This window comes from Nocardiopsis halophila DSM 44494, assembly GCF_000341245.1.
Taxonomy (GTDB): Bacteria; Actinomycetota; Actinomycetes; order Streptosporangiales; family Streptosporangiaceae; genus Nocardiopsis_A; species Nocardiopsis_A halophila.
In genome coordinates, this window is sequence record NZ_ANAD01000137.1 from 154 (window position 1) to 55,765 (window position 55,612).

Consider the following 55,612-nt stretch of genomic DNA (forward strand, 5'->3'; position numbering starts at 1 on the left):
CTGTCGTCGCTGCCGGTCGGCCCCGGCCGCTCACACGCCCGGCGGTCGGCAGTGCTGTCGCGTGGGTCGCTCCCGCCACTTCGTCGCCGCCTGTTGCCTGATCCGCAGGGGCGCAGCCGTCCGGGAGCGGGGCGCCGGGGTCGGTGGTGGTCGGCGGGCGGTGACGTCGTCGCAGCCGTTGAACGAGGGCTCCAGTAGGGTCCCGGTCATGACCGCCCCCCTTTCCCCCTTCGTCGAGGAGATTCCGACCGGGCGGACGCACCTCGCGCATGCCGCCATGGCGGAGCTGCGCCCCTTTCTCACCTCCGCGGACGCGTTCACCAAGACGGTCGACGACGTCCTCCGGCCCGAGGGGTACCGGCTGGCCGGGGTCTTCGAGGGCCCGGACCGTCCCGCCCGGGCCGTCGCGGGGTTCCGCATCGGCACCTCGCTGATGTGGGGGCGCTACCTGTACGTGGACGACCTGGTCACCGTCGCCGACGCCCGGGGCTCCGGGTTCGGGCGCATGGTGATGGACTGGGTGCGCGCCGAGGCCCGTGCCCAAGGGTGCGGCCAGGTGCACCTGGACTCGGGAACCGACCGCCACCCCGCACACCGGTTCTACCTCTCCTCCGGTATGCGCATCCCCGCCTTCCACTTCGCCGAAGTTCTGGACGACTGACCTGCCCCTATGGCCGCCGTCGGCCGGGCCCGGCCGGGAACGGGACGAACCCGGCCGGGCGGCGGGCAGGGGGTTCCCGTGGCCCCCTTTTCCGCACCATCTCCGCAGGTCCTTGCACTGACGTGGTGTCGATTCCCTCTGTCCGGACCTGAGCGGTCGCCGGGCGGTCGCCGTCCGGAGGTCGGTGGCCACGGCCCCGGACACGCGCGGGCCGATCCGCCATTGCGCACCATGCCCCGCAGTGTCTTTCGACGGTGATCGAAAACCGTTGCCCTCCGCGTTCTCCCACTGCAAGCATGCTCTGCGGCGCCGCCCCCAGCGGGCCCACATGCCGACTGCGGCCCTGCCGACGGACCTCGCGGCAGGGCCGCACGCGGTCGGCGCCCTGCCTCTTCCGCCCGCCCTTCCCGCCTGCCGCGGGCCGCGCGGTGCGGCCCATGCCACCCCCGGTGAAGGAGCCCATGCACCCCCGCGACGCCTCCCCGACGCCCCTGCCCGCCGCGGCGCCGCAGAGCGTGCCCTTGGGGCGGGCCCACCGCGCCGGCCACGTCGTGCTGTGCCTCTTCGCCGAGGTCGCCTTGGCCACCCCCCTGGCGGTCCTGGCCGCCGAGTTCCCCGCCACCGCGGCCGCGCTGGCCTCCCCCGAGCGGCTTCCGGTCCCGGCCTGGCTCGCCCTGGCCTGCCTGGGCATCGCCGCGGTCGGGCTGGTCACGGTCGCCGTCGGCCTTCTGCCCGCCGCGCTCGCCCGCTGCTCGGTCACCGTCGGGGGCACGGCTCTGGAGGTCACCGAGCACCCCTCCTTGTGGCGGTCCGGGCGCACCACCCGGGTCCCCTGGGAAGCGGTCCGGCTCGCCGTGTTCCGTACGGCCGAATTCCGGAGGAAGAAGGCCGCCGTCTCCCGCCCGGTGCTCGACCTGTTCACCGACCGCCCCTTCACCGCCCTGCCCGCCTTCGCCACGTCGCGCCCGACCGGCCCGGACGGCGCCCACGACGCCCACGGCCGCCCGGTCGGCTCCCACCTCCTGCGCATCGGGGCCTCCTCGGCGTCCCTGGAGGACGCCGTCCGGCAGGTCGCCGGACTCGCGGGGGCCCACCGCCCGGACCTGTTCCACCCGGCCCCGGGTACGGTCATCGGCCCCTCGGCCCCCTGGGCGACCCGGATCGCGGCCCCGGCATCCCTCTGCTACCTCGGCGCCTCCTTCATCGGACTGGCGGCGGCCGCCGTCGTCCAATTCTCGGTCCAGTGATGTGCGGCCGCCGAGAGGCCCCGCCACGGCGGCCCCGGCCGCGAACGGTCAGGATCCCGGGGGCCCACACCCTGTACCGGAACGCCTTCGCGGTCTGCCTCGCCGGCGCCGCCGTCCCCCCGGTCACGGTGGCGGCCGTCCTCCCCCTCCACCGGGAGACCGACGGCGTCGGCTGGGCCCTGCTTCTGGCATCGGCCGCACAAGCCCCGCTCGGACGGGCCGCAGGCCTGGTCGTGGCGCTGGCGGCGGTCGGCTTCCTGACCGGCGCCCTCCTGGCCCTGCCGGGGATACTCGCGCGGCGCGAGGTGGCCGTGGACGCGGACGGCCTGGTGCTCACCGAGCACGGCCTGCTCTGGCGGGAGGAGCGCGCGGCCGCCGTCCCCTGGGAAGACGTCGCGCTGGTCCTGCACCGGGAGGCCGTGGCGCACGCCGGCCCCCGGCCGCGCCGGTGCGGGGTCCTCGACCTGTTCCTGCGCCGACGGCCCATCGGCCTGCCCGGTTTCGCCCTCTGTGTCGGCGCCGGCCCCGAGGACGCGCGCGGCGGCGACGGGCGCCCCCTGGCCCCCTTCCTGCTGCGCCTGGGCGGAGGCGGTCCGTCGGCGGAGGACGCCGTCCGGACGACCGCCGCGCTGGCCGGCGTGCACCATCCGGAGCTGTTCCGTCCCGGCCCGGACGTCGCGATCGGCCCCGTCCGGGCCTCGGCCGCAGCGCCGGACGGGCGCCGCCTGGCCGCGGTGGCGGGCCTCGCCGCGGCCGCCGAGGCGACCGCGCTGGCCCTCCTCATCACCGAGGCCGCACGGATGTAGTCGCGGGGCGCGCAGGGAACCGCCCTGCGCCCGGCCCCGCCCGAACCACCGCACAAGGAGCACATCAATGATCACCGTCGCCCGCGTCGTCCTGCACCTGGTGCAGGCCGTCTGCCTCGGATTCGCCGTCATCGGCACCATCGCGACCATCGCCGCCAGTGACGACCCGGGCCCCAACGACCACCTGATGATCGGGTCGTTCACCATGTTCGGGCTCCTGGCGATCGCGTTCTCGCCCACCCTGTGGTCGATCCCACCCGTCGAGCGCAAGGGCGGAGCCCCCGCCCGGCAGGCACCCCCTCAGCAGGCGCGTTACACCGCCCCCGCCCCGCCGAACGGCCCCTACGGCGGGCAGGGGTGACCGGCCGCACACCCCGCCCGGACGGGACTGCGCCTAGATTCCACTCCATGAACGACGACACCTCCGGCGGGACGGCGCCCTCCGCCCCGCTCGCGACGACCGTGGCCGGGCAGGGCCCCGCCCTGCTGCTCGCGCACGGCGCGACCGGGAACACCGCCGACAACTTCGGCCCGATCATGGGGGCGCTGACCGCCCGGCGCACCGTCATCGCGCCGGACTACCCGGGCAGCGGCTCCACCCCGCGCGACCCGCACCCGCTCGACCTGGACGACCTCGCCGACCGGCTGGTGGCGGCCGCCGACCGGGCGGGCGCCCGGACCTTCCCCGTGCTCGCCTTCTCGATGGGCACCCAGGTGGCGATCCGCGCGGCGGCCCGCCACCCCGAACGGGTGGAAGCGCTGGTGCTCTCGGCAGGCCTGGCCGTCGCCGAGGGGGAGAACCGGCGGACCTTCGAGGCGTGGCGGGCCGAGATCGCCGCCGCCGGGCCGCCCTTCGACCCGCCGGGCGCCCTCGACCACGTCGACCTGCTGCTCTCCAACGACGTCCGCGGAGACCTGGCCTCGATCGACGTCCCCGTGCTGGTGATCAAGACCCTCAAGGACGAGCTGGTGCTCCCGGGCAACTCCGATGAGCTCGCGGCCGGGATCCGCGGGGCCCGCATCGCCGAGCTGTCCACCGGCCACCTCATCTGGGAGGAGGACGCCGAAGGCTGGGAGCGGCTGGTGACGGGCTTCCTGGACGAGCTCTGAGCCCCGGGCCCGGCCGAAGGGCGGAAGGCCCTGCCCTTGGGCCGGGTCGCGGTCGCTGAAGCGATGGAACGCTCGGCGGCCCGTGGCCTCGCTCGTGCCGACCGGGACGTCCGTCGACCGGTCCCCGGCGGTCGGGCCCCGGCGGTCGGCCGACGCAAGAGCCGTGGGGCGGCCGCTCGTGCCTCCCGGCCCAGGGAACAGCACCTCGCCCACGGCCGTGCTGGCACGAGGCCGGCCCCGCGACCGGCCACCGTTGCCCGAACGGCCGCGCGCATGCCTCTCCCCCCGCCGGCCAGGGTGTTTCCACGGCCGTCGAAACACCTTGCCGCCCCCTGCTCCCCTGCGGGCATCATGGGGACCGCACCGAGGGCGTCTCCGTCGTCCATCCCTCCTCTCCGTACGGCGGGGGCGTTCCCTCGGTCCCGTGATGCCTCCGTACCGGCGCGCGGATCGATCCCCCCCCGGTTCCGGCACCGCCCGGCGACCGGCGACGGAACCCCCCGGCACACGGCCGCGTCCGAAGTGACCGGGAACGGGAGCCCCGGCCGTTCCACGAGCCCCGGAGAGAACGCATCCCCCATGGACGAAGACGAACTCAAGAGGCGCGCCCGCGAGGCCCGCCGCAGGGCCCGCGGTACGGACCCCGGCGCGGGCCGCGACGAGGACGGCGGGGCGGACGTCCCCCGCGACGAATGGGGCGTGCCGATCGACCGCAGGCACGTGCGCTCCGGCCTGTACGCCCACGACTCCCGCTGGCTCCGGATGCTCTCCGGCCCCGGCCGCAAGGACTTCAAGGGCCTCTTCACGCTCAAGCGCCTCCCCTTCCTCCTCGTCGGGCTCGCACTGATGCCGGGCCTCGTCTACTACTGGGGCAGCAGGAACCTGAGCGTCTTCCTGGACCCGCCGATCTCGGTCGAGGGCGCCTCCGAGGCCGCACAGCCCGCCTGGCAGGCCCCGCTGGAGGACGCCCACGCCCCGTCCACCGGCGGCTCCCCCTTCGGGGAGGCCTTCGCCCTGTGGCCGGGCGGCGGGGGCGCGGTGCGCGCCGACCGCGCGGGGGTGACCGCCTACGGCGCCGAGGACGGTGAGCGGGCCTGGCGCTTCGATGAGGGCGAGGGCCTGTGCGCGGCGGCCGCCGGCACCGCCGGGGCCGACGGGGACCTGGGGCTGGTGCTCGTCGAGCGCGAGGGCGGGACCGGGGACGACGGCGCCGCCTGCGGCACACTGGTCGCCCTGGACCTGGACACCGGCGAGGAGCGGTGGCGCTGGTCGCCTCCGGACCTGGACGGGGTCGAAGGGCTGCCGCCGCGGGACGTCCGGGTCCGGGCCGCCGGTCCGCATGCGCTGGCCTCCTGGGGGCCGATGCTGGTCGGGCTGGACGCGGCCGACGGCGAGGTGCTCTGGGCCGAGACCGAGGTCCCCGGCCCCGGCGGCGACTGCGCCTCCCACCGCACGCGGGTCCTGCCGGACGGAGGCGGAACCGCCGCGCTCCTGGGGACGTGCGCGTCCGGCCCCGACGAGGGCGCCCCGTTCACCGCCGTCCTCGACATGGAGACGGGCGAGGTCTCCAGCGCCCAGGCCCTCCCCGACGACCTGCCCATGGACCTCCTGGCCTCGACCGCGCTCGTCAGCGCCGACCCGGTGGCGGTGGTGTACTCCTCGGCCGCGTCGCTCCTGCTGGACGACGAGGACGAGGGCGACGCGCCCGAGGACGCGCTCCTGGTCGCCGATGGCGAGGGCGGCTGGAGGCGCATCGCGGCGACCGGGGAGACGGGCGTGGGCGCCGTCGGCGGGGAGTGGAGCCTGAGCGATGCGGAGACCGCGACGACGGTGCACGACGGCGTGCTGTACGCCTCGCCCGGCGACTGGGAGACCGACGAGCGCGTGCTGGCGATCGACCTGGAGGCCGGAAGGGTGCTGTGGGACCGGCGGGTCGAGGACCACGACGTGCAGGTCGTCGGCGCGGACGGGGACCGGATCCTGGCGGTCGCCGAGTACGGCGACGGGGACGACGAGGTCGTCCGGGTCATGAGCCTGCCCGCTGACGGCGAGGGCAGCGCCCGGGTGCTCGCCGACGGACTGCCCGTGCAGCCCTACCGGTCGTGGGGCGCCGTCCGGACGGTGGAGATCGACGGCGGCTACGCCGTCGGCTCGCCCCCGATACCCGGCGGCTCCGACGACGCCGTCCCCCTCACCGCCGCACGCTGATCCACGGAGGGATCGGCGACCGCGGACCCCGCGGCGCCCCGGCCCCTGCGGTCCGCGGGAGGCGAGCGGCCGCCCCCGACCACGATGAACGAGGAACCCCTGCCCCGATGACGAACGACAGGCCCCCGGACGGGCGCCGCCCCGCCGTCGTGCGGCTCCGCCGCGCCCGTCCGCTCCGCGCCCGCTCCGCCGCCGGGGCCCTGCTCGTGGCCGCCGGCGCCGGGGCGGCCTTCGCGTTCACCGACGCCAGGGCGGCCGTGCACATCCTCTTCGGCGGGGAGGCCGGGCCCGCCCTGACCGCGGTGCTCCTGCTCTGGTTCGCGGGCCTGGCCTCCTTCGCGCTGTATCCGCTGATCGCCCTGCCGGGCCTGTCGGCCCGGCGCGAGGCGGCCGTCGGAGCGACCGGCATCGAGATCACCGAGCGGGGGCTGCTGTGGCACCGCGGCCGACGGATCACGGTGCCCTGGGACGCGGTCACCGCCGTCGTGCCGTGCACGGGCCCCTGCTCCTCGGCGCGGCGCGACCGCCTGTGGCGCATGCTCGACCTGCACCTGCGCCGTCCTGTCCAGGGGGTGCCTCCGTACGCCCGGACGTCTCCGGCCGGGCCCGGGGAGAGCGGCGCGCACCGGCTGCGCCTGGGCGCAGGCGCGGCACCCATGGAGGACGCGGTCCGGCAGGTCGCCGAGCTGGCGGCGGTCCACCGCCCGGACCTGTTCGCCTCCCCCGACCGCGCCGCGAAGGGCTCCGGGCGGCCGTGGTTCACGCCGTCCCGTCCCGCTTCCCCGGCCGCCGGCCCCCTTCGGCCGCCGTTCCCGCGCGCTCCCGAGGGGCCGGTCACGGTCTCCTACGACAAGGGCGTGCTCCTCCCGGTCGGTTCCGTCCTCGGGCAGGCCGCCGTCCCCGCCGCCCTCGCCCTGGCGGCCGCCGACCCGTTCGGCTGGCCGGGCGGTGTGCGCGTCGCCGTGGGGGTCGTCCTCGGGCTCCCGTTCCTCGTGTGCCTGGTCACCCTGCCCGTCTCGCTCTTCCGGCTGCCCCGCTCGCTGGGCCGCCGGAGCATCGCCGTGGGGTCCGAGGGCCTCGTGCTCACCGGGCGGCGCCGCCTGCGGCCGTGGACCGCGCAGCGCACCTCCCTCCCCTGGCACCGGGTGCAGGCGCTGACCGCGCGCCGCGTGGGCGGTCCGGACGGGCATGTCCAGGTCGCCGTCCTGGTGGGCCCCGACGGCGCAGACGCCCCACCGGTCGATCCCGGTACCGGGCTCCCCTTGGCCGTCTCCCTGCACCACCACCCCGGGGGCCTGCGCGAGGCCCCTCCCGGAGCGGAATTCCCGGTGACGGTGCTGCGCACCCGGCCCTACCGGGGCGAGGAGAGGGGGCGCGCCCTGTGGGAGGGGTTCGCCCGGGGCGGACCCGCGCCCCGCACCGTGCCCCCGCACCAGCTGCGTGCGGCCCTGGCGGCCTTCCGTCCCGACCTGTGCCGGGGCTTCGAGGACCTGTGGGGGGCCACGGCCCCCTCCCACCGCTGACCACCGAGGAGAGAAGCCCGTGAACATCGCACTGCGCATCGTTCTGCACGCCCTGCAGGTCATCTGCCTGATCATCGCCGTGTTCGGGGGCGTCTCCATGCTCGTGTTCGCCACCAGCGGCGAGCAGATGGTGGCCGAGGACGTGCTGATCTCGAACACCTTCATCATCTTCGCCGTGCTGGCGCTGGTGTTCTCCCCCTCGAAGTGGACGCTCAAGCGGCAGAACGTCGGGACCGGCGCGGACAAGGCTCCGCAGCCGCACCCCGGCCAGGTCCGCCCCGGCGCGCCGAACGGCGCCCCAGCCCCGCAGGCGCAGCAGGCCCCCTATCCGCCGCAGGGCGGCGTCGGCCGCTACTGAGACGCTGCTGAGGCGCTACCGGGGTTCGCGGCCGGGCGGGAACGGAGGATTCACCGCTCCCGATCGCCGCGCCCGTTCCATGAGTCCTGAACGAGCCCTGAAACGGCGAGCGGCCGGGCGGGAGCGGTGTCCGCTCCCGCCCGGCCGCCGTGGAGGACCGGTTCCCGCGCGCCCGGGGGATCAGGCGTCCGCGGGGATCCACTCCTTCCACATGTCCGGGTGCTCCTCGGCCCAGGCGGCCGCCGCCTCATCGTGGGACATGCCCTCGTCGGCGATCATCTTGGCCACCTCGTCCTGGTCCTCGTTGGTCCAGGTCCAGTTGTCGAGCAGCCGGTAGGCGGGCGAGTCCGCGTCGGCGAAGGGCTTGGCGAAGACCTTGTTGAGCTCGTACTCGGGGTAGTCGCAGGCGATGTCCTCCGAGTCGATCTCGCACAGGTCGACGTACTCGGGGAACTCCACCTTCACCAGGTCCATCTCCTCCTGCAGCCACTGCGGCTCGTAGAAGTAGAACAGGACCGGCTCCTCCTCGGCGTAGGCCGCCTCGACCTCCGCGATCTGCTCCTCCTCGGACCCGGCGTACTCGATCTCCAGGTCCAGGCCGAAGTGGTTGATCATTCCCTGGTCCTGGGTGACGAAGGTGGGGTCGGCGCCCAGGAACCGGCCGGGGCCCTCGCCCGCGCCGGTGCGGAACAGGTCGGTGTGCTCGGCCAGGCCCTCGTACGTGGCGACCTCGGGGTACTCGTCCACCACGTACTGGGGCACGTACCAGCCGATGCGCCCCTCGTTGCCGTTCGGGCCGCCGTCCACCACCAGGGGGCTCTCCTCAGCGCCGTACAGCTCCATCAGGTCCTCGTGGCCCCAGTTCTCCAGGATCACGTCGACCGACCCCTCGGCCATCGCGTGCCAGGAGGACACCTCGTCGTCCTCCACGTACTCGACCTTCCGGTCCAGCTCCTTCTCGATGAGGTAGGACAGGACGGCGGCCGAGGCCTCGTAGCCCACCCACCCGTTGACCGCCATGCGGACGGGGGCCGAGCCGTCGGAGCCGCCGGCGTCGCCGCCGCCTTCCTCCGCGCCGCACGAGGCGGCGAGCGCGGCCGCGAGGGTCAGGGCGAGGGCCTGCACCGCCCTCGAGGGCGTGGTCGGTCGGGTGGGGACTGCGGACATGGGGAAACCGCCTCGGTGATCGTCTCGGGTTCGGGGCCGGGCACGGGGACGTCCGGCCGACAACCGGACAGACATGTGCGGCGACGGGAACACCGCCCGTCGCCGCACATACCAGACAATTCTAGGGATCCGCGCGGGTCACGCGTCCGCGGGGATCCACTCCTTCCAGACGTCACCGTTGTCGGTGACCCACTTCTCAGCCGCCTCCTCGGGGTCCATGCCCTCGTCGGCGATCATCTTGGCGACCGCGTTCTGGTCCTCGTTGGTCCACTTCCAGTTGTCCAGCAGCTGGTAGGCGACCGAGCCCTCCTCCGCGAAGTCCTTGCGGAAGATCTTGTTCAGCTCGTACTCGGGGTAGCCGCAGGAGACGTCGTCCTCGTCCTCGGCGCAGCCGTCCTCGTACTCGGGGAACTCCACGTGCACCAGGTCGAGCTCGTTGTGCAGCCACTGCGGGTCGTAGAAGTAGGCCAGGAACGGCTCCTCCTCCTCGTACCGCTCCTGCATCTCGGTGATCTGGGCGGCCTCGGAGCCGGCGTGCACGATCTCCAGGTCCATCTCGAAGTGGTTGATCATGCCCTGGTCCTGGGTGACGAACGCCGGGTCCGCCGCCAGGAACTCGCCCTTGTCGCCGCTCTCGGGGGTCTGGAACAGGTCGGTGTTGTCCTTGATCCCCTCCCAGGTGGCCAGCTCGGGCTTGTCGTCCACCAGGTACTCGGGCACGTACCAGCCCAGGGTGCCGATGTTGCCGTTCGGGCCGCCGTCCACGACGGTGTCGTTGCCGTCGGGCCCGTACTGCTCCATCAGGTCCTCGTGGCCCCAGTTCTCCACGATGACGTCCAGGTCGCCGTCGTTGAGCCCCTGCCAGGAGGGCTGCTCGTCGAGCTTCTTCTGCTCGACCTTGACGCCCGCCTCCTCTTCGAGGAGGTGCGCCAGGACGGCGGCGGAGGCCTCATAGCCGACCCAGCCGTTGACGGCGATGTTCACCGTCTCGTCGCTGCCGGAGACGTCGCCGCTGGTGGCCCCGCCGCAGGCGCTCAGCATGGCGACGGCCGAGGCGGCCGCGACGCCCTTGAGCGCGAAGGAGGCGGTACGGGGGGAGATGGGGGAGGTGGTTCTACGCATTGTTCTTCCTACCTTGGGTCATGCGGTCGAGGAGGAGGCCGAGGCACACGATGGCCAGGCCGGCGGTCAGTCCCTGTCCGAACTCGTTCTGCTTGAGGCCGAAGACGACGTCGTATCCGAGCGCGCCGCCGCCGACCAGGGCGCCGATGACGACCATGGAGAGGATGAGCATGATCGCCTGGTTGACCGCCATCAGCAGTGCGGACCGGGCGAGCGGGAGCTGCACCTTGGAGAGCAGCTGGCCCCGTGAGGAGCCCAGGGATCGGGCCGCCTCAACGGTGTTGGCCGGGACCCCGCGGATCCCGTCGTTCACCAGCCGGATCACCGGCGGGAGAGCGAAGACCACGGCGGCGACCAGCGCGGGGACGCGCCCCACGCTGAACAGCGCCACGGCCGGGATGAGGTAGACGAAGGGCGGCAGCGTCTGCATGGCGTCCAGCACCGGGCGCAGCACGGCGGCGAGCCGGTCGTTGCGCGCCATGGCGATGCCCAGCACCAGGCCCAGCGCCACCACCAGCACGGCGGCCAGCAGCACCTGGGACAGCGTGTCCATGCCGTTGCCCCACTGCCCCATCAGGCCCACGGCCAGCAGCGACAGCGCGCCGACGGCCGCCGCGCGGCCCCCGGCGAACAGGTACCCGAGCACCGCGGCGGCGGCGATCACCAGCCACCACGGAGGCCCGGCCAGCAGCATGTGCAGCGGTTCGAGCACCCAGACCACGGTCCAGTCGCCCACCAGGGAGGTGAAGCCGCCGATGGCGTCCTTGAGCGCCTCGTAGAAGGCGTTCACCGGGCCGGCGAGGTCCAGCTGCCAGGCGCGCGGCCACCCGTCGGGGGCGCGCAGCGGCGTGGGCAGCAGGAACACGGCCAGCGAGGCCACCAGGGCGCCGGCGAAGGCGATCCGCTGCCACGGGGCGGGCAGGGGGCGCCCGGCGCCCATGGCGCCGGTGACCCGGTCCATGGCGATCGCCAGCATGACGATGGCCAGGCCGGCCTCCAGCGCGCGGCCGATGTCGCCCTTCTGCAGGGCCTGGTAGATGGCGTCGCCCAGGCCGCCCGCGCCGATGACCGAGGCGATGACGACCATGGACACGCCCAGCATGATGGTCTGGTTGACGCCGAGCATGATGGTGCGCTTGGCCAGCGGAAGCCGGACCTTGGCCAGCATCTGCCACCGGGTGGAGCCCAGCGACTCGGCGGCCTCGACCGCGCCCTTGTCGACGCCGCGCAGCGCCATGGAGGTGATGCGCACCGCCGGGGGCAGCGCGTAGATCGCGGTCGCCACGGCCGCCGAGGGGTTGCCGATGCCGAAGAGCAGCAGCATCGGCATCAGGTAGGCGAAGGCCGGCATGGTCTGCATGAAGTCCAGCACCGGCCGCAGCGCCCGCTCCACGCGGTCGCTGCGCCCGGCCCACACGCCCAGCGGCAGGCCCACCACCAGCGCCAGCGCCACCGCGGCGGTGATCAGCGCCAGGGTGAGCATGGCCTCGTCCCACAGGCCGGTCAGCCCGAAGACCGCGAACGCGGCCGCCACGACGAGCATCACCCGCCACCCGGCCAGCCGCCAGGCGCCCAGGGCGCCGATCACGGCGACCCCGGTCCAGGTCAGCGTGGCCAGCAGGTCGGAGATGAGGACGACGGCCGAGCCCAGGTAGACCGACAGGTAGTTGAAGCCGTAGACGAACAGCGGGCTGGTGTCCCGGTTGGAGACCACCCAGGAGTAGAGCTCCTTGAGCCAGCCGTCCAGCGCCTCCCCGGGCCCGCCGGGGAAGGCGGTGGCGCTGCCGGGCAGCGGCAGGGCCGCGGCCACGGCCAGCACGGCCACCACCGCGGCGGCCTGCACCCAGGTGCGGGACAGGGCCGCGCGCAGCGCCGGGGCCGGTTCGGGGGCGGGGGCGGCGGCCGTCTCCGCGCGGTCCGCACCGCCCGGCCCCTCGGTCCCGGGGGTCTCAGGGCTCTCAGGGGTCTCGGAGGTCACGGTGGGAGCGGACATGCTCACACCCCCGCGGTGGCGGCGGGCGCCTGCGCGCGGTCCTCGGCGATGACGCGCAGCAGGTCCTCGCGGCCGACGACGCCCAGCAGGCGGCCGTCCTCGGTGACGCGCACCGGCGCCGTGGCGCCGGCGGCCGCCGCGACGGCCTCCCCGGCCAGCGTGGAGGGGGCGGCCTCGGGGCCGTCCAGCGGCTCGTCGTCGCGGGCGGGGCGCATCAGCGAGCGCAGCGTCAGCACCTCGATGCGCGCGACGTCGGAGACGAAGTCGCGGACGTAGTCGTCGGCGGGGGCGCCGACGACCTCCTCGGCGGTTCCCACCTGCACCAGGTCGCCGTCGCGCATGATCGCGATGCGGTCGCCGAGCTTGAGCGCCTCGTCCAGGTCGTGGGTGATGAACACCGAGGTCTTGCGCAGCTCGTTCTGCAGGCGCAGCACCTCGTTCTGCATGTCCCGGCGGATCAGCGGGTCCAGGGCGCTGAAGGGCTCGTCGAAGAGCAGCACCTCGGGGTCGACCGCCAGGGCGCGGGCCAGGCCGACGCGCTGCTGCATGCCGCCGGAGAGCTGGCCGGGGCGGGAGGACTCGTATCCGGACAGGCCCACCATCTCGATCATCTCGGAGGCCCGGGCGTGGCGCTCGGCCTTGGACGCGCCGCGCACCTCCAGCCCGTAGGCGACGTTGTCGATGATGGTGCGGTTGGGGAGCAGGCCGAAGTGCTGGAAGACCATGGCCGCCTTGCGGCGGCGCAGCTCGCGCAGCGCGGCCGGGGACATCTGCCGGATGTCCTCGCCGTCGAGCAGCAGCGAACCGGAGGTCGGCTCGATGAGCCGGGTCAGGCAGCGGATGAGGGTGGACTTGCCCGACCCGGACAGGCCCATCACCACGAACGTCTCGCCCGGGCGGACGTCGAAGGAGACGTCGCGCACCGCGATGGTGCAGCCGGTCGCCTCGCGGACCTCCTCACGCGGGCGGCGCTCGTGCTCGCCTCCGATGATGCGCTCGGCGCGCTTGCCGAAGATCTTCCACAGGTTCTGGACGGAGAGCTTGGCCTCCCCGTCGGCGGGGGTATTCGGTTGTTCGCTGTTGAGTTGTGGATCGTTCACTACGGAACTCATGACAGAAAGCCACCTCTGAGGGCCGCCCTGCGCACCACCGCACAGGGCGGTGCGCAGGGCGGCGCGTCGTCGGGTTCAGGGGCGCCGGGAGGGCCGGCGCCCGGTCGGGGGGACGGTCGGGGACGGGCCGGCCGCGCTAGGCGCGGTCGGCGCGGATCAGGTCGGCCGCACGCTCGCCGACGGCCAGCACCGTGACCATCGGGTTCGGCGAGGGCATGCTCGGGAAGACCGAGGCGTCGGCGATCCGCAGGCCGCGCAGGCCGCGGACCTTCAGCCGCGGGTCCACGACCGCGGCACCGTCGTCGGCGGCGCCCATCTTGCAGGTGCCGGCCGGGTGGTAGACGGTGTGCGCCGCCCGCCGACCGTACTCCGACAGCTGCTCGTCGGTCACCACGTCCGGCCCCGGAGCGACCTCGCGGGCGATCCAGGACTTGAACGGCTCGGTCTCGGCGATCTTCCGCGCGATCTTCAGCCCGTCCACGATGGTCTGCTCATCGTAGCCCTCGGGGTCGGTGAAGTAGCGGAAGTCCAGGGCCGGCTTCTCCCGGGGGTCGGAGCTCTTCAGCCAGAGCTTCCCCCGGGAGCGCGAGCGCGGGATGTTCGGCGTCATGCACATGGCGCGCTTCCACCCCGGCGACTCGTAGCCCAGCCGCTTGGTGTTGTCGTCGAAGGGGATCTGGTACGTGTGGAACATCAGGTCCGGGCGCGGATCGGACTCGTCGCGCCGGATGAACAGCGCGCCGTCGGAGTGCATGACGGTCTCGTCCGGAACGTCCCGTTCGGTCTCCCACATGATGATGGACTCCGGGTGGTCCATCAGGTTCTCCCCGACGCCGGGCAGGTCGTGCCGCACGTCGATGCCGACCTGCTCCAGGTCGTCCTTGGGGCCGACGCCCGAGAGCATCATCAGCCGCGGCGTGTCGATCGCCCCGGCGCTGAGGATGACCTCGCTGTCCGCCGAGACGGTCACCCGCTCGCCGTCGGAGGTGACGACCTCGACGCCGGTGGCGCGGTCGCCGTCGAAGACGATCCGCTCGGCCCAGGTCTCCAGCATCAGCGTCAGGTTCTCCCGCACGTCCATGACGGGGTGCAGGTAGGCGACCGACGCCGAGGAGCGCCGCCCGGTGTAGGGGTCGTAGGCGATCGACAGGAAGCCGACGCCGTCACGGAACCCGCCGCCGTGCGAGGTCTCGGCGTTGAAGTCCTCCACCACCGGCACGCCGGTGGCCTCCGAGGCCGCCTCGACCCAGTCCTTGACCAGGTCGTTGCGGTCCTTCTCGGCGATGGGGACGATGTTGTTCTTGATCCGGTCGGCGTAGGCCTGGACGGTGGCGTTGTCCCAGCCCTCGGCGCCGGCCGCCACCCACTCGTCCAGGTCCTGGGCGAAGGGGCGGAAGCTGATCAGGGTGTTGTGCGAGGAGCAGCCGCCGAGCACGCGGGCGCGGGAGTGCACGATGTGCGAGTTGCCGCGCGGCTGCTCGGTGGTGGTGTACCCGTAGTCCAGGTCGCTCTCCAGCAGGCCCAGCCACTCGCGCAGGTTCAGCACCCGGTCCAGGTCGCGGTCGGAGGGGCCGCCCTCGATCACGCAGACGCTGACCGAGGGGTCCTCGGTCAGGCGGTTGGCGATCACCGAGCCGGCCGTGCCGCCGCCGACGATCACGTAGTCGTAGGTCTTCGCGTTCTGAGTCATGGACGCTCCATGTCTTCCGGTCAAGGCGTTCCGCGGGGCGCGGCCGGTCAGACCTCGCCGAACCAGCGCTGCGGCTCGGGGGCGAGGTTGCGGTAGATGTGCTTGGCCTCGCGGTACTCGTCGAGCCCGGCGTGGCCCAGCTCGCGCCCGATGCCGGACCGCTTGAAGCCGCCCCACTCGGCGCCCGGGAAGTAGGGGCCGTAGTCGTTGATCCACACGGTGCCGTGCCGCAGCGCGGCGGCGACGCGGTCGCCGCGGCCCGGGTCGTCGGTCCACACCCCGCCGGAGAGGCCGTAGTCGGTGTCGTTGCCGAGCTCGATCGCCTCGGCCTCGGTACGGAACGTCTCGACGGTGACGACCGGGCCGAAGACCTCGGTCTGGACGATGTCCATCTCGCGCGAGCAGCCGGTGAAGACCGTCGGGCGGTAGAAGTAGCCGTCGGCGAGCTCGGGGTCGTCGGGGCGCTTGCCGCCCGCGATGATCCGGGCGCCCTCCTCGACGCCGCGGGCGACCGCGGCCTCGACCTTGGCCCGGTGCTCGGCCGAGACCAGGGGGCCGCACTGCACGCCCTCCTTCTGGCCGCAGCCGATCACGATGGCCTCGGCGCGGCGGGCCAGCTCGGCGGTGAAGGCGTCGTGGACGTCCTCGTGCACGATGAGCCGCGCCCCGGCCGAGCAGACCTGGCCGGAGTGGAAGAAGGCCGCGTTGAGCGCGTAGTCGACCGCGGTGTCCAGGTCGACGTCGGGGAAGACGATGTTCGGGTTCTTCCCGCCCAGCTCCAGGGCGACCTTCTTGACGGTCTCGGCGGCACCGGCCATGATCCGCTTGCCGGTGGTCAGGCCGCCGGTGAAGGAGACCAGGTCGACGTCGGGGTGCTCGACCATGGCCGAGCCGACCTCGGCGCCGGTTCCCAGCACCAGGTTGACCACGCCGTCGGCGGGCACGCCCGCCTCCAGGCACAGCTCGACCAGCTTGCAGGTGGTCACCGGGGTGATCTCGCTGGGCTTGATCACCATGGTGTTGCCGGCGGCGACGGCCGGGGCCACCTTCCAGGCCAGCTGGAGCAGCGGGTAGTTCCAGGGCGTGATCATCGCGCAGACGCCCACGGGCTCGTAGACGACGCGGCTGAAGATCCCCTCGGGCGTGGAGACGATCCGCCCGGCGTCCTTGTCGGCCAGCCCGGCGTAGTAGCGGAAGACGCCGGTGACGTCGTCGACGTCGATCCGGCCCTCCTCGATCGTCTTGCCGGTGTCCAGGGACTCCATGACCGCGATCTCCTCGCGGTCGCGCTGGAGCAGGTCGGCGATCCGGCCGAGGATCGCGCCCCGCTCGGCGTCCGGGAGCAGGCGCCAGTCGCTCTCGTCGAAGGCGCGGCGGGCGGCGGCCACCGCGGCGTCGGCGTCGGCCCGGGTCCCCTCGCTGACCACGGTGAGCACCGAGGCGTCGTAGGGGTTGAGGACGTCACGGGTGCCGCCCTGGGCCGCCGCGCGCCAGGTACCGCCGACGAACATGCTCGTGGCGGCGGGCGATCCCGCATCCGACAGGTACTGCTTACTCGGAAGGGTTACGTAGGGTTGCATCACGGACCCCTCTTGCCCAGCAGAAACGCCTCAAAACACTTTAAACTAGGCGTTATTCGATCGTGACTTTCTAAAATCACGATGCTGACCTGCGAAAACATCCGCAAGGCCGACACGCAACCGTGGTTCACATCACGCAACAGATCAAGATTTGGTCACTGTAAGTGATGACCCTCGGTGACGGCCCGCGTCACCGTCCGCCCCCGGCCCCCTCCCCCACCCTGGACAACACCGCCCCAAGGAGGGGTAACGTAGATAAGGCATGCCTAATACGGCGGACCGCCGCCGGGCACGCCCAGTCCCCCACGCACCCCGCAACCGCCGGCCGCACCGCACCGGCCCGACCACGCGAGCGACCATGCTTCTAGAGCAAGAGCGCAGGGACGTCTCCCGCACCGCCCGCCGACTGGCCGCCGAGGGCCTCGCCACCGGCGGGGCCGGCACCGTCAGCGTCCGCTCCGGCGACCTGATCGCCGTCACCCCCGCCGGCGTCCCGCTGGACCGCGTCGAGCCCGCCGACTGCCCGGTGCTCTCCTTGGAGGGCGGCGTGCTGGAGGGCCGACGCGCCCCCGCCGCCGACACCACGCTGCACATCGCCGTGCACCGCTGCGCCCGGCCCGGCGCGCTGGTGCAGGCGGCCGGAGAGCACGCCTCGGCGCTCTCGGCGGTACTGGCCGAGCTCCCGCCCGTGCACCAGGCCGCCGCCCGGCTGGGCGGAGCGGTCCCCGTCGCCGGCTACGCCGCCTACGGCTCGGCCGACCTCGCCGACCAGGCGGTCAAGGCGTTCAAGGGCCGCAGCGCCGCGCTGCTGGCCTGCCTGGGCGGGGCCGCCACCGGGGCCGACGCCGACCGGGCCTACGAGAACATGCGCCTGCTGGAGTGGCTGTGCGGGGTCTACGCCCGCGCCCGCACGCTCGGCGCGCCGCGGGTGCTCTCCGAGGAGGAGCTGGCCGAGGTGCGCCGCCGCGACGCGGAGGGCTGGGCCGGACCGGATCCGTTCCTGCCCTGCTGACCGGCGCGGCCGCGCCCGGACACCACCGGACCCCACGTGAGGCCTCTGAATTCCGGAGGATTTCCCGTGGGGTTTTCTCATATCCGGATCAGGGACGAATTCCGGAATCCCTCCGGCCGCATCCGGCCCACTGGCATAACCCGACCGAAGATCACTAGACTTCTCGCGCATCTCAACGATGAATCAGACAAATAACTCACGAAGGGGCAGCAGACGGGCCCGACCGGGAGAGTGACACGGCCCGGCGGGGGCGTCGGCCCCCGGAGCGCCCGCGCGCCCGCCCCGCCTTCGAGAGGACCCCCCACACGATGCGCACCCCCCTGGCCCTGGCCACCCTCCCCGCCTGTGCCGTCCTGCTGGCCGCCTGCGGCGCCCAGCCCGCCGAACAGGGCGGCGGGGACGACGACTACGGCAGCGTCACCATCGGGACGGGAAGCACCTCCGGCGTGTACTACCCGCTCGGCGGGGCGCTGGCCGAGGTGATCTCCGCCGAGGTCGACGGCGTCACCGCCTCGGCCACCTCCACCGAGGCCTCGGTGGCCAATATGAAACTGATCGACAGCGGCGAGGCGCAGATGGCCATCGCCCAGTCCGACGCCGTCTCCCAGGCGGTGGCCGGGCAGATGGAGTTCGAGGGCACGCCGGTCGACGGCAAGGTGCTGACCGCGCTCTACCCGAACGTCTACCACGCGGTGACCCTGGAATCCATCAACGAGGACCAGGGCTATGAGTGCTTCTCCGACGTGGACGGCGACCGGTTCTCGGCCGGCCCGGCCGGCAGCGGCAACGCCCTGGCCTCGGAGCTGATCTTCAACGCCCTGGAGCTCGGCTTCACCAGCACCGACGTCCAGCACCTGGACTACGCCGACACCTCCACCGCGCTGCGCGACGGCACCATCGACGCCGGCTCGTGGGTGGTGGGCGAGGGCCACAACACCCTGCTGGAGCTGGAGGCGACCGACCCCATCCACCTCGTCCCCTTCTGCGACGACGAGCGGGAGCAGATCACCGACAGCTACCCCTACTACAGCGACCACGTCATCGAGGGCGGGACCTACTCCACCGTCGAGGACGACGTGGACACCATCGCGCTGTGGAACCTGCTGGTGGTCCCCTCCGACTTCCCCGAGGACGCCGCCTACGACGTGCTGGAGGCGATCTACGGCAACGTCGGCGACCTGACCGCGGTCTACGCCAACGGCGAGGACTACTTCGTCCCCGAGACCATGGCCGAGTCCTCGGTGGCCATGCACCCGGGCGCGGTCCGCTGGGCGGAGGACAACGGCGTGGAGCTGCCCGCCGAGGTCCTGCCCGAGTCCGGCTCCTGAGCCGACGGCCGGGGCCCTCCGCCGCGCACCCGCGGGGCGCCCCGGCCCGCCCGCCGGCTCCCGCCCCGCTCCCGGGGCCCGATCCCTCCCCGCCCCATGGGCGGGCCCTCCTCGGAGAGGACCCATGAACGACAGTCGCGCCGGACAGCCCGGCGAGCAGGCCCCCGGCGAGCGGCCCGCCGAGGACGCGGCCCCGTCCGGGGCGGCCTCCGCCACCGCCGGCGGCCGCCTCCCGGTCGCCGACGACGAGCAGGAGGGCACCGGCCCGCTGTGGCAGCGCATGGCCGCCCAGCGGTGGGGCGGGGGCGGGGCGGCGCGCGCCGTCGGCGCGGCCACCCTGGCCGTCGCGGTGGCCTTCGGGCTCTTCCAGGGCTACACCGCGCTCTTCGTCGGCATCGACATCTACGTCCAGCGCGTGGTCCACCTGATGTTCGTGCTGGTGCTGGTCTTCCTGCTCAAGCCGGCCGCGCGGTTCGGCTGGGCGCGCAGCGCCCCGATGGCCGCGGTGGACCTGCTGCTGGTGGCCGTGGCGGTGGGGGTCTCGCTCTACCCGGTCCTCAACCGCACCGAGCTGCTGGAGCGCGTGGCCGCCCCCACCCCGGCCGACATCGCGGTGGGCGCCATCGCCCTGCTCCTGCTCCTGGAGGCCTGCCGGCGCACCATCGGCCCGTTCATGGCCTTCCTCGGCGCGGTCTTCCTCTTCTACGCCTGGATCGGCCCGCTGCTGCCCGGCGCCCTGGCCCACGGCGGCTACCTGTACCAGCGGATCGTCGCCTACACCTACTTCTCCGCCGACGGCGTCTTCGGAGTCCCCCTGGGCGTCGCGGCGACCTTCGTCTTCGCCTTCATCTTCTTCGGGGCGCTGCTGCAGAAGTCCGGCGGCGGCGACTTCTTCATCGGCCTGGCCTACGCGCTCACCGGCCGCTACACCGGCGGGCCCGCCCANNCAAGGGGGCGGTGGTCGGCAGCGCCCTGATGGGCTCGATCACCGGCAGCGCGATCGCCAACACGGTCACCACCGGCGCCTTCACCATCCCGATGATGAAGCGGGTCGGCTACTCCCGGCACGAGTCGGCCGGGGTGGAGGCGGCCGCCTCCACCGGCGGGCAGCTGCTGCCCCCGGTGATGGGCGCCGGGGCGTTCGTCATGGCCGAGATGATGGGCGTGCCCTACGCCGACATCGTGAAGGTCGCCATCATCCCGGCGCTGATGTACTTCGCGGTGGTCTTCCTCTTCGTGGACATCCTGGCGCGCAAGAACGGCATCGGCGGGCTGCCCGCCGACCAGATCCCGCGGCTGCGCACCACCCTGGCCGCCGGGTGGCACTTCATCGCGCCGCTGGTCCTGCTGATCACCCTGCTGCTGGCCTACGTCCCGCCGCTCCAGGCGGGCATGTACGCCATCGGCGCGCTGTTCGCCGTGGCGATGCTGCGCAGCGCCAGCCGCCTCACCCTGGCCGACATGGGCGAGGTGTTCGCGCTGACCGCCCGCAACGTGCTGGCGGTGTCGGTGGCCACCGGAGTGGCCGGGATCATCGTCGGCGTGGTGGGCCTGACCGGGCTGGGGCTGAAGCTGTCCGGGATGATCGTCGGCGCGGCCGCCGGCAGCCTGCTGCTCACCCTGGTCCTGGTGGCGCTGGCCTCCCTGGTGCTGGGGCTGGGCCTGCCGGTGACCGCCGCCTACATCGTGCTGATCGTGCTGGCCGGCCCCGCACTGACCGAGCTGGGGCTGCCGCTGATCGTGGCGCACATGATCGTCTACTGGTACAGCCAGGACTCCAACGTCACCCCGCCGGTGGCGCTGGCCGCGTTCTCGGCCTCGGGCATCGCCGGCGCCTCGCCCACCCGCACCGGGTTCGCCGCCTGGAAGTTCGCCAAGGGGCTGTACCTGATCCCGGTGCTGATGGCCTACTCGGCGATCATGCTGGACGGGAGCCTGGGCGAGATCGTGTTCTCCGTCGTCGGCGGCATGGTGGGGCTGGTGGCGTTCGCGGTGGCGCTGGAGGGCTTCCTGCTGCGGCCCGCCCGGCTGTGGGAGCGGGCGCTGCTCCTGGTGTCGGGCGTGCTGGTCTTCATGCCCGGCACCACCACCGACCTGGTCGGCATCGCGGTGACGGCGGCCCTGGTCGCCCTGCAGTTCCGCGGCCGCCGCCCGGCCCCGCGCCCCCGGTGCGCGCCCCCTCTTCGCCGTTGATCTCGGGCAAGTCGGGGTAATACCGGCCGGTATTACCCCGACTTGCCCGAGATCAACGGGGGTGTCGGCGCGGGCGGGGACGGGCCTCACCCGGTGATCGCGCGGGCGAGGGCGGCGCCGATGAGGGCCGCCCCGAGCCCGGAGGCGACCGAGGCCGCGGCGTTGGCGAAGGCCAGGAAGCGGGCGCCGGTGCGGGCCAGCCGGAAGGTCTCGTAGCCGAACGTCGAGTAGGTGGACAGCGCCCCCAGCAGGCCCGTCCCGGCGAAGGCCTGCAGCGCCGGCGGCAGCGCCAGCGCGGCGGCCGCGCCCAGCAGCAGGCAGGCGGTGGCGTTGGCGGCGTGGGTGCCCCACGGGAACACCGAGTCGTGGCGGGCCTGCACGAAGCGGTCGGTCAGGTAGCGCAGCGGGGCGCCCACGGCGGCGCCCAGGGCGACCATCAGCCAGGTCATCGGTTCCCCCTCCGGTTCCGGACGGCCGTGGCGGGCGCCTCCGCCNGAGCGCCACCGCGGCCAGCGCGCCCAGCAGGGTGCCGCCCAGGTAGGCCAGCGCCCAGCCGGCCCGGCCGGCCTCCAGCAGCTGCTGGGCGTCGACCGCATGAGTGCTGAAGGTGGTGTAGCCGCCCAGCACCCCGGTGCCCAGGAAGGGGCGCATCAGCCGGGAGCCGGGCCGGGCTTCGACCACCACCATGAGCACCCCGATCAGCAGCGCCCCGGTGACGTTGACCAGCAGCGTGGACAGCGGGAGGCCGCCGGGTCCGTGCGGCACCAGGACGTCGGCGCCGTGCCGGGCCAGGGCGCCGATCGCGCCCCCGGCGGCGACCGCCCCGAGCACGGCCCCGGGGGCGCGGGCGAGTTCGCGGACCTGGCGCGGCGAGCGCAGGTCGACGTCGGGGTCGATGGGCCCCCGGTCCGGGGCCGCGGTCGCCCCGGTACGCGCGGGTTCGGTGGTCATGGACGTCTCCCATCAGCAGTCGCGGGCCGCCCCGGGTACGGGGCCGTCGCTGACAGGGACCGTTGGCGGCCGATCGCCGCGGTTCCCCCGCGCACCGCGCGGGGCGGCGGGCCCCACCGCCACCAGGCGATGATAACCGCCCGCGCCCCGCATCCCCGGGACAGGGCCGGGCGGGAGCGGCGCGTCGGGGTTGCTCCGGTCGACCGCGTGTGCGCCCGCGCAGGGGAACGCGCACCGTAGTTCCGGCATTCGACCATATTCCGGCGGATCAACGACAGAAATCGCATTTCCCCTGCCGAACTCGAAATGCCGTCGAAACGACCGCCATCCCCGCTCCAGTGCGCGGCACCGCCGCACCCTCCCTCGTTGATCTCGGGGAAGTCGGGCTTAAGAGGGCCGTCATAAGGCCGGGTTCCCCGAGATCAACGCGGATCCGGGCCCGGGTCAGTCCGCCAGGTGGTCGAGGAGGAGGTCGTTCACCCGGTCGGGGCGTTCCACGCCGACCATGTGGGCGGCGCCGCGCACCAGCTCGAACCGGGCACCCGGGATGCCGGCGGCAAGCCTGCGGCCGTACCCCGGGGGCAGCTGCGCGTCGTGCGCCCCGGCCACCACCAGGGCGGGCACGCGGATCCGCGCGATCCACGGGAACTGGTCGGCCGGGGCGACCGCCTCCCAGCAGTCGGCGAACCCGGCCGGGTCCACCCCGGCGAACTCCTCGCCCACCCGCTGCACCACGTCCGGGCGCTCCTCGGCGAAGCCGGGGGTGAACCAGGACAGCGTCGCCTCCCCCCGGACCGCGGCCATGCCCTCCGTGCGCGCCCGGGCCGCCGTGCGCAGCCACTCCCCGGCGCGCGGCACCCGCGCCGCCCCGGACAGGTAGGCCAGCCGCCGCAGCCGTTCCGGAGCTCTCACCGCCAGCCAGGTGGCCACCGACGCGCCGCCCATGCCGGCCCCGACCACCCGGATCGGGCCCAGGTCCAGGGCGTCGAGCAGTCGGATCACGTCCCGCCCGAGGTCGTCGAGGCCGACGCCGCCCGGCGGCGCGGGCGTGGCACCGTGGCCCCGGTGGTTGATGCGCAGCACGCGCATGCAGCGGGTGAGCTCGGGCATCTGCGGCTCCCACACCGTCCACTTCACGCCGAAGGGGGGAAGGAGCAGGACGACCGGGCCGTCAGGCGGCCCGTCGAATCGGTGCTGCAGGGGAACTGCGGTCATGCGACCCCTCCGGGGGCCGATCCTCACGACATGATCGCCCAACCTAGCACATGAGTGACACACGCCACATGAGCACTGAGAATGCGCTCCGGACGCGGCCCTCTGCTGCATGACTCCGCGGTTCCCTGCGCGCTGGGGACGGCCGGGAAGCCCGTCGCGGGTCTGCGCGCCGTGCCGCCCCCGGTGCCCCGGGCTCCGTGGCCGGCGGACGCGCGTTCAGGCCGGGCGCGAGCGGAAGATGTTGACCACCGCCCCCTCGGGCAGGGGCGTCCCGGCCGAGGGGTTGGTCGAGGCGACCATGCCCTCCCCGTGCTCGGAGGGGACGCGGACGCCGCCCTCGCGGACGCGGAACCCCACCTTCTCCAGGACGGCCTCGGCCTCCTCGAAGCTCCGGCCCCGCACGTCGGGCACGGGCGGTCCCGGCTGGCGCCGGGGCGCCGACCCCACGGAGAACCCCGGCCGCAGCGCGGAGGGGCGGGGCTCGGGGAAGGCGGTGGCGTCGGTCCCCCGCAGGGCGCCGCGTATGCCGTCCCGCCAGATGGGCCCGGGGATCGTGGAGCCGTAGACCACCGAGTGGTACCGGCCGCCGATGGACACCCCGCGCAGCGGGTGGCGGGCGCCGCCGCGCGGGTCCCCCACCGCGACGGCCGAGGCCAGGTCGGGCGTGTACCCGGCGAACCAGGCGGCGGCGAACGCGTCGGTGGTGCCGGTCTTGCCCGCCGCCGGGCGCCCGGGAGCGAGCCCGTGCGCGGTCCCGCCGTCGGCCAGCGGGGCGCGCATCACGTCGTTGACGGCGTCGGCGGTCGCCTCCTCCAGCGCGCGCTCGCACACCGGGTCGACGGCGCGCTCCTCTCCGTCCGCGGCGACGATCTCGGCCACAGGGCGCGGCTCGCAGCGGACACCGCGCGCGGCGAGCGTCGCGTAGGAGACCGCCACGTCCAGCGGGGCGACCTCCTGGTCCCCCAGCGTGAAGGAGTTCCACTCGCCGAAGGGCTTGCCGTCCGCGCGCTTGGCGCCGAGGCGCTCGGCCATCCGGACCGTGTCGCACAGCCCGACCCGCTTCTGCAGTTGGGCGAAGTAGGTGTTGGAGGAGTGCTTGACGCCCTCCTCCATGTCCTGCCGCCCCTCGTCGCTGTCCCCGGAGTTGCGCACCTTCCACTCCCCGAGGCGCTCGCCCGAGCAGGTGCGCTGCCCCGTCACCGTCGTCGACTCGGGCGAGTCGAACGTGGTGCCGACGCCCATCCGCTTCTCCAGTGCCGCGGCGACGGTATAGGCCTTGAAGACCGAGCCCGCCTGGAAACCGGTCCCTCCGCCGTGGCCGGCGTCCACGGCGAAGTTGAGGGAGGTCTGGTCCGGGTCGTCGCCGTCGAAGCCGTACTCCCGGTTCTGCGCCATGGCCGCGACGTCCCCCGTTCCGGGCTCGACCATGGCCTGGACCGCCACCTTGCCCGCGTCCGCATGGCGGGGCACGTGGCGGTCCACCGCGCGCTGGGCCGCCTGCTGGGCGTCGGGGTCCAGGGTCGTGCGGATCGTCAGTCCGGAGCGCCGCACCCAGCGCGCGCGCTCCTCGGCCGTCGCCCCGAAGCGGGGGTCGTTCTCGATCCAGGCGATCACGTACTCGCAGAAGTAGGGGTGGTCGCTCTCGAAGCACCCGCCGCCGAGCGGCGTCATGTCCAGGCCGAGGGGCCGGTCCGCCGCGCTCTCGGCCTCCTCCTCGCTGATCACGCCGACCTCGGCCATGCTGTGCAGCACCGTGGTCCTGCGGTCCAGCGCCGCCTCGGGGCGCTCCACCGGGTCGTACACCGCCGGGCCCTTGACCAGTCCGGCCAGCGTCGCCGCCTGCACGGCGTCCAGGTCGGCGGCGTCCACCCCGAAGTAGCGCTGCGCGGCGGCCTGCACCCCGTAGGCGCCGTTGCCGAAGTAGGAGATGTTGAGGTACCCCTCCAGGATCCGCTCCTTGGGCAGCGCCGACTCCACCCCGAGGGCGTAGCGCAGCTCGCGGATCTTGCGGGCCAGGGTCGTCTCGGTGGCGCGCGCGGCCTGCTCGGGCGTCTCGGCCGCCTCCACCAGCACGTTCTTGACGTACTGCTGGGTGATGGTGGAGCCGCCCTGGGTACTGCCGCCGAGGGTGGCCAGCGCTGCGCGGAACACCGCGCGCATGTCGACCCCGGCGTGCTCGTAGAAGCGGCGGTCCTCTACGGCGAGCACGGCCCGGCGCATCACCGGGGCGATGGCGTCCAGCGCCACCGCTTCGCGGCGGCGGTCGTGCACCGTGGCGAACTCCTCACCGTCGGCGTCCAGCAGCACCGACTGCTGCATCATGCCCGAGGGGGCGAACCCCTCCGGCATCTGCAGCGCCGACCGGGCGGCGTCCCGCGCCACCACCGCCCCGCCGCCGACGGTGGCCAGCACCATCGCGGCGACGAGCAGTCCGGCGACCGCCGAGAGCCGCACCAGGTGGACGACCGACACCGCAGCCGATCCCATCACGCCCGCACCCCCATGCGCTTGGGTCCCGCCGCGCCCGCTCCCCCATGCGCTCGGGTCCCATTCAGCGAATCTAGGCAGGTGCGCACCATCGGGCGGTCAAAGACGGGCCGCGTGCCGGTCATGATGGCCGACCGGTCTTCCGGGCCGGATGCGGAGGACCCCGTCCCGCCACAGTCCCCTGGCGCCGCCACCACGCCTGCGTCATCGCGGACCGAAACCGACCGCAATGCCTTCTACCGTCGGGACGTCACCGCGAGAACGACTCTGAGAACGACCGCGCGAAAGGCGGACCCCATGGCCGAGCACACCGCGCCCGCGCACACGACCGAGCGCGACGAGATCCTGGAGATCCTGCGCGAGCAGCGCCGCTTCCTCCGCCTGACCGTCCGCGACCTGAAGGGGGAGCAGGCGGGCCGCCGCACCACCGCCAGCGAGCTGACGCTCGCCGGCCTGGTCAAGCACGTCGCCCGGACCGAAAAGGGCTGGATCGCGATCATGAACGGCCGCACGGAGAGCGACCCGGACCGCGAGGCGGCCTGGGGCGACGACTTCCGGCTGGTCGGGGACGAGTCGCTGGAGGACGTCCTGGCCTTCTACTCCGAGGTGGAGGCGGAGACGGAGCGGGCCGTGGCCGCGCTGCCCTCGTTCGACCACCCCGCCAGGCTGCCCGAGGCGCCGTGGTTCCCCGAGGACGCCGCGTGGTCGGCGCGGCGGATCCTGCTGCACCTGATCCGGGAGACCGCGCAGCACTGCGGCCACGCCGACATCATCCGCGAGTCCCTGGACGGCGCCACCACGACCGCGGTGATGGGCGAGGCCGTCGAATGGGGCGACCGGACGGAGGGCTGAGGACGCCGGCCGCCGTTCGGCCCGGGTCGGGACGGGTCCGGCGCGGCCGCCCCGGACCGGACGGGGCCCTCCCCTCCGGTGCACGCGCCCGCCGCACGATTACCGTCAACACACGGTTGACGAAAAGAGGGCGTCAACTTACCGTTGACGCATGAGCGAGAACGAACCGGTCCAGAACACGGTCCCCGTGCGGCTGGACGACCTCATCGACGCGATCAAGAAGTCCCGCACCGACCCGCTGCGGCAGCTCACCGACGCCGTCGTGGCCGCCGAGCACCTCGGGGACGTCGCCGACCACCTCATCGGCCACTTCGTCGACCAGGCCCGGCGCTCGGGCGCCTCCTGGACCGAGATCGGCAGGAGCATGGGCGTGAGCAAGCAGGCGGCCCAGAAGCGCTTCGTGCCCAAGGAGCCCCTCGACCCCGAGGAGGGCTTCTCCCGCTTCACCCCCCGTGCGCGGAACGCGGTCGTCGCGGCCGGCAACGAGGCCCAGCGGACGCGCAGCGCCGAGCTGGTGTGCGGCCACCTCGTCCTGGGGCTGCTCGCGGACGGCGACGCGATCGCCGTCCGGGCCGTCGCCGACCAGGGCGTCGACCTGGACGGCCTCCGGCAGGCCGCCGAGGCCGCGCTGCCGGCCGCCGCCGACGAGGTCCCCGAGCTGGTCCCCTTCGGCACCGATGCGCGCAAGGCGCTCGAACTCACCTTCCGGGAGGCCCTGCGCCTGGGCCACGGCCACGTCGGCACCGAGCACATCCTGCTCGCCCTACTGGAGCAGGAGGACGGGAACGGGCCGCTGTCCGGGGCCGGCGTGGACAAGGAGGCGGCCGCGGACTTCATCACCCGCACGCTCGCCGCCATGACGGCCTCCTTGAAGGCCGGCGAGTAGGAACCGGCGAGCACGCCGGCCGGCGACACCGGGGGCCGCGGAGCGGCCGCACCGCTGCCCCCGGATCGATGTTCCCCGCGCTCCGTGTTCGCCCGGAGGGCGAAGAGCTCCCCGCACCCCGGGCCCGGATCCGGCACGACCGGCCGTGCGGCCTCCGGTCGCCGGGTCAGCTCCCCGCCACCGGAGGCCGTGCCTCCTCGGTGGCGCCGCCTTCGCCTCCGTCCCCCTCTTCGCCGCCGCCCTGTTCCCGCTCGGGCACGGCGAAGTCGCGCATCCGGCGCAGCGGGGAGAAGACGAGCACCAGCGGGCTCAGGGCCATGCCCGCCGCGAACACCGCGATCGCCTCGCGCACCCCGATCAGCTCGGCCACGGCGCCGCCCATCAGCGCGCTGAGCGGGATCAGCCCCCACACGATGGTGCGGATGGTCGCGGTCAGCCGCCCCAGCAGCTCGGGCGGGCACTCCCGCTGGCGGTAGGCGATCTGGCAGATGTTGTACATCGCGGTCCCCGCCGCCAGCACGGCCGAGCCGAGGACGAACAGCCCGGCCTTCCAATCCGGCGCGGCCAGCGGCAGCAGCAGCCCGAAGGGCATCGTCACCAGCCCGGACACCCAGGTCAGCCGGGCCTGCCCCATCGCCTCGGACAGCCGGCGGGTCACCGCCGCACCGGCGATCGCGCCCAGCGTCGCCCCGGCCATCATCCACCCCACCGCCGCCGGGGGAAGGCCGGCGGTGCGGGTCAGGAACAGCACCTCGAGGGCGAAGATCGCGCTCATGAAGAGGTTGATCAGCGCGGTGTTGAGCACGATCAGCCGCAGCAGCCGGTGGCCGAACAGGTAGGCCACGCCGTCGCGGATCTGGCCCGCCATTCCGGCGCCGCGCACCGGCTCCGGGGCGGGCTCGCGGGTGCGGATGGCCCCCAGGAAGGACAGCGAGACCAGCGCCGTCAGCGCGTTGGCGCCCAGCGTCCCCGCCGCACCCAGCACCTGGACCAGCGTTCCGGCGATCCCCGGCCCGGCGAATCCGGAGACCGAGCGCACCGCCTGCAGGCGCGAGTTGCCGTCGACCAGCCGGTCCGCCCCGACCAGGCTGGGCAGGTACGTCTGGTCGGCCACGTCCCCGAAGAGCCGGGCGCACCCCAGCAGCAGCGCGACGCCGACCAGGAACGCCAGGTCCAGCAGCCCGAACACGTAGGCCAGGGGGACCGAGGCGAGCAGCACCAGGCGCGCGGCGTCGGCGGCCATCATCACGGTGCGCCGCCGCATCCGGTCGACCCAGACCCCGGCGGGCAGGCCGAGGAGCAGGAAGGCCGCCTGTTCGGCTGCGGCGAGCAGGCCCACCTCGAAGGGGGCGGCGCCGAGCAGGACCACCGCGGTCAGCGGGAGGGCGACCTCGGTGACCGCGCCGCCGAGCTCGTTGCTGACGTGCGAGGACAGGAAGAAGCGGAAGTCCCGCCTGCTGCGCGCGGCGTCGCCGGGGCCGTCCCGGTCCGGGGCGCCGGGGGCGGGCGCGTCGCGGTCGCGGGCCGAGGAGGGGGGATCGGAACCGTCGGGCACGAGAGCTTCCCTTCACGTCGCTGTGGCGGGAACCGGAGCGGTCGACCGATTCTGTCACCGCGTCCGAACAGCCCGTGAACAGGCCGGTCGGTTCCGCCGATACGGCCGCGGCGCCGCCGCCCCGACTGCGGATCGGTCGCCGTCGGGCCCGTCTCCGGCGAGATCCGCACCGCTGTCCGCATTCGGACAGCAGCCTTACGAGCATATGTAGTACATGTGCTACAAATGAACGCACACCTCCCACGGAAGGACGGCGTCCATGGCTCTCACCGACGAGGGGCCCACCCGGGCCCCGACGGGCTCCCCGGGGGCGGGGCCCGCCATCGAGGTACGCGGGCTGCGCATGCGCTACGGCACCAACGACGTGCTCAAAGGGGTGGACCTGCGCGCGGACCCGGGCGAGGTCATCGTGCTCCTCGGTCCAAATGGCGCAGGGAAGACCACCACCGTCGAGATCCTGGAGGGCTTCCGCATGCCCTCCGCGGGCGAGGTGTCGGTGCTCGGCACCGACCCCGCGACCGGGAACGAGGCGTGGCGGGCCCGGCTCGGGGTGGTCCTGCAGTCCTGGCGCGACCACGGCAACTGGCGGGTGCGCGAGCTGCTGGCGCACTTCGCCGCGCACTACACCCCCTATTCCACCGCCGCGCGGCCGCGCCCGCGGGACGTGGACGGACTGCTGGCGGAGGTCGGGCTGGCCGGCCACGCCGGCGCCAGGATCGCCTCGCTCTCCGGCGGGCAGCGGCGGCGCCTGGACGTGGCCATCGGCATCGTCGGCCGCCCCGAGGTGCTCTTCCTGGACGAGCCCACCGCCGGGTTCGACCCGCAGGCCCGGCGCGACTTCCACGACCTGCTGCACAGCATGTCCGACGAGGAGGGCACCACCATCCTGCTGACCACCCACGACCTGGACGAGGCCGAGAAGCTGGGCGACCGCATCCTCATCCTCGCCGGCGGGCGGATCGTCGCCGAGGGCAGCGCCGAGCGGCTGGCCCGGCAGGTCGGCGGCGGGAGCGAGGTGCGCTGGACGCGGGCCGGGCAGCGGTTCGTGCACACGGCCCAGGACGGGACCGCGTTCGTCCGCGAGCTGCTGGCGCAGCACGGCGACGAGGTCGCCGACCTGGAGGTGAAGCGGGCCAGCCTGGAGGACGCCTACATGGAGCTGGTGGCCCGGCACGAGTCGGGGCGGGCGGACGAGGCCGCCGCGGTGCTGGACGGGACGGAGGGGATCGGACGGTGAAGGCGATGAACCTGAACGGGCACATCCTGCGGCGCGGCCTGGCCGAGGGGAGGCTGGCCCTCCTGGCCTCCCTGCGCAGCAGGCAGGAGATGTTCGGCACCGCGGTGTTCGTCGCGGCGTTCATCATCGGGCTGTCGTTCGTGCGCGACCAGACCGTCGACGGGACCGGTGTCGCCGCCGCGACGGCCTCGCTTCCGGGCGTGCTGGGCATGGCCGTCGTCTTCGTCGGGGTGCTGTCGACGGCGATGGTGCTCGCGACCGAGCGGGAGGACGGCACCCTGCTGCGGGCCAAGGCGCTTCCCGACGGCATGGCCGTCTACCTGGTCGGCAAGGTCGTCTTCGCGGCGGCCCTGGTCCTGACCACCGTGGCCCTGCTGGTGCTGCCCGGGCTGTTCCTGTTCGACGGGCTCGCCGCCGGGCTGGCGACCGGGTGGCCGCTGCTGCTCGGGGTGCTCCTGCTCGGCATGGTCGCCTCGATCCCGGCCGGGACGGTCCTGGGGTCGATGTTCGACAACCCCCGCCTGGTCAACGGCATCGGGATGATCCCGGTCATGGGGCTCACGATGATCTCCGGCGTCTTCTACCCGATCACGGCCCTGCCCGGGTGGGTCCAGGCGATCGCGCAGGCGTTCCCGATCTACTGGATCGGACTGGGGCTGCGCTCGGCGGTGCTGCCCGACAGTATGCTCAGCGCGGAGATCGGCGAGTCCTGGCGGCACCTGGAGATGGTGGGGGTGCTGGGCGCGTGGTCGGTGGCCGGGCTGGCCCTGGCGCCGTGGCTGCTGCGCCGGATGGCGCGCCGGGTGTCCGGATCGAACGTGGAGAAGGCGCGGCAGAAGGCGATGCAGCGTGTCTAGTGGTGCGGTGTCCAACCGGTCGAAGGCCGGGGCGAACGCGGAGCGGATCTACAACCGCATCGCGGTGCTGCGCGCGGAGCGCGGCATCTCCCGCCGCGCCTTGGCCGAGGCCCTGGGGGTGCACTACCAGACCATCGGCTACCTGGAGCGCGGCGAGTACAGCCCCAGCCTGTACCTGGCACTGAGGATCGCCCAGTTCTTCGAGGTGCCGGTGGAGGTGGTCTTCTCCACCGAGCCCTTCCCCAGGATCGGCAGCGCGGAGGCCTGAGGGGGCGCGGGGCGCGGGCTATGCGCGCCCGCGCCGCGCCAGGAGGCCCGTGACGCAGGCGGCCGCCAGGAAGACCGCACCGACCACCGGGAACACGACGGTCGCGGCGCCGAAGCCGATGTTGGCGCCGATGACCGGTGCGGTGGCGATCGCCCACCACACGCCCGCCATCACCGGCAGGGGCACCAGAAGGAGGACGGTGGCCAGGTGCAGGCCCCCGATGCGCCCGGTCGCGGCGCGCCGGACGAGCAGGGCGAGGCCGGCGAGCGCGACCGCGGTCCCGGCGATGCCGATCGCGATGACCGCTCCCTCGGGCACCGCCGGGGGAGCGACCGCGTAATCGGCCTCGGACAGGGGGAACCCGTGGCGCGCGGCCACCTCGGCGGGCGGGGTCCGGGACATCCACCAGGCTGCGGGGGCCGCGCCGAGGAGGAGCGCTCCGCCCTGGAGAACCGTGGAAGAGGTCTCGCTCTTCACCATCGTGTCCATACCGCCATCCTCCCCTGCGCAGGGCGTCCCGGCATGAGTAGGCATACTCATCGGCAGAATACGACGGCCGGGTCCGCCCGTCCTCCACCCCCCGAGAGGCACCATGCTCGCCCCTAAAGCCGCCGCGATCGTCTGTGTCGTGTTCGCATCAGCCGCCGGATGCGGCTCAGGCACGGACGACGACCGACAGGTCTCCCCCTCCCCGTCCCCTTCCGGCTCGCCCTCCCCTTCCGCGTCCTCCTCCCCTCCTGCCCCCGAAGGGAAGGAGGCGGCCTACCGCAACCTGGCGCTGACCGTCCCTGCAGATTGGGAGGTACGGGTTCAGGAGGACGACTTCAGCCGCCCGGGGGACACCGGGATCGGCCCTGAGGAGTGGACGATCCTCATCCCTGGGGAGTGCGAGGCCGACAGGGTCGGTTTCGGCAACTCCGACGAGGCCGCCTGTCCGCACGTGAAGGTCCTCGGCCCCAAGGCCATCGCGGGGGCGGGGCACGGGATGGCGCTGAGCGCCGACGGGCCGGCGATCCCGTACGACCCGTCGACGAACCCGTCCCCCTGCCCCATCGGCGTGGAGACCCGGCGGACCGACATCGCCGCGGAGGCAGGGGAGCGCGCCGCGTTCACGACGAGGCCGGTGGGCGACAAGAGGGCCGCCTACGCCGAGGTGACGGCGATGTGCATCGACCCGGAGAACAGCACGGCGGCCGACGGGGGCCCGATCCTGTTCGGGTACGACCAGCGCTACTGGTTCCTCCCGGAGTCGGAGATCCTGCTGGTGGACAACTACGGGATCGAGGCGATGGACGGGATCCTCGCCGGGGGCCGCCTGGAGTGAGCGCACTGACCGCACAGGCCGCACTGACCGCACAGGCCCGACGGGGTCCGACGGCACGTGTGCACCGGCGCCCACCGGTTAGGGGAGAGGACATCCCCTATCCCCCACACGAGGAGATCCGACCTCATGAGAATCGGAGAACTGGGAGTCCTCGGTGTCGCCGTCGTGACGGGCGCGTTCGCCGTGCCCGCTCCCGCCGCCGCGGATGAGCCGTCCGCGTCGGAGCGGCCCGCGCAGTCCTGCTCGGGCGATCTGACCGCCGGCACCAGCGACTTCAACGGCGACGGACACGCGGACCTCGCCACCGGCGACCCGTTCGCGAGCGCGGACGGCCACCCGGACGCGGGGGCCGTCACGGTCCTGTACGGAGAGGCCGACGGAGGCGTCGGGGCGGGCGACCGCGACCGCATCACCCAGGAGACGCCCGGCGTCCCGGGCGGGGCCGAGGACGGCGACCGGTTCGGCTTCGCCACCGAGGCGGTCGATCTGAACAGCGACGGCTGCACGGACCTGGTCGTGGGGATCCCCGGCGAGGACCTGTCCGGTGTCGCGGACACCGGCGCCCTGGTGGTGCTGTACGGCTCGTCCGACGGGCTCGGGCAGGGGCATCCCACGCTGTGGATCGACCAGGACACCACGAGCATCCCCGGCGCGCACGAGACCGCCGACCAGTTCGGCTACGAGCTGGCGGCCGCCCCGGCGAAGGGGCCCGACGCCGCCACCATCGTGGCCGGCACCCCGTACGAGGACATCGGCTCCACCCGGAACGCCGGCTCCGCCACCGCCATCTGGATCACCAGCCCGGACAGGATCGGGGCGGCCCGGTGGTTCGACCAGGACACGGCGGGCGTGCCCGGCGGCCCCGAGGCCGACGACCTGTTCGGCTCGGACGTGGAGCTGGCCGAGGTCTCGGGCTCCACCGGGCGCTGGGACCTGGTCGTCGGCCTGCCCTATGAGGACCTGGGTTCGACCCAGGAGGCCGGCGCCGTCACTGTGGTCGAGGACATCGCCGAGGCGGTGTACGAATACCCGTCCACCTGGTGGGACCAGAGCTCGCCCGGGGTGGCCGGAAGCGTCGAGGCGGGCGACCTGTTCGGCACCGACCCGCGGTTCGTGGTGACGCCGGAAGGCGGCTACGTGGCCGTCGGGGTGCCGGGCGAGGACCTGGCCGGCGTGCAGAACGGCGGCATGGCCCAGGTATTCCGCACCTCGGGCGAGGGGCTGGAACCGCAGCGCACCCTCCACCAGGGCAAGCCGGGGACCTCGGACGGCATCGAGACCGACGACTACTTCGGCAGCGTGCTGCACGGGGTGACCCGGCCCGTCGCGGGCGGGGACGCCCGGCTGGCCGTCGGTGTGCCCACCGAGGACATCGCCGGCGCGCTCGATGCCGGGGCGGTCCAGTCGTTCTCGCTGGACGCGGTCGGCTACGAGGACCGCTGGTACCAGCAGGGCGCGGGCGGCGTCCCGGACGAGCCGGAGGACCGCGACCGGTTCGGCGCCTCCGTGGGCAGCGCGGGCGCCGGTGACGAGCAGGTCCTGCTGGCCGGAGCACCCCAGGAGGACGGCCACGGCGCGGTGCACGCCCTGCCCTTCGGCGACGGCGGCGGCACCAAGTGGGAACCGGCCACACCTCAGGCCAACCGCTTCGGCTTCACGGTGAGCGGCCACTAGCCGACCCCCGGGGGCCGCCCGGCCCGACAGCCCGGGCGGCCCCCGGTCCTCCGGACCGATCGGAGGCCGCGGTGCGCCGGGAGGCGGGGCGTCTCCCAGCACCTCACCACATGACGGCGGCCGGTCAGAGCTCGGGCTTGGCCTGCCTCGCCTGGTGCATCCACCGCAGCGACGACGCCTCAAGGGCCGCCTCTGCGAGCCGCTTCGCCGTGGCGGTCTTCAGCGACGCCGTGGAGGTCTCGATCCACGCCTGAGTGTCGGTGCCCTGTTCCTGGTACTCCACGGCCTGGATGAGGCACTCCAGCTTGTCGGCGTCCTTGGCACAGACCGCTTCGGCCGACTCCTTCGCCTCGTATTCTCCGACGGCGGCGCCGATCACCTCTGCCAGCGCCGACGGCAGCCCCGCAGTCTGGTCCGCGGTCACCTCTTCGTTCGGAGCCGCCTTCAGGTAACGCTTGCCGATGTGCGGGATGTCGGAGACACGGGACTCCTGGGTGTCGTGGAACAGCGAGAGGAAGGCCGAGCGCTGCGGGTCGGCCCCTTCCATGGAGGCGATCACCGCCGCGGTGATGGCCGTGCGGTGGGAGTGGTCGGCGATCGACTCGGGGGAGGCGACACCGGCGATCACCCAGCCGGTCCGCTTGTACCTCTTCAGCAGGCCCATCTCGAAGAGGAAATCGACCGTCCGCGCGTCCTGCTCGTCAGTCATGAGGCCCTTCCTACCGGCGGTGGATCATCCGTAGAGCGTAGAGGACCTCGTTCAGTTCCTTGACTGCCTGCGGAGATACAGCGCGCTCCTCAAGTAGGCAGACAGCCCCGGCGAATGCCGATTCGGCATCTCGAAGGGTCACTACATCGGGTTTTCGGGTGATCAGCGACCACAGCGTGTGGACGACGACGTCGACATACGGGTTGTTCGCGTCGAGCTTTGCGATGAGGTGAGAGAGCATCCGGTCGCCGTGCCAGGTGCCAAGGTCTCGTTCGACCATGAAGGAGTCCGTCATCTGCGGCTCGCTGATCTCCCCGAGCCAGTACGCCCAGTAGTTCAGGTTGGCTGTTTCGCACTCGTCAGTCTCGATGTGTAGGCCGATGAAATCAGGCAACGCGTCACCATCGCCCTTCCGAGCAAGGGTGTGCGCCCCAGAGCGGACGACGGCCCATGAAAGTGTCCAGTGTCCGGAGCGGAGCCGGCGTGCTTCGTCTCGCTGCATGAGCGCGAGCCACTCGACTGTTTCGGCGCTGCCGTCGAACCCGGCAACGTAATGAGCTTGGCGCCGCAGAAGCGCCCCGGTTTCGGTGTCCGGCGCGACCCGCTCGGCAACGTCACGAAGATGTCCAAGGATGTGGCCCCGCTCGTCGGACCCCAGTTGCGGACCTGGTGGCGTCGGACCGCGACGATGTTCCGCTGCGAACGGCACGAGCACACTCGGGCATGTCCCGGTGAAAACCCAACCCACCAGGTCAGTGAATGCCCGATCGATCACCCAAGTGGCAAGTGGGTGATCTTCGTGGTCGACAGGTCCCTCGCAGGCGAGCACGTAGCCGATGAAGCGGTCGGCCTCCAGGGCGGTATCGAGCTGACCGATTAAGCGAGGCGGAGCCGCAAGCCTCAACAAGGAGTGGCGCAATCGCAGATAAGTGCCCGCAGTGACTGCCATCAGGGGGCGCCGACCGCTCTCCCAACCCTGCACGGTAGTGACGTCCACCCCCACGTTCAGCGAACTGCTCTTGGGTCAAGGACACGGCTCTTCGCGCGACTTTGAGGACGTGGCCGGAGACACGCCCTTCACGGTCGCCTTCGCTGCCTCTGCGCCCACTCTGACTACGGGTCAGAGGTCCGTGCACGGGCTTCGCCATCTCCGCGCTCCAGGGGTGTGGAGGACACAGGCACTCATACCAGCAGTCAGTTCAGCTCACAGGTACCAGTCCGTAGCGTCATTCCCACGATAGAGCAGACCCCCGCGACGCTGGCAGGCGTCCGGGGGCGTGGCCACCAGCTGACAGGAGCTGACGACATGGCAGACCTTAACCGCACCCATGGGCAGATCGCGACGCGATGGGGACGCTCTCCCGAGCACGCCGACGCCCACGCCGCCGCTGCGCGGCTGCAGGCCCGGTACCCGCAGATGGTGATCTGGTTCGGGGAGACCTCCGGCCACTTCTACGCGATGGACGCCTCCGGCCTGCACGAGCGCCCCACGCTCGACGCGATCACGATGCTCGTCTGGCAGCGCACCAACCGCCCCCGCCCGCGCGGCGCCGTGGCGGTGGCCGCGCGATGAGCCCCGCCGAGCCGATCCGCTTCGACGACCTGGCCGACCTCTACGACTGGGCGACCGCCGTGGAGGGCCGCGTCGAGCTGTCCGAGCGGACACCGACCGCCGACGTCTCCACCGTCCGCTCCGACCACGCGACCGCCGAATGCCGCGTTCCGCTCACCCCCGAGGACGCGGCGCTGCGGCGCCTGAACGCCGAGCACGCCGGACTCTGGCGCATCTGGCGCTCCTCCGACGAGCACGGGCGGCCCGCCGCCTGGGTGGCCACCAACATCGGCGTCCCGAGGGCCGCGCCGACCCTGCACGAAACCTGCCTTGAGCGGCTCGAAGCCCAGCTGAAGTCCCCACCGCCCGGCCCGCCCACCGCAATCAGCGGTCTGGGGGGCGGGTGGGCCCGCCAAGCAAGGGGGACCACTGCGGCGGGCGGTGGGGTTGCTCACCTGACTCCGCGTCCTCCTACCGAGGTCGCCGCCGGCTCCGTGGGGTGGCCGTCGCCCTGCGCGTGGTCCGCGGGGGAGCGGGCGGTGATCGATAGTGGTGGTTTCACCACTTCAGGCCGCCGATAGTGGTGATGTCACCACTGTCGATGCGCTCTGGTGGGCCGACGGCCCTGCGGCGGCTCTTGCCGCCGGGCCGGGCGGGGTGACCGGGGGTGAGGGCGGGCGTGGCCGTCGGGCCGCTCTCAGGCAAGAAAATGCGAGGGCCGCCTCCGTGTCCCCCCTCAAAATCACGGAGGCAGCCCTCGCCTGGGAACGGCCGGCGACTCCTCCCCCCTGGAGTCGCGGCCTTTAAAGCTCGCGAAGCGCGTTTTCGGTGATTTCCCTCCCGCGCTGGTACATAGATTACCCACGTCACCGGCCTTCAACAACCCTCCGTCACAGAAAATTACTTAAAGTAATCGCCATCGATGCCTCTACTCAGGACCAAGCGGACAGGGGTCGTCCCGTGACTGGGCCCCTGGGGCCCGGTCACGGGGGGCGGGGGCGGGTCCCTCCGGGGCGGACATAGCCTGGGGAACGTGCGATTCCGACTGTTGACTCCCAGGTGGATCGGCCTCCACCTGGTGGCGCTCCTCGCCTTCGCGGTCTGCCTGGCCGCGGGCTACTGGCAGTTCCAGCGGGCCCAGCAGCCCGAGCGCGGGGAGATCGTCAACCCGGCCGAGGAGCTGTCGGGGGCCCAGGACCTGGACGAGGTCGTCGAGCCCACCGCGTACATGCCCGAGACCCTCGGCAACACCGCCGTCACCGCGACCGGGACCTTCGCCGACACCGAGCCGCTGCTGGCCCCCGGCTACTCCGAGGGCGCCGACGCCGGGGAGCTCGGCTACTACGTCGTCTCACCGCTGGTGACCGGCGACGCCACCGCGGTCGCCGTGAACCGCGGCTGGATCCCGGCCGACGAGGCCGAGGACCCGGGCTTCGCCGACCGCCTCCCCGCCCCGCCGGAGGGCGAGGTGACCGTCACCGGCTGGTTGCAGCCCCCGCAGAAGGACGACGAGGGCGTGGTCCCGATGGACCTGCCCGAGGGGCACATCGCGCGGATCGCACCGTCGCTGCTGGTGAACGAGTGGCCCTACCGCCTCTACGGGGGCTACCTCGTGGTCGGCGAACAGGACCCGGCCGACGGCGCGGTGCCCGACGGGGGCATCGCCATGGCCCCGGCTCCGCCGCCCACCCCCGAGCCGGGCATCACCTGGAACTGGAAGAACGTCAGCTACGCGGCGCAGTGGACGGTGTTCGGCGGCGCCGTCATCGTCTTCTGGATCTCCCTGATGCGCCGGGAGCTGGAGGACGGCGCGGACGAGGACGGGACGGGCCTGGAGGGCGCGGACCAGGACGGCGCCCAGGGCGCCCCGGAGGGTCAGGCCTCGGCCGCCGCGCCCTGAGCCCGGGCCGCCTCGGCCTCCATCTTCGCCTTCTCGGCCTTGGCCAGCCGGTGCTCGACGACCATCCCCACGAACGGGATCGTCCCGGCCAGCGCCACGCCCACGGTCTTGCCGGCGCTCCAGCGGCGGCCCAGCGCCAGCCAGATCACCACCAGCACGTAGGCCATGTAGATGTAGCCGTGCGGGATGGCGATGAACAGCATCAGCACCGACTCAGGGCCGAAGAGGTGCTCCATCCCCGCGGGGGCGGGCACCAGCGCCAGCGCCGACGCCTCGCCGACCAGGTACTTGGCCGGCATCGCGACGAACGCGAGCAGGATCAGGGCGATACCGGTGATGTAGGCCAGCACGCGGTACAGCGTGAAAGGGAGGCTCTTCTTGTCCACAGGGCACCTCGTGGGCTCGGACGGTAAGGCGGGCCCGGCGCCTGGCACGACCGTCTCCGGACCCCCTCTTGCCCTTCGACCCTAAGTGCTGTACCACGCCTGTCCTGCGCGGGGTTGGTCACGCTCGTCGGTGCAGGTCGGGCGGAATGTGCGCCCCCGGGGCACACCTCCGGCCGCCCCGCCTACAGCCGCCCTGCCGCCCGGGTGGGGCTCTTCCAGCGCCCGTCCGAGGACGCCGTCCAGGCCTGCGGGATGGTACGCAGCGTCAGGTAGGAGTCGACCAGCCGCATCGGCAGGAAGAACAGCCCGTACAGCAGGTAGCTCGGCCGCCGCCGGATGGTGGCCATCACGCAGGTGAGCACGTAGTCGGGGACGAAGAGCCCGACGGCGATCGCGGTCAGCGGCAGCACCGCCCCCACCGCGCCGTAGGCCGTGGCGTACCACCCGGCCGAGAGCACCGCCCCGCCGGTGACCACGGGCAGCAGCATGAACAGCGCGAGCAGCGTGATGAGGATCAGCGTCACCGCCACCAGCAGGACTTCGAGGATGTAGAAGAACAGCGCGAACCAGAACAGGCTCGGCCAGACCCCGTGCCGCCGCACCGTCTGCCAGAAGCCCAGGGTCCACCGCCGCACCTGCTTGACGTAGTCCCCCATGGTGAAGGGGTCCTGGCAGTAGGCCTTGGTGTCGGGCCGCATGGAGATGCGCCCCAGCCGCTTGTGGTGCACGTCGAAGGTCATGTTGAAGTCCTCGATCACCAGCCCCTTGGGGTTGATGTCGAGCCGCCGCAGCACGCTGGAGCGGTAGGCGCTGGCGAACCCCGGCACGATGAAGGTGGTGCTGGTGTGCCGCCAGGTCTGGCCGAAGCGCAGCAGGTACTGCAGCATCCAGTAGAGCCGGTCCCGGTAGGCGGAGATGAGCCGCCCGACCATGGTCCGCTCCCAGGGCTTCCACTCGGCGACCACGAACCCGGCGACCGCGGCCACCGTCGGGTCGGCCAGCTGCCGACGCGCCCCCTCCACGTACCGCTCGTCCAGCTCGGTGTCGGCGTCGAGGATGACCACCCCGTCGTAGTTGCCGGTCAGGTCGAACTCCTCGATGACCGCCTCGATCGCCCCGGCCTTGCCCCGGTTGGTGAGCAGCTCCAGAACGTTGACACCGGTCTCTGCGGCGATGTCGGCGGTGGCGTCGCGGGAGCTGTCGGAGACCACGTAGATGTCCCACCGGTTGAACAGCCGCAGCGCCGAGGCGATGGCCCCGTCGATCACCGGCTCCTCGTTGTGCGCCGGGATGATCACCGCCATCGCGAGCTGCTCGGGGTCGGCGACGGCCGTGGCGGGCGCCCCGCCGGCGCCGTCGGCCTCGGCGAGGGCGGCGCCGGGGTCCGGGGAGCCGTCCTGAACGCCCCCCGCGACCGGCCCGGTACCGCCGGAGCCCCCCGAGGCGGGGCCGGATCCGGCCGCGCCGCCGTCTGCCGCCGCCTCGGCGGGGCGTGCCCGGACCAGGACCCGCTGTTCGGCGCCGCCGTTTTCGGTCGCGCCAACGGCCGGCCTGCGACGACGCGGTCCGCGCCGCAGCGCCCGCCGCGCGGCGACGCCGCGGACCGTGTCGTCGCCCAGGCGGACCGCGCCGACCAGGCTCCACACCAGGAGGTTGACCCCGAACGCCATCCACAGCAGGAGCGGGGTGGCCCCGCCGCCCCCGGCTGCCAGGGCGAACTGCAACCACTGCACGAACAATGTCACGGCCAGGGTCAGGGCGATGAGCCCTGCCGCCCAGCTTCCTATGAACCGAGCTGTACGCACGGGGACGCCTCCAGATGGGCCGGGGGGACGCAAGAGCCGAGTGGGACGTTCGTCGGGGGACCGCCGACCCGTTTCGGACCGACGATAACCGACAAGACCAGCATTAGGTTGACGTTTCCTCCACAGCGGAAGTTCACCGGTACGGGCGACCTAAGTAGGCCACTCGAATCGTAGACGCGGCCTTGCGGCGGGTGAGCCCCGTTGATGCAATACGGGAGGGACGGCACGGTACCGCCCACGCTACGCACTTTCTTCGTTTTCCAGCGAGCCGATCCCGAGATGCTGTAGAACCGACCCGTAGATCCCCCAGAGGAGCAGGACCGGACCGCCGAGCAGGGGCGACGGCCCCGGAACCGGCATCCGCGCCCGGACAGAGCGTGCAGTCCCCGCCTCGGAGAGGAACCTCAGTGCGCGTCGCCATGCACCAGCCGCACTATCTGCCTTGGCTGGGCCTCATCGACAAGATCGACAGGAGCGATCTTTTCGTCGTGCTCGATCATGTCCAGTACGAGCGGAAAGGGTGGCAGAACCGCAACTACGTCGCCTCGAAGAACGGCCCCGTGCTGCTCACCGTCCCGGTTATCCAGCGCGGCCGCCACGAGCGCATTATGGACAAGGAGATCGACAGCTCCCACCCCTGGCGGGAAAAGCACAGGCGTTCCCTGGCGGAACACTGCTACCGCAACGCGCCGTTCTGGGACGACTACGGCGAGCGGGTCCTCTCGGTGTACGAGCGGGACTGGACCCACCTGGCCGACCTGGCCTGGGCCACCACATCACTGGTCCTGGACGCCTTCGGGATCGACACGCCCGTGGTGCGCGCGAGCGAGCTCGGCGAGTTCCCCGGGCAGAAGAGCGAGCTCCTCGCCCAGCTCTCGGCCAAGGTCGGGGCCGGGACGATGCTCTCGGGGGACGGCGCCCGCGACTACGTCGACCAGGAGATCTTCCAGCGCTACGGCGTCGCCGTGGAGTGGCAGGACTTCCGCCACCCGGAGTACCCGCAGCACAGCAGACGGGGCGCCGAGTTCCTGCCCCGCATGGCCGCCCTGGACCTGCTGCTCAACGTCGGACCCGACGGCATCGGGATCCTGCGCGAGGCCCGCTCCGGCTGACGGCCGGCTCCTCCCCGCTTCCCGCACTCCGCCGGGGACAGGCCGACCCGTGCCCGCCCCGGTGTGGCAACCGACACCGTCCACCGGACGTCTCCGTGGCAAGCGCACGGCGCGCCGAGGACACGATCCCCCGCTGGTAAGGAACGCAGTCATGACGATCGACTGGTCTCAGCAACGCATCCTCATCTTCGCCCCCCACCCCGACGACGAGACCCTGGGCTGCGGCGGCCTGATGCACCGGGCCAAGGCCGCCGGCGCCGAGGTCTACGTGCAGTTCATGACCGTGGGCGACACCGCCGACGTCTCCCCGCGCGGCTTCTCCACGGCCAATGAGCGCCATGCCGAGATCAAGGAGGTCGCCGACCACTTCCGCTGGGACGACTGGCACATCGCGTTCCCGGGGGACGAGTACCACCTCAAGCTCGACGCCCTCCCACGCTTCGAGCTGGCCAACGCCGTCGAGCGGCACAGCCCGGTCTCCATCGCCGCCGTCGAGCCCACGGTCGTCATCGCCCCGCACCGCACCAGCTACAACCAGGACCACCAGGTCACCGCCGAGGCCGTGCACACGGCCCTGCGCCCGTCGGACAACCGCAAGCGGCACCACCCGGCCGTCGTGCTGGCCTACGAGGAGGCCGCCGACCAGTGGCGCTACGACGCCGCCGGCTCCCCGAGCCTCATGGTCGGCCTCGACGAGGCCGACATGGAGGCCAAGCTGGCCGGGATGCGGCTGTACGGCACCCAGATCCACGAACACCCGCACACCCGCTCCGAACCGACGCTGCGCAGCCTCGCCGTGCTGCGCGGCATGCAGGCGGGGGTGGCTCTGGCCGAAGGCTTCTACGCCATGCGCATGCTCGCCTGAGCGGCGCATACCGCCGGCGCCCCCGCGCCGGCGCGCACACAGAGCACCGTGACCCTCAGGAGGGGGAAGCTACGTTGAAGGCCGTTGTCACCGGAGGAGCAGGCTTCATCGGATCGCACCTGTGCGACCACCTCATCGCCCACGGGCATACCGTGGTGGCGCTCGACGACCTGTCCACCGGACGCGAGTCCAACCTGGCCCAGCTCGCCGGGAACCCCGGGTTCGAGCTGGTCAAGGGATCGATCCTGGACGCGCGCCTGGTGGACGATGTGATCGCCGAGTGCGACACCGTCTTCCACTTGGCGGCGGCGGTGGGCGTGCACACCATCGTGGACAAGCCGCTGCAGTCGCTGCACACCAACCTGCACGGGACCGAGAACGTCGTGGCCGCGGCCGCGCGCCGCCGGGCCCGGTTCATGGTCGCCTCGACCAGCGAGGTCTACGGCAAGAACGACGTCGACGGCCTCACCGAGGACGCCGACCGGATCCTGGGATCGCCGCTCAAGAGCCGCTGGTCCTACGCCGCCGCGAAGGGCCTGGACGAGCTCGTCGCCTACATCTACGGCGAGGAGTCCGGCCTGCCCTGCGTCATCACCCGCTTCTTCAACATCGTGGGGCCGCGCCAGACCGGCCGCTACGGCATGGTGGTGCCGCGCTTCGTCTCCCAGGCGATGGGCGGCGAGCCGATCACCGTCTACGGCACCGGCGCCCAGCGCCGCTGCTTCGGGTCGGTGTTCGACGTGGTCCCGGCCGTGGTGCGGCTGCTGGACACACCGGCGGCCTACAACCGCGCGGTCAACCTGGGCGGGAAGGAGGAGGTCTCCATCAAGGGCCTGGCCGACCGGGTCATCGCGAAGACGGGCTCGTCCAGCCGGATCGACTACGTGTCCTACGAGGACGCCTACGGCGAGGGCTATGAGGACATGCAGCGCCGCATGCCCGACACCTCGCTGGCCGGCTCGCTCATCGGCTACCGGCCCCAGCGCAGCCTGGACGACATCATCGGGTCCCTGATCGAGCACGAGCGCTCGAGCGACCCGGACGCGCGCGCCGCGGCCCTGGCCTGAGGCGCACCCGTCCCCGACGGGCCGGACCCCCGTCCATCCGGCCCCCTCGCCGGCCTCCCCGCCCCGCCGGGGACGGTCCCGGCTACCCGGTCAGCGCGCTCACGGCCACGGCGACCGCGAACACCGCGGTCGCGGCGCCGACCAGGACCCGGACCCACCCGCGCGCCAGCGGCGCCGGGGCCTGCCCGGTTGCGTCGTCGTGGGCCCCGTGCCCGGTGGCCCGCCACCGGCGCCGGACGTGCACCATCGCGGCGGCCGCGGCACCGATCGGCACCAGCGCCACGGCGACGCGCACCAGCGCGCCGGGGCCGGGCTCGCCGCCGTCCTGGAAGGGGTCGCGCACGTACAGCAGGGCGACCGCCACCAGCACGATCACCGTGCGCTGCCAGGAGAGCAGGGTGCGCTCGGGCTGGAGTCCGGGGTCGCGTCCGCTCATCCCCAGAAGTTCCCGACCAGCACGGCGCCGCAGACCAGGGCCACGCCGACGGTGGTGACCACCGGGAGCGCGCTCAGCGGCAGCGGCGCCCCGCGGCGCATCAGCCGCTGGACCTGGAGCCAGCGCATCGGCGCGTAGGCGGTGATCACCACGGCCAGGACGGTCAGCGCCAGCCCCACGGTCAGCCGGGCGGGGCCGCTCCAGTCCAGCGGGACCAGGTGCAGCACCGCCACGGCCCCGGCGACCAGCGCCAGCGCCGTGCGGATCCAGGCCAGGAAGGTGCGCTCGTTGGCCAGGGTGAACCGGTAGTCCGGCTCGGACTCGCGCCCGGCCCGGTCCCCGTGTCCGCGGCCGGGGTCGCCGGGGTCCTCCCCCTGCCGTCCGCCGCCGCTCGGCCGCGTGCCCGCCACATGCCCCCCGTTCGTTCCCGACGTGCCAGATCCCGTCTTCCATACGACCTTAATGACCTGCGGGTTTTCCTCCCAAGCCGGTATGCATCGGGTGTTTTGTCGGGAAAAGGCCGGGCGCAGGTCGGCGCGGTGCGGGCGCAGCGGCCCCGCTCAGCGGCGCGGTTCGCGTTCATCCCGCTGATCACGGCATGCTTGCGGAACAAATCCTCGGGCAGGACCGCTCTACGAGGGACCGACGTGCACCCGGCAAGTTCAGGAGAAGCAGTGGCCACCGTCGAACTCACCAAGGACAACTTCAACGACACGCTGACGGAGAACGACTTCGTCCTCATCGACTTCTGGGCCTCCTGGTGCGGGCCGTGCAAGCAGTTCGCCCCCGTCTACGAGACGGCCTCGGAGGAGAACCCGGACCTGGTCTTCGCCAAGGTGGACACCGAGGACCAGCAGGAACTGGCCGCGAGCTTCGACATCCAGTCGATCCCCACGCTGATGGTGGTCCGGGACAAGACAGTGATCTACGCCCAGCCCGGCGCCCTTCCCAAGGAGAGCCTCGACGACCTGATCAAGCAGGCGCGGGAGCTGGACATGGAAGAGGTCCGCAAGGAGATCGCCAAGCAGGAGTCCGACGGCACGGCGTCGTGAGCGCCGACGCGCGCGGGGGCGGGGTCCGCGGACCCCGCCCCTGTGCGTGTGCGCGGCGCCTGCGCGCCGGGCGGCCGCGGCGCCCTCAGGCGTGCGAGCCGCCGTCGACGCGCAGCTCCACACCGCGCACGTAGGCGCCGTCCTCGGAGGCGGCGAACGCGATCGCCGCGGCGATCTCCTCGGGCCGCCCCATCCCCGCCGGCGGGGTGATCCGGGCGTAGTACGCGCCGTCGGTGCCCTCGGGGAAGGAGACGGCCTCGGTCAGCGGCGTGGCCACGCCGCCGGGCGAGACGGCCAGCACCCGCACCCCGCGCCCCCACACCTCGGCCGCCAGGCTCTGGGTGAAGGCGAGCACGGCGCCCTTGGAGGCGGCGTAGGCGGTCATGTACGGGTGGGCGTGGGTGGCCGAGGTCGAGGCGGTGTTCACGATGACGCCCCCGCCCTCCGCCAGGTGCGGCAGGGCTTCGCGGCAGAACAGCATGGTGCCCGCCGTGTTCACGGCGAACTGCCGGTTCCAGTAGTCGAGGGTGACCTCCTCCAGCGGCACGACCTTGTGGAAGCCGGCCACGTTGACCAGCAGGTCGACGGCCCCGTAGCGGTCCTTGGCCGCGGCCACGGCCCCGCGCACCGTGTCCTCGTCGGCGATGTCGGCCGCGTAGGCCGACGCCGCACCGCCGGCGCGGCCGCCCTGCTCCCCGACCAGGCGCACGGTCTCCTTCAGGCCCTCCTCGTCGCGGTCGACGAGCAGCAGCCGCGCGCCCTCCGCGGTCAGGCGCAGCGCGGCGGCCCGCCCGATGCCGGACGCGGCCCCGGTGAGGATCCCCGCCCTGCCGGTGAACCGGCGGCCGATCGCTTCGGCGTCCATGGCCTCCTCCTTCCGCCCGGCCCTGCCTCCAGGGCCGTGCAGTGTCCCACGCATGTTCCTAATAGGAATATTAGTGCCCGATATGGGAATTATCGAGCAGGCGCTAGGTGTGAGACCAGGGTCCGGAACGGCACGCCCGCCCCGAAGGGCGTTGGCGGCCGGTGTGCGTTATGCCACTCGCACGAGGTAGACGACGTCGGGCTCGCCCGCGCGCGCGGGCACCTCGACCGTGTGGACGTCCCCGAAGCGGGCGCGCAGCATGCCCTCGAAGGCCGGAGAGCGCATGGCGCTCCAGAACGCCACCGCCCCTCCAGGGGCGGTGACCGACGCGATCAGGTCCATCGCCCCCGGCTCGTAGAGGCGGCCGTTCTCTTCCCGGACGGTCCAGTCGGGGCCGTTGTCGGTGTCCAGGCAGAGCGCGTCGTACCGCTCGCCGCCGTCCCGGGCGGCGCGTGCGGCCTCCTCCAGCCACTCGGCCAGGTCCGCGCGGACCAGGTCGCACCGCGACTCCTCGGGCAGCCGCCCGGCGACCTCCCCGAGGGGGCCGGAGTGCCACTCGACGACCTTCGGCTCCAGCTCGACCACGCGCACGAGTCCGACCCGCCGATCGTCCAGCGCCTCCCGCGCCGAGAAGCCGACCCCCAGCCCGCCGATGAGCACCCGGGCACCCGCGCTCCCGTCGGGCAGGTGGTCCAGGGCGGCCCGCACCATCGCCCGCTCAGAGGCGCCGTCCCGGGTATCCATGAGGAAGACCCCGTTACTGAACACTTCCCAGTCCGGACCCGACCGCCGGAGCACCAGCTCACCGCCGGTCTCCCCGATCACCCGGTCCACGACCTCCGCCACCGCATCCGGGGGCTGGGACACGTCCGCTTCCTCCTGACGATCGGGACTGCACAGGGCCGGCGCTCCATTCAACCAAAGCCCGCCCCCCGTCCGGCCCGTCCGACGGCGCCCCGAACGGCGTCACCGGCGAGGCTCCGGACCGGTGCACCGGTCCGGGAACGCCGAAGGCACCCGCCCCGTGGTCCGGCGGGTGCCCTCAGGACGAGGAAACGGCGCTCCTCAGAGGCGGCAGGCGTAGATGTCGGTGACGAGGATGGCGCGGGCGCCGATGTGCCAGAGGTCGTCCATGATCTGCTGGGCCGCGCGGCGGGGGACCATGGCGCGCACGGCCACCCAGCCCTCGCGGTGGAGCGGGGAGACGGTGGGCCCCTCCATGCCGGGGGTCAGGGCGACGGCCGCGTCGAGGTGCTCGGCGTGCACGTCGTAGTCCATCATCACGTAGTCGCGGGCGACCAGGACCCCGCGCAGGCGGCGCACCAGCCGCTCCACCAGCGGGTCCTCCCCGGCGCCCTCCGGGCGGATGAGGACCGCCTCGGATTCCAGGATCGGCTCGCCGAACATCTCCAGCCCGGCGTTGCGCAGGGTGGTCCCGGTGGAGACGACGTCGGCCACGGCGTCGGCCACGCCCAGCTGGATGGAGCTCTCCACCGCCCCGTCCAGGTGGATGACGCGGGCGCCCACGCCCTTGCCCTCCAGGTACTGCGTGAGCAGCCCCTCGAAGGAGGTGGCCACCCGCCGGCCCTCCAGGTCCTCCAGCTTCATGGAGGCGCCGCCGGGGGCGGCGAAGCGGAACGTGGAGTGGCCGAAGCCCAGCGGCAGGACCTCCTCCACCGGGGCGCGGGAGTCCAGGAGCATGTCGCGCCCGGTGATGCCCGCCTGAAGGATGCCCTCGCCGACGTAGACGGCGATGTCCTTGGGGCGGAGGAAGAAGAACTCGGCGCCGTTGTCCGGGTCGACCATGACGAGGTCGCGCGAGTCCTTGCGCTGGCGGTACCCGGCCTCGCGCAGCATGGCGCTGGCCGGTTCGGAGAGCTGGCCCTTGTTGGGCACGGCGATGCGGAGCTGGTCGGGCATGGAGGCTTCCCCCTCGGGTCCGTGGTGCCGGTCTGCTGCGTCCGGGGCGGGCGGCCGGGGCCGCCTACAGATGGCGGTAGACGTCCTCCAGGCGCAGCCCGCGCGCCAGCATCAGGACCTGGAGGTGGTAGAGCAGCTGGGAGACCTCTTCGGCCGCGGCCTCGTCGGACTCGTACTCGGCGGCCATCCAGACCTCGGCCGCCTCCTCCACGACCTTCTTGCCGATGGCATGGACGCCGGCGTCCAGGGCCGCGACCGTGCCCGACCCCTCGGGCCGGGTGCGGGCCTTCTCGGACAGCTCGGCGAACAGCTCATCGAAGGTCTTCATGATCACTTTCCTCAGGCGACTCGCCCCACCAGGGTAGGCGCACCCGCACCCCGCTCGTGACCGCGGCCCCTCTACGGTGGAGCGGTGGACACGGCAGGGGAGACGGCGGGGCGCACGGTGCTCACCGACGCCCGCGGCGCGGCGGTGGTGAGCTTCGCGGACCGGTCCCGGCCCGGCGCGCTCCTGGCGGCCGAGGCCCGCGCGCACGGGCCCGGCGCGGCCCGGACGGCGCTGGAGCGGCTGGCGGGGTGGGCGGTGGCCACCGCCGACGGCGGTTTCGCCGAAGAGCTGTGCGCGGGCGGCGGGCACGCGGTGCGCCGCGCCCGCGAGATGCGGCGCGACCTGGCCGGCGATCCGCCCCCGCCGGAGTGGGAGCAGGCGCGTCCGGGCCCCGGCCTGCACCTCGTCGGCCTGGCCTCCGGCGCCCTGGACCTGTCCGAGGCGGGGGAGGAGCGGATGCGCGCGGTGTTCGACGCCTTCCTGGCCGCCTTCCCCGCGGGCCACCCCGACCGCGACCCCGCGCGCAGCGAGGCCGAGGAGTTCGGCCTGCTGTCCGAACTCCTGGACGGCAACGCGCTGGGGCCGGTGATGGACGTGAGCGCTTTGGCGGCCGAGGAGGACGGGCGCGTGGGCGCCGTGCTGGTGGTCAACGACCGCCCGGACGAGGTGCCCTGGATCGGCGAAGTGTTCCGGCGCCCGGACCCGCGGTACGCAGGCCTGGGCGGCCTGCTGATGCGCCGGGCGATCGCCCTGCTGGCCCGGCAGGGCGTTCGGGAGGTCGGCCTGGCCGTGACCGAGGGGAATCCGGCCGTCCGTTCCTATGAACGGCTCGGCTTCCGCACGGCGGGCGTCTACAGCACGGTGCGCCTTCCGGCCACCGCCCTGTAGAGGACGCGCGGGACGGCCCGAAGAAGGCCGTCCGCCGCCTTGTACTGCGCCCCGGGCACGACCCTCGTGCGTCCGGCGGCCCAGGCCTTCAGGGCGTCGCGGGTGATGCGCTCCTTGGGGACGAACGCCGCGTCGGGCATGCCGCCCTCCTGCACGGCGCGGGTCATGTCGGTGCGGACGAAGCCCGGCAGCACCGCCGTGACGTGGACACCGTGCGGGGCCGCCTCCAGGGCCACGCTCTCGCTCCACAGGGTCACGAACTTCTTCGTCCCGGCGTAGACCGACCCGCCCGGGTTCACGGTCATCTCCCCCGCCATGGACGACACGTTGATCACGCCCAGGAGGGGGCCGCGCTCGCCCGCCGCCCTGCGCGCCGTCTGCACCGGCAGCACGGCGCGGGTGAGCCGCAGCACCGCCCGGACGTTCACGTCCAGCATGTGGTCGACGTCGTCGGGGTCCTGTGCGGCGAACTCCCCGCCGTCGCCGCGGCCGGCGTTGTTCACCAGCAGGTCGACCGGGGCGTCGGGGCCGGTCCCGTCGGCGCGCAGGCGCTCCTCGACGGCGTCGGTCCCGCCCGGCGCCCCCAGATCGGCGGCGAGCACCTCGGTCCGGGTGCCGAAGCGGTCGCCCAGCTCGGCGGCGAGCGCCTCCAGGCGTTCGGTGCGGCGCGCGACCAGGACGAGGGAGAACCCCCGTTCGGCCAGGTCTCGGGCGAACTGCTCGCCGATCCCGGAGGAGGCCCCGGTGACGAGCGCGGTCTTGGCAGCGGTCTTGGCAGGGGGTCCGGCGCTCATGGTGACGCATGCTACCCGCGCGGGTTAAGGTCACACCGCTAGAACGGCATTCGGGAAAGGTCAGGTAGCCCATGGAGATGACCCCCCAGACCCGTCGCTTCGTCGACATGATGACCGCGGCCGTGCCCGAGATCGGGCCCGGTGCCGACCCCCGGGAGCTGCGCGCGGCCCGTGCGCAGCGCACCCCCGTCGAAGGGCCCGAGGTGGCCCTGGTGCGGGACCTGTCGGCGCCCGGACCGGCGGGCGAGGTCCCCCTGCGCCACTACCGGCCCGACCCCGCCGCCCCGGCGCCGGGCATCGTCTTCTTCCACGGCGGCGGGTTCGTCCTGGGCGACCTGGAGTCCCACGACCACATCTGCCGCATCCTGGCCGACGGCGCCGGGGCGGTCGTCGTGGCGGTGGACTACCGGCTGGCCCCCGAGCACCCCTACCCGGCGGCGGTCGAGGACTCCGTCGCCGCACTGCGCTGGGTCGCCGACAACGCCGCCGAGCTGGGCATCGACCCGGCGCGGCTGGCGGTGTGCGGGGACAGCGCCGGGGGCAACCTGGCGACCGTGGCCGCCCGCGCGGCCCGCGACGCCGGCGGCCCGCAACTGTGCCACCAGGCGCTGATCTACCCGGTCACCGACTTCACCGGGTACGGTCCCAGCGGCGACGGCGCCTACCCCTCCCGCACGGACAACGGCGAGGGCTACTTCCTCACCGGCCGGGCCATGGCCTGGTTCAACGAGCAGTACCTGTCCGACGGGCAGGAGCGCGAGCCCGACGCCTCGCCCGCGCTCGCCGCACGGCTGGAGGGGCTGCCGCCCGCGCTCGTGCTGACCGCGGACTTCGACCCGCTGCGCGACGAGGGCGAGGAGTACGCGCGGCTGCTCTGTGCCGCCGGCGTCCCGGCGACCACGGTCCGGGTGAACGACGGGTTCCACGGGATGTTCGGCTTCGGGGCCTTCCTCCCGGCGGCCGAGCGCGCGGAGAGGGCGGTGACCGCCGCGCTGCGCTCGGTCTTCGCCGCGACACGGCCCTCCGCTTCACCGGCGTCTTAGGCGCCCACCCGCTAGCGTGCAGGCATGGCAGCGACACAGAGTCCTACCCACACCCTCCGATTCGACTCACGGCTGCGCGACGCCGGTCTCTTCCTCCGGGAGGCGGTGCGCACGTTCCGCGCGACCGGGTCGGTCGTGCCCAGCAGCCCCGCCCTGGCCGGCGCGCTCACCCGCCACCTGACCGAACGGCCCGGCCCCGCCCCCTTGGCGATCCTGGAGGGCGGGGCGGGGACCGGCCCGGTCTCCCGGGCGATCGCCCGCCACATGGGCCCCGAGGACACCGCCGACCTGGTGGAGGCGAACGCGGGGATGGCCGCCCACCTTCAGGACCTGGTGGACACCGACCCGGACTTCGCTCCGGTCCGGGAGCGGCTGCGGGTGCACGCCGCGCCCGTGGAGGAGGTCTCCCGCGAGGGCGGGTACGACCTGATCATCTCCGGCCTCCCCCTCGCCAACTTCACGGCCGGGGAGGTGCGGGGGATATTCGAGCACTACTTCGAGGTGCTCAAGCCGGGCGGGCGGCTGTCGTTCTTCGGCTACCTGTACACCAAGGAGGTCAAGGCGGTCATCGCCCCGCGCGAGGACTACCTGCGCCAGGCGCGCTCGGGCTGGGTGGTCGAGGAGTACCTCAACCGCTACGGCACCGGCTCGGAGAAGGTCATCGCGAACTTCCCGCCGGCCTGGATCCACCACCTGCGCAAGCCCGTGGACTGACGTCCCGCCCGGCGGCCGCCCGGGGCGGCCGCCGCCGCGCACGGGCGCGGGCCCAGGGCCCGCGCCCGTTCTTCCGCCCCGAATTCGTCAACTTTCATTGACAACACCAAGGTGCGCCGCCTACCGTCAACACAAGTTGACCGTCAAGTTTTGTTGACGAATCGAGGGGTGAGCACCATGTTCGAGCGCTTCGGCGACGACGGCCGGAACGCCGTCGTCTGGGCCCAGGAGGAGGCCCGCGGCCTCGGTCACCGCCGGATCGGCACCGTCCACCTGCTGCTGGCCCTGATGGACGCCCAGGACGGCCCCGCCGCCCGCGCCCTGCGCGAGCACGGCGCGTCCGCACCGGACCTGCGCACGGCGGCGCAGGCCGCCCCCGTGCCGACGCGCCGCCCGCGCGCGGGCCGCGCGTTCCGGCTCTTCGGCGACCACATCCCCTTCTCCACAGGGGCGAAGAAGGCGCTGAAGCTGTCGCTGCGCGAGGCCGTGGGCCTGGGCCACCGGCGGATCGGCGGCGCCCACATCCTGCTGGGGGTCCTGCGCGCCGACGGCGGGGCCGCCCGCGCCCTGGAGCAGGCCGGCGTCGACACCGGCGCGCTCGGCAGCACGGCCGAGCGCCTGGCCCGCGCGTCGGACCGGCCGCGCTGACCGGGCGGGTCTACCGTGACCCCATGCCCGACCGCCCGACCGGCGCGCACGGACGCAGGCGGAGCCCGGCGGAGGCCTGGCGGGCCTTCCGCGGCTCCGCCCTGCTGCCCGCGACCGTGCTCGTCCTCATCCTGAGCGCGGCCGCCGCGCTCTTCGCGGGCTCCTACACCTACGCGATGGCCGCGCCCGTACCCCGGGACATCCCCACCGCCGTGGTGCCGCCGTCCCCGGAACAGGCCGAGGCGCTCTCCTCGGGGGCGGAGGAGCACGGCACCGCCTTCGTGTCGGCCATGGACGAGCGGCTGGGCTCCTCACTGGACCTGCGCGTCCTCCCCGACGAGGACGCCGCCCGCCGTGCGGTGGAGGAGCAGGAGGTCTTCGCGGTGCTCCAGGTCCGCGGCGACGAGGTGGAGCTGGGCGTGGCGAGCGCGGCCGGAGCGTCGGTGGCACGGCTGCTCACCGAGACCGCACCGCAGGTCGGCGACGACCTGGGCGTCCGGGTGACCGTGCACGACCTCAAGCCGCTCCAGTCCACCGACCCGCAGGGGCTGGCCGTCTTCTACATCTCCCTGGCCGCCGTGATCATCGGGTTCGTGGGCGCGATCCAGCTCAGCGTGCACGCCTCCGCACTGTCGCCGCCGGTGCGCATCGCCTTCACCGCCGGCTACGCGGCCCTGGGCGGCTTCGCGATCGCCGCGACGGTGGACTGGGGGCTGGGCGCGCTGCGCCTGCCGTTCCCCGAGTCGTGGGCGGTCCTGTCGCTGACCATGTTCGCCTCGGGCATGGTCTTCACCATGTTCAACACCCTGATCGGCCGCTGGGCGATGCTGCCGACCTGGGGCGTCATGGTGCTCCTGGGCAACCCCTCATCGGGCGGGGCGGTCTCCTGGCCGCTGCTGCCGCACCCGCTCGGCGAGCTCGGGCGCTGGCTCCCTCCGGGCGCCTCGATCAGCGCCCAGCACACCGCCATCTACTTCCCGGGGCACCAGCACGCGCTCCCGTTCCTGGTACTGGGCGCGTGGGCGCTGGCGGGGTGCGCCGTCTTCTGGACCTGGCGCCACCGGCACCCGGGCGGACACCGGACGGCCCCGGCCCACGCCGCCTGAGCGGGCGGACGCGGGGCCGGCGGCGCCGTTCATCCCACCACTCCGCTCACTCCTGCCTGCCCATGTAGATGTAGGCGCCTATCGCCGCCGCCAGGATGAGCACGGGGAGAACGAACAGGACGAAGGTCATATCGGCCTCACTCCATCGAGGGGGGTCGCCGCGCGGGCACGAGGGAGGGTCGAGCGCGGCGTCGTGGCAGGCTGGTCCCGCGCGCCGGGCCGCACCGTCGTCGCTCTCGACGGCATCGGCCCGCCCACGGTGTGCCATCCGACAATCCTGCGATCGGAACGCCGGACACGGACCCCGCCGTGACCGAGTGGAGACCCGATGGGGTCACGGCCGCAATCGGATCATCCCCGGCGGCCTCCGGCCGTCGCCGGCCCGCCACCGTCGAACGCGTCGAGCAGGGTGCGCAGCGCGGAGCCGGAGGGGTGCACCGGGACGGGCGGTCCGGGGGCGTTCATCCGCCGCTCCCCCCGACGGGGCGGGGGGCCGAGCTCGACGCGTCCGCGCGGGGTGTCCAGGGCGACCACCAGCCCGGCCGGGCCCGGTTCGGCCCGCACGCCGGCGCCGACCGCGTGCAGCGGCGCGGCGACCGCCTCCGGCTCGGGCGCCTGCACCCGGAGGTCGGCCAAGCGCACCTCGGGCAGGCCGGAGGAGGCGGGGTGCGGCGCGTCGCCCCAGTCGATGAGGAAGGGGACCGCGCCGCTGGGGTGGGCGCCCCGCGGATCGGTGAGCCGCCACCGCAGCAGGCGGCCGTCGAGACGGCGGCGGCTCATCGCGAGCACGCGGCCCGGGTCGTAGCCGGCGCTGCGCGCCCGGCGGGCGTGGTCGGGCAGGCCGTCGCGGCGCACGGCCCAGGTGACGGCACCGGGCGCGGAGAGGGTGTCGACGCGGAACGGGCGCGGCCCGGCGGGCGGGATCTGCGCCGGGTCGGGGCCGACCAGCTCCAGGTAGGCCCCGCCGCCGAGCCCCACGAGCCGGTTGCGCGTCCCCCACCCGGGGTGCGACCCGCCGGGGCCGGGTTCGACCCCGGTGAGCCGGGCGAACGCGGCGACCGCCGCGGGCAGGTCCGGGGCGGCGTAGACGATGTGGTCCAGTCCGGGAGGCAGCGACATGCCCCCATTGTGACCCGCGTCTCCCCTCACCCCGCCCCGGGAGTCCGTACGACCGCCCCAGGCCGCCCACGACCGTGACCGCTTCTCGATGGACGACCGGAGGCCGCCGGGATGTCGGGGACGGCGACGACGAAGGCCGGGGTTCCCCGGCGCCGCCGGTCGGCCGCCGGGCCACTCGCGGTCCGGGAGGCAGGGCGGCGACGGAGCAGCAGGTACCCCGCTCACGGGCCCCGGCCGGGCGGCGGGTCGGCGGGGGCTGCGGTCGCCAGCCCTAAGGGGATCCACGGGAGGTAAGCCGCTGCGGCGGCGATCGAGCGGGGTAACCGCCGCCGCAGCGGTCACCCTTCAATGAGTCCCCACGCACTCTCACGTCCCGCAGGTTCATCGTTTCGTTACCTAACTTTCCCGGGGCGGCTCAGCGCACTCCCGTCACCGCGCGTCGGCCCTCACTCGGCGGCGGTGAGGAATCGCAGACGGGAGGCGTCGTAGTGGTTGTAGATCGTCACCAGCGGCGACCCCTGCTCCGGCGGCGGGGTGAAGTCCCTCCACTCCTCCACACCGAGCTGGAGGTACCCGCCCCACGCCCCCTGCGCCTCCGTGACGAGGTAGTAGCTGCCGTCGGGGTGCATGAGGAAGCGGAACATCTGCCCCTCCCGGTCGGCGCGGCAGGGCTCGTGGCTGACCGCATCGCCCTCGCGCGCCTCCGGCTCGTAGCCCAGGCAGCCGCCCGTATCGACGTTGCGCAGCCAGGTGCGGTCGTCCCCGGGCGTCAGGGCGAAGGTCTCCCACACCTCCTCCTCGGTTCCCGCACAGGGGCCGACGACCACGCGTTCGCCCTCCGGCAGCACGCACGCGCCCGTCCCGGCGTTCATCAGGCGGGCGGCCCC

General features: G+C 73.3%; 56 protein-coding genes and 1 pseudogene (1 of these 57 cut by a window edge). 31 read left to right on the top strand and 26 right to left on the bottom strand.

Going from position 1 to position 55,612, the window contains the following annotated elements:
- The first annotated feature begins 208 nt into the window (after positions 1-208).
- The 8 genes from D450_RS0116035 (at position 209) to D450_RS0116070 (ending at position 7,913) form a co-directional block, all read left to right on the top strand.
- A complete protein-coding gene (locus D450_RS0116035; RefSeq protein ID WP_017539677.1) occupies positions 209-661 on the top strand; it encodes a GNAT family N-acetyltransferase in 453 nt (150 codons plus the stop codon).
- 461 nt (positions 662-1,122) lie between these two features.
- A complete protein-coding gene (locus D450_RS0116040; protein WP_017539678.1) occupies positions 1,123-1,908 on the top strand; it encodes a hypothetical protein in 786 nt (261 codons plus the stop codon).
- Between the two features lie 128 nt (positions 1,909-2,036).
- Positions 2,037-2,714: a hypothetical protein gene (locus tag D450_RS0116045; RefSeq protein ID WP_241483180.1), complete on the top strand. Its 678-nt coding sequence runs from the start codon at positions 2,037-2,039 to the stop codon at positions 2,712-2,714.
- Between the two features lie 67 nt (positions 2,715-2,781).
- Positions 2,782-3,075, top strand: a complete 294-nt coding sequence (locus tag D450_RS0116050) for a hypothetical protein (protein ID WP_017539680.1) — start codon at positions 2,782-2,784, stop codon at positions 3,073-3,075.
- 47 nt (positions 3,076-3,122) lie between these two features.
- Positions 3,123-3,824: an alpha/beta fold hydrolase gene (locus D450_RS0116055; protein ID WP_017539681.1), complete on the top strand. Its 702-nt coding sequence runs from the start codon at positions 3,123-3,125 to the stop codon at positions 3,822-3,824.
- Positions 3,825-4,403: 579 nt separating this feature from the next.
- Positions 4,404-6,032: an outer membrane protein assembly factor BamB family protein gene (locus D450_RS0116060; RefSeq protein WP_026128590.1), complete on the top strand. Its 1,629-nt coding sequence runs from the start codon at positions 4,404-4,406 to the stop codon at positions 6,030-6,032.
- 107 nt (positions 6,033-6,139) lie between these two features.
- Entirely contained in the window at positions 6,140-7,555 is a 1,416-nt protein-coding gene (locus tag D450_RS31855; RefSeq protein WP_017539682.1) for a hypothetical protein, read from the top strand.
- Positions 7,556-7,574: 19 nt separating this feature from the next.
- Positions 7,575-7,913: a hypothetical protein gene (locus D450_RS0116070; protein ID WP_017539683.1), complete on the top strand. Its 339-nt coding sequence runs from the start codon at positions 7,575-7,577 to the stop codon at positions 7,911-7,913.
- A gap of 180 nt (positions 7,914-8,093) precedes the next feature.
- Here the strand turns inward: D450_RS0116070 and D450_RS0116075 are convergent, their stop codons facing one another.
- The 6 genes from D450_RS0116075 to D450_RS0116100 form a co-directional block, all read right to left on the bottom strand.
- Positions 8,094-9,080, bottom strand: coding sequence for a glycine betaine ABC transporter substrate-binding protein (locus D450_RS0116075; protein WP_241483181.1), 987 nt, complete (start codon positions 9,078-9,080; stop codon positions 8,094-8,096).
- Between the two features lie 138 nt (positions 9,081-9,218).
- Positions 9,219-10,202 (bottom strand): glycine betaine ABC transporter substrate-binding protein, encoded by a 984-nt coding sequence (locus tag D450_RS0116080; protein WP_017539685.1) that lies wholly within the window; start codon positions 10,200-10,202, stop codon positions 9,219-9,221.
- A complete protein-coding gene (locus tag D450_RS0116085) occupies positions 10,195-12,201 on the bottom strand; it encodes an ABC transporter permease (protein WP_017539686.1) in 2,007 nt (668 codons plus the stop codon). Before D450_RS0116085 ends, D450_RS0116080 begins: the two co-directional genes overlap by 8 nt.
- Complete coding sequence (locus D450_RS0116090) at positions 12,198-13,307, bottom strand: quaternary amine ABC transporter ATP-binding protein (protein ID WP_039820586.1); 1,110 nt, start codon at positions 13,305-13,307, stop codon at positions 12,198-12,200. Before D450_RS0116090 ends, D450_RS0116085 begins: the two co-directional genes overlap by 4 nt.
- A 136-nt stretch (positions 13,308-13,443) precedes the next feature.
- Positions 13,444-14,997 carry a GMC family oxidoreductase gene (locus tag D450_RS0116095; RefSeq protein WP_017539688.1) on the bottom strand — a complete coding sequence of 518 codons (1,554 nt, stop codon included), beginning with the start codon at positions 14,995-14,997 and terminating at the stop codon, positions 13,444-13,446.
- 47 nt (positions 14,998-15,044) lie between these two features.
- Positions 15,045-16,577: an aldehyde dehydrogenase family protein gene (locus D450_RS0116100; RefSeq protein WP_026128591.1), complete on the bottom strand. Its 1,533-nt coding sequence runs from the start codon at positions 16,575-16,577 to the stop codon at positions 15,045-15,047.
- Positions 16,578-16,935: 358 nt separating this feature from the next.
- Between D450_RS0116100 and D450_RS0116105 the strand changes: the two genes are divergently transcribed.
- The 4 genes from D450_RS0116105 to D450_RS35460 all read left to right on the top strand — a co-directional run bounded on the left by D450_RS0116105 (position 16,936) and on the right by D450_RS35460 (position 21,110).
- Complete coding sequence (locus D450_RS0116105; RefSeq protein WP_017539690.1) at positions 16,936-17,589, top strand: class II aldolase/adducin family protein; 654 nt, start codon at positions 16,936-16,938, stop codon at positions 17,587-17,589.
- A 308-nt stretch (positions 17,590-17,897) separates the two neighbouring features.
- The gene (locus D450_RS0116110; RefSeq protein ID WP_017539691.1) at positions 17,898-18,917 is read left to right on the top strand and encodes a TAXI family TRAP transporter solute-binding subunit; all 1,020 of its coding nucleotides are present in this window, start codon (positions 17,898-17,900) and stop codon (positions 18,915-18,917) included.
- 673 nt (positions 18,918-19,590) lie between these two features.
- The gene (locus D450_RS35745; protein WP_449289468.1) at positions 19,591-19,893 is read left to right on the top strand and encodes a TRAP transporter large permease subunit; all 303 of its coding nucleotides are present in this window, start codon (positions 19,591-19,593) and stop codon (positions 19,891-19,893) included.
- Positions 19,875-21,110, top strand: a complete 1,236-nt coding sequence (locus D450_RS35460; RefSeq protein WP_017539692.1) for a TRAP transporter fused permease subunit — start codon at positions 19,875-19,877, stop codon at positions 21,108-21,110. Before D450_RS35745 ends, D450_RS35460 begins: the two co-directional genes overlap by 19 nt.
- Positions 21,111-21,196: 86 nt before the next feature.
- Here the strand turns inward: D450_RS35460 and D450_RS0116120 are convergent, their stop codons facing one another.
- The 4 genes and pseudogenes from D450_RS0116120 to D450_RS30390 form a co-directional block, all read right to left on the bottom strand.
- Entirely contained in the window at positions 21,197-21,559 is a 363-nt protein-coding gene (locus D450_RS0116120) for a fluoride efflux transporter FluC (protein WP_017539693.1), read from the bottom strand.
- 106 nt (positions 21,560-21,665) lie between these two features.
- A pseudogene (locus D450_RS32555) lies at positions 21,666-22,061 on the bottom strand (FluC/FEX family fluoride channel); the annotation flags it as partial.
- A gap of 444 nt (positions 22,062-22,505) precedes the next feature.
- Complete coding sequence (locus D450_RS0116125) at positions 22,506-23,276, bottom strand: alpha/beta fold hydrolase (RefSeq protein ID WP_017539694.1); 771 nt, start codon at positions 23,274-23,276, stop codon at positions 22,506-22,508.
- Between the two features lie 216 nt (positions 23,277-23,492).
- Positions 23,493-25,763 carry a penicillin-binding protein gene (locus D450_RS30390; RefSeq protein WP_083932669.1) on the bottom strand — a complete coding sequence of 757 codons (2,271 nt, stop codon included), beginning with the start codon at positions 25,761-25,763 and terminating at the stop codon, positions 23,493-23,495.
- A gap of 297 nt (positions 25,764-26,060) precedes the next feature.
- Here D450_RS30390 and D450_RS0116135 point away from each other — a divergent pair, with 297 nt between their 5' ends.
- On the top strand, positions 26,061-26,615 hold the full coding sequence (locus D450_RS0116135) for a DinB family protein (RefSeq protein ID WP_017539695.1): 555 nt from the start codon (positions 26,061-26,063) through the stop codon (positions 26,613-26,615).
- A gap of 151 nt (positions 26,616-26,766) precedes the next feature.
- Positions 26,767-27,501: a Clp protease N-terminal domain-containing protein gene (locus D450_RS0116140; protein WP_017539696.1), complete on the top strand. Its 735-nt coding sequence runs from the start codon at positions 26,767-26,769 to the stop codon at positions 27,499-27,501.
- 166 nt (positions 27,502-27,667) lie between these two features.
- Here D450_RS0116140 and D450_RS0116145 read toward each other — a convergent pair whose 3' ends face one another.
- Positions 27,668-29,056: an MFS transporter gene (locus D450_RS0116145; protein WP_017539697.1), complete on the bottom strand. Its 1,389-nt coding sequence runs from the start codon at positions 29,054-29,056 to the stop codon at positions 27,668-27,670.
- 259 nt (positions 29,057-29,315) lie between these two features.
- Here D450_RS0116145 and D450_RS0116150 point away from each other — a divergent pair, with 259 nt between their 5' ends.
- Genes D450_RS0116150 through D450_RS0116160 form a run of 3 tightly spaced genes read left to right on the top strand, consistent with a single transcriptional unit; the run spans position 29,316 to position 31,418 of the window.
- The gene (locus D450_RS0116150; RefSeq protein ID WP_017539698.1) at positions 29,316-30,293 is read left to right on the top strand and encodes an ABC transporter ATP-binding protein; all 978 of its coding nucleotides are present in this window, start codon (positions 29,316-29,318) and stop codon (positions 30,291-30,293) included.
- A gap of 5 nt (positions 30,294-30,298) precedes the next feature.
- Entirely contained in the window at positions 30,299-31,150 is an 852-nt protein-coding gene (locus D450_RS0116155; RefSeq protein WP_026128592.1) for an ABC transporter permease, read from the top strand.
- Positions 31,151-31,157: 7 nt separating this feature from the next.
- Entirely contained in the window at positions 31,158-31,418 is a 261-nt protein-coding gene (locus tag D450_RS0116160; protein WP_017539700.1) for a helix-turn-helix transcriptional regulator, read from the top strand.
- Between the two features lie 18 nt (positions 31,419-31,436).
- On the opposite strand, the gene D450_RS0116165 is transcribed toward D450_RS0116160, so the two are convergent.
- Positions 31,437-31,907 carry a hypothetical protein gene (locus D450_RS0116165; protein ID WP_017539701.1) on the bottom strand — a complete coding sequence of 157 codons (471 nt, stop codon included), beginning with the start codon at positions 31,905-31,907 and terminating at the stop codon, positions 31,437-31,439.
- A gap of 139 nt (positions 31,908-32,046) precedes the next feature.
- On the opposite strand from D450_RS0116165, the gene D450_RS0116170 reads away from it, so the two are divergent.
- The gene (locus D450_RS0116170) at positions 32,047-32,742 is read left to right on the top strand and encodes a hypothetical protein (RefSeq protein WP_017539702.1); all 696 of its coding nucleotides are present in this window, start codon (positions 32,047-32,049) and stop codon (positions 32,740-32,742) included.
- 126 nt (positions 32,743-32,868) lie between these two features.
- A complete protein-coding gene (locus D450_RS0116175) occupies positions 32,869-34,416 on the top strand; it encodes an integrin alpha (protein ID WP_017539703.1) in 1,548 nt (515 codons plus the stop codon).
- A 124-nt stretch (positions 34,417-34,540) separates the two neighbouring features.
- Here D450_RS0116175 and D450_RS0116180 read toward each other — a convergent pair whose 3' ends face one another.
- Positions 34,541-35,125 (bottom strand): HD domain-containing protein, encoded by a 585-nt coding sequence (locus tag D450_RS0116180; protein ID WP_017539704.1) that lies wholly within the window; start codon positions 35,123-35,125, stop codon positions 34,541-34,543.
- A 10-nt stretch (positions 35,126-35,135) separates the two neighbouring features.
- Positions 35,136-36,074, bottom strand: a complete 939-nt coding sequence (locus tag D450_RS30395; RefSeq protein ID WP_241483182.1) for a transcriptional regulator — start codon at positions 36,072-36,074, stop codon at positions 35,136-35,138.
- Positions 36,075-36,431: 357 nt separating this feature from the next.
- Between D450_RS30395 and D450_RS0116195 the strand changes: the two genes are divergently transcribed.
- From D450_RS0116195 to D450_RS30405, 3 genes are all read left to right on the top strand, one after another.
- On the top strand, positions 36,432-36,698 hold the full coding sequence (locus D450_RS0116195; protein WP_017539707.1) for a hypothetical protein: 267 nt from the start codon (positions 36,432-36,434) through the stop codon (positions 36,696-36,698).
- Complete coding sequence (locus D450_RS30400; protein ID WP_017539708.1) at positions 36,695-37,258, top strand: hypothetical protein; 564 nt, start codon at positions 36,695-36,697, stop codon at positions 37,256-37,258. Before D450_RS0116195 ends, D450_RS30400 begins: the two co-directional genes overlap by 4 nt.
- A gap of 452 nt (positions 37,259-37,710) precedes the next feature.
- Positions 37,711-38,577, top strand: coding sequence for an SURF1 family protein (locus tag D450_RS30405; protein ID WP_083932671.1), 867 nt, complete (start codon positions 37,711-37,713; stop codon positions 38,575-38,577).
- On the opposite strand, the gene D450_RS0116210 is transcribed toward D450_RS30405, so the two are convergent.
- Positions 38,553-38,963: a DUF3817 domain-containing protein gene (locus D450_RS0116210; protein ID WP_017539710.1), complete on the bottom strand. Its 411-nt coding sequence runs from the start codon at positions 38,961-38,963 to the stop codon at positions 38,553-38,555. The genes D450_RS30405 and D450_RS0116210 overlap by 25 nt on opposite strands.
- Positions 38,964-39,145: 182 nt before the next feature.
- Positions 39,146-40,768, bottom strand: a complete 1,623-nt coding sequence (locus D450_RS0116215) for a glycosyltransferase (protein ID WP_026128593.1) — start codon at positions 40,766-40,768, stop codon at positions 39,146-39,148.
- A 407-nt stretch (positions 40,769-41,175) separates the two neighbouring features.
- On the opposite strand from D450_RS0116215, the gene D450_RS0116220 reads away from it, so the two are divergent.
- From D450_RS0116220 to D450_RS0116230, 3 genes are all read left to right on the top strand, one after another.
- A complete protein-coding gene (locus D450_RS0116220; RefSeq protein ID WP_017539712.1) occupies positions 41,176-41,880 on the top strand; it encodes a WbqC family protein in 705 nt (234 codons plus the stop codon).
- Between the two features lie 151 nt (positions 41,881-42,031).
- Positions 42,032-42,745, top strand: coding sequence for a PIG-L deacetylase family protein (locus D450_RS0116225; protein ID WP_017539713.1), 714 nt, complete (start codon positions 42,032-42,034; stop codon positions 42,743-42,745).
- Positions 42,746-42,819: 74 nt separating this feature from the next.
- On the top strand, positions 42,820-43,812 hold the full coding sequence (locus D450_RS0116230; RefSeq protein ID WP_017539714.1) for an NAD-dependent epimerase/dehydratase family protein: 993 nt from the start codon (positions 42,820-42,822) through the stop codon (positions 43,810-43,812).
- Between the two features lie 82 nt (positions 43,813-43,894).
- Here D450_RS0116230 and D450_RS0116235 read toward each other — a convergent pair whose 3' ends face one another.
- A complete protein-coding gene (locus D450_RS0116235) occupies positions 43,895-44,248 on the bottom strand; it encodes a DUF202 domain-containing protein (RefSeq protein WP_017539715.1) in 354 nt (117 codons plus the stop codon).
- Positions 44,245-44,658 (bottom strand): YidH family protein, encoded by a 414-nt coding sequence (locus tag D450_RS0116240; protein ID WP_017539716.1) that lies wholly within the window; start codon positions 44,656-44,658, stop codon positions 44,245-44,247. The genes D450_RS0116235 and D450_RS0116240 overlap by 4 nt, the downstream gene beginning before the upstream one ends.
- Before the next feature lie 264 nt (positions 44,659-44,922).
- Between D450_RS0116240 and trxA the strand changes: the two genes are divergently transcribed.
- Complete coding sequence (gene trxA / locus D450_RS0116245) at positions 44,923-45,300, top strand: thioredoxin (RefSeq protein ID WP_017539717.1); 378 nt, start codon at positions 44,923-44,925, stop codon at positions 45,298-45,300.
- Positions 45,301-45,385: 85 nt separating this feature from the next.
- Here the strand turns inward: trxA and D450_RS0116250 are convergent, their stop codons facing one another.
- The 4 genes from D450_RS0116250 to D450_RS0116265 all read right to left on the bottom strand — a co-directional run bounded on the left by D450_RS0116250 (position 45,386) and on the right by D450_RS0116265 (position 48,413).
- A complete protein-coding gene (locus D450_RS0116250; protein ID WP_017539718.1) occupies positions 45,386-46,165 on the bottom strand; it encodes an SDR family NAD(P)-dependent oxidoreductase in 780 nt (259 codons plus the stop codon).
- Positions 46,166-46,333: 168 nt separating this feature from the next.
- A complete protein-coding gene (locus D450_RS0116255) occupies positions 46,334-47,032 on the bottom strand; it encodes a spermidine synthase family protein (RefSeq protein WP_017539719.1) in 699 nt (232 codons plus the stop codon).
- Between the two features lie 198 nt (positions 47,033-47,230).
- On the bottom strand, positions 47,231-48,085 hold the full coding sequence (gene hisG / locus D450_RS0116260; protein ID WP_017539720.1) for an ATP phosphoribosyltransferase: 855 nt from the start codon (positions 48,083-48,085) through the stop codon (positions 47,231-47,233).
- Positions 48,086-48,149: 64 nt separating this feature from the next.
- Positions 48,150-48,413 carry a phosphoribosyl-ATP diphosphatase gene (locus tag D450_RS0116265; protein ID WP_017539721.1) on the bottom strand — a complete coding sequence of 88 codons (264 nt, stop codon included), beginning with the start codon at positions 48,411-48,413 and terminating at the stop codon, positions 48,150-48,152.
- A gap of 84 nt (positions 48,414-48,497) precedes the next feature.
- On the opposite strand from D450_RS0116265, the gene D450_RS0116270 reads away from it, so the two are divergent.
- The gene (locus D450_RS0116270) at positions 48,498-49,301 is read left to right on the top strand and encodes a GNAT family N-acetyltransferase (protein WP_017539722.1); all 804 of its coding nucleotides are present in this window, start codon (positions 48,498-48,500) and stop codon (positions 49,299-49,301) included.
- Here D450_RS0116270 and D450_RS0116275 read toward each other — a convergent pair.
- Complete coding sequence (locus tag D450_RS0116275) at positions 49,265-50,095, bottom strand: SDR family NAD(P)-dependent oxidoreductase (RefSeq protein WP_017539723.1); 831 nt, start codon at positions 50,093-50,095, stop codon at positions 49,265-49,267. The genes D450_RS0116270 and D450_RS0116275 overlap by 37 nt on opposite strands.
- A 71-nt stretch (positions 50,096-50,166) precedes the next feature.
- On the opposite strand from D450_RS0116275, the gene D450_RS0116280 reads away from it, so the two are divergent.
- From D450_RS0116280 to D450_RS0116295, 4 genes are all read left to right on the top strand, one after another.
- A complete protein-coding gene (locus D450_RS0116280) occupies positions 50,167-51,138 on the top strand; it encodes an alpha/beta hydrolase (protein ID WP_017539724.1) in 972 nt (323 codons plus the stop codon).
- A gap of 24 nt (positions 51,139-51,162) precedes the next feature.
- Positions 51,163-51,852 (top strand): class I SAM-dependent methyltransferase, encoded by a 690-nt coding sequence (locus tag D450_RS0116285; RefSeq protein WP_026128594.1) that lies wholly within the window; start codon positions 51,163-51,165, stop codon positions 51,850-51,852.
- A gap of 177 nt (positions 51,853-52,029) precedes the next feature.
- Positions 52,030-52,500 (top strand): Clp protease N-terminal domain-containing protein, encoded by a 471-nt coding sequence (locus D450_RS0116290; RefSeq protein ID WP_241483184.1) that lies wholly within the window; start codon positions 52,030-52,032, stop codon positions 52,498-52,500.
- Positions 52,501-52,523: 23 nt separating this feature from the next.
- Positions 52,524-53,606, top strand: coding sequence for an ABC-2 transporter permease (locus tag D450_RS0116295; RefSeq protein ID WP_017539727.1), 1,083 nt, complete (start codon positions 52,524-52,526; stop codon positions 53,604-53,606).
- A 46-nt stretch (positions 53,607-53,652) separates the two neighbouring features.
- Here the strand turns inward: D450_RS0116295 and D450_RS33400 are convergent, their stop codons facing one another.
- From D450_RS33400 to D450_RS31860, 3 genes are all read right to left on the bottom strand, one after another.
- Positions 53,653-53,874 carry a hypothetical protein gene (locus D450_RS33400; RefSeq protein ID WP_152520851.1) on the bottom strand — a complete coding sequence of 74 codons (222 nt, stop codon included), beginning with the start codon at positions 53,872-53,874 and terminating at the stop codon, positions 53,653-53,655.
- Between the two features lie 83 nt (positions 53,875-53,957).
- Positions 53,958-54,725, bottom strand: a complete 768-nt coding sequence (locus tag D450_RS0116305; protein WP_017539728.1) for a VOC family protein — start codon at positions 54,723-54,725, stop codon at positions 53,958-53,960.
- Positions 54,726-55,171: 446 nt separating this feature from the next.
- Positions 55,172-55,612: the 3' portion of a sigma-70 family RNA polymerase sigma factor gene (locus D450_RS31860; RefSeq protein ID WP_051063604.1), read on the bottom strand. 1,170 nt of this gene lie beyond the right edge of the window; the window shows 441 of its 1,611 coding nt (coding positions 1,171-1,611); the start codon falls outside the window, past its right edge — the gene reads right to left on this strand; the stop codon is at positions 55,172-55,174.

What these genes read in the sequence shown, in the direction of transcription:
- D450_RS0116035 (WP_017539677.1), top strand. Translation starts at nt 209, where the DNA reads ATGACCGCCCCCCTTTCCCCCTTCGTCGAGGAGATTCCGACCGGGCGG.
- D450_RS0116040 (WP_017539678.1), top strand. Translation starts at nt 1,123, where the DNA reads ATGCACCCCCGCGACGCCTCCCCGACGCCCCTGCCCGCCGCGGCGCCG.
- D450_RS0116050 (WP_017539680.1), top strand. Translation starts at nt 2,782, where the DNA reads ATGATCACCGTCGCCCGCGTCGTCCTGCACCTGGTGCAGGCCGTCTGC.
- D450_RS0116055 (WP_017539681.1), top strand. Translation starts at nt 3,123, where the DNA reads ATGAACGACGACACCTCCGGCGGGACGGCGCCCTCCGCCCCGCTCGCG.
- D450_RS0116060 (WP_026128590.1), top strand. Translation starts at nt 4,404, where the DNA reads ATGGACGAAGACGAACTCAAGAGGCGCGCCCGCGAGGCCCGCCGCAGG.
- D450_RS31855 (WP_017539682.1), top strand. Translation starts at nt 6,140, where the DNA reads ATGACGAACGACAGGCCCCCGGACGGGCGCCGCCCCGCCGTCGTGCGG.
- D450_RS0116075 (WP_241483181.1), bottom strand. Translation starts at nt 9,080, where the DNA reads ATGTCCGCAGTCCCCACCCGACCGACCACGCCCTCGAGGGCGGTGCAG.
- D450_RS0116080 (WP_017539685.1), bottom strand. Translation starts at nt 10,202, where the DNA reads ATGCGTAGAACCACCTCCCCCATCTCCCCCCGTACCGCCTCCTTCGCG.
- D450_RS0116090 (WP_039820586.1), bottom strand. Translation starts at nt 13,307, where the DNA reads ATGAGTTCCGTAGTGAACGATCCACAACTCAACAGCGAACAACCGAAT.
- D450_RS0116095 (WP_017539688.1), bottom strand. Translation starts at nt 14,997, where the DNA reads ATGACTCAGAACGCGAAGACCTACGACTACGTGATCGTCGGCGGCGGC.
- D450_RS0116100 (WP_026128591.1), bottom strand. Translation starts at nt 16,577, where the DNA reads ATGCAACCCTACGTAACCCTTCCGAGTAAGCAGTACCTGTCGGATGCG.
- D450_RS0116105 (WP_017539690.1), top strand. Translation starts at nt 16,936, where the DNA reads ATGCTTCTAGAGCAAGAGCGCAGGGACGTCTCCCGCACCGCCCGCCGA.
- D450_RS0116110 (WP_017539691.1), top strand. Translation starts at nt 17,898, where the DNA reads ATGCGCACCCCCCTGGCCCTGGCCACCCTCCCCGCCTGTGCCGTCCTG.
- D450_RS0116120 (WP_017539693.1), bottom strand. Translation starts at nt 21,559, where the DNA reads ATGACCTGGCTGATGGTCGCCCTGGGCGCCGCCGTGGGCGCCCCGCTG.
- D450_RS0116125 (WP_017539694.1), bottom strand. Translation starts at nt 23,276, where the DNA reads ATGACCGCAGTTCCCCTGCAGCACCGATTCGACGGGCCGCCTGACGGC.
- D450_RS30390 (WP_083932669.1), bottom strand. Translation starts at nt 25,763, where the DNA reads ATGGGATCGGCTGCGGTGTCGGTCGTCCACCTGGTGCGGCTCTCGGCG.
- D450_RS0116135 (WP_017539695.1), top strand. Translation starts at nt 26,061, where the DNA reads ATGGCCGAGCACACCGCGCCCGCGCACACGACCGAGCGCGACGAGATC.
- D450_RS0116140 (WP_017539696.1), top strand. Translation starts at nt 26,767, where the DNA reads ATGAGCGAGAACGAACCGGTCCAGAACACGGTCCCCGTGCGGCTGGAC.
- D450_RS0116150 (WP_017539698.1), top strand. Translation starts at nt 29,316, where the DNA reads ATGGCTCTCACCGACGAGGGGCCCACCCGGGCCCCGACGGGCTCCCCG.
- D450_RS0116155 (WP_026128592.1), top strand. Translation starts at nt 30,299, where the DNA reads ATGAACCTGAACGGGCACATCCTGCGGCGCGGCCTGGCCGAGGGGAGG.
- D450_RS0116165 (WP_017539701.1), bottom strand. Translation starts at nt 31,907, where the DNA reads ATGGACACGATGGTGAAGAGCGAGACCTCTTCCACGGTTCTCCAGGGC.
- D450_RS0116175 (WP_017539703.1), top strand. Translation starts at nt 32,869, where the DNA reads ATGAGAATCGGAGAACTGGGAGTCCTCGGTGTCGCCGTCGTGACGGGC.
- D450_RS0116180 (WP_017539704.1), bottom strand. Translation starts at nt 35,125, where the DNA reads ATGACTGACGAGCAGGACGCGCGGACGGTCGATTTCCTCTTCGAGATG.
- D450_RS30395 (WP_241483182.1), bottom strand. Translation starts at nt 36,074, where the DNA reads ATGGCAGTCACTGCGGGCACTTATCTGCGATTGCGCCACTCCTTGTTG.
- D450_RS0116195 (WP_017539707.1), top strand. Translation starts at nt 36,432, where the DNA reads ATGGCAGACCTTAACCGCACCCATGGGCAGATCGCGACGCGATGGGGA.
- D450_RS30400 (WP_017539708.1), top strand. Translation starts at nt 36,695, where the DNA reads ATGAGCCCCGCCGAGCCGATCCGCTTCGACGACCTGGCCGACCTCTAC.
- D450_RS0116225 (WP_017539713.1), top strand. Translation starts at nt 42,032, where the DNA reads ATGACGATCGACTGGTCTCAGCAACGCATCCTCATCTTCGCCCCCCAC.
- D450_RS0116235 (WP_017539715.1), bottom strand. Translation starts at nt 44,248, where the DNA reads ATGAGCGGACGCGACCCCGGACTCCAGCCCGAGCGCACCCTGCTCTCC.
- D450_RS0116250 (WP_017539718.1), bottom strand. Translation starts at nt 46,165, where the DNA reads ATGGACGCCGAAGCGATCGGCCGCCGGTTCACCGGCAGGGCGGGGATC.
- hisG (WP_017539720.1), bottom strand. Translation starts at nt 48,085, where the DNA reads ATGCCCGACCAGCTCCGCATCGCCGTGCCCAACAAGGGCCAGCTCTCC.
- D450_RS0116265 (WP_017539721.1), bottom strand. Translation starts at nt 48,413, where the DNA reads ATGAAGACCTTCGATGAGCTGTTCGCCGAGCTGTCCGAGAAGGCCCGC.
- D450_RS0116275 (WP_017539723.1), bottom strand. Translation starts at nt 50,095, where the DNA reads ATGAGCGCCGGACCCCCTGCCAAGACCGCTGCCAAGACCGCGCTCGTC.
- D450_RS0116280 (WP_017539724.1), top strand. Translation starts at nt 50,167, where the DNA reads ATGGAGATGACCCCCCAGACCCGTCGCTTCGTCGACATGATGACCGCG.
- D450_RS0116285 (WP_026128594.1), top strand. Translation starts at nt 51,163, where the DNA reads ATGGCAGCGACACAGAGTCCTACCCACACCCTCCGATTCGACTCACGG.
- D450_RS0116290 (WP_241483184.1), top strand. Translation starts at nt 52,030, where the DNA reads ATGTTCGAGCGCTTCGGCGACGACGGCCGGAACGCCGTCGTCTGGGCC.
- D450_RS0116295 (WP_017539727.1), top strand. Translation starts at nt 52,524, where the DNA reads ATGCCCGACCGCCCGACCGGCGCGCACGGACGCAGGCGGAGCCCGGCG.
- D450_RS33400 (WP_152520851.1), bottom strand. Translation starts at nt 53,874, where the DNA reads ATGGCACACCGTGGGCGGGCCGATGCCGTCGAGAGCGACGACGGTGCG.
- D450_RS0116305 (WP_017539728.1), bottom strand. Translation starts at nt 54,725, where the DNA reads ATGTCGCTGCCTCCCGGACTGGACCACATCGTCTACGCCGCCCCGGAC.